Origin of the sequence: Streptomyces sp. NPDC006879, assembly GCF_042869595.1 — a bacterium.
Lineage (GTDB): Bacteria > Actinomycetota > Actinomycetes > Streptomycetales > Streptomycetaceae > Streptomyces.
Genome location: NZ_JBIAGC010000031.1, coordinates 1 through 56,253 on the forward strand (window position 1 = coordinate 1; position 56,253 = coordinate 56,253).

Annotated in this window: 52 protein-coding genes and 1 riboswitch (1 of these 53 only partly in view); of the genes, 33 read left to right on the forward strand and 19 right to left on the reverse strand. The window is 68.9% G+C overall.

The annotated features are described in order from the left end of the window. Positions 1-82: 82 nt before the first annotated feature. A complete protein-coding gene (locus tag ACFYMC_RS21245; protein ID WP_388527540.1) occupies positions 83-400 on the reverse strand; it encodes a hypothetical protein in 318 nt (105 codons plus the stop codon). A 416-nt stretch (positions 401-816) separates the two neighbouring features. Next, entirely contained in the window at positions 817-2,373 is a 1,557-nt protein-coding gene (locus ACFYMC_RS21250; RefSeq protein WP_388527543.1) for an IucA/IucC family protein, read from the reverse strand. Positions 2,374-2,649: 276 nt separating this feature from the next. On the opposite strand from ACFYMC_RS21250, the gene ACFYMC_RS21255 reads away from it, so the two are divergent. Beyond that, positions 2,650-4,275 (forward strand): IucA/IucC family protein, encoded by a 1,626-nt coding sequence (locus ACFYMC_RS21255; protein ID WP_388527546.1) that lies wholly within the window; start codon positions 2,650-2,652, stop codon positions 4,273-4,275. Positions 4,276-4,505: 230 nt separating this feature from the next. Here the strand turns inward: ACFYMC_RS21255 and ACFYMC_RS21260 are convergent, their stop codons facing one another. Beyond that, positions 4,506-4,727 carry a hypothetical protein gene (locus tag ACFYMC_RS21260; protein ID WP_388527548.1) on the reverse strand — a complete coding sequence of 74 codons (222 nt, stop codon included), beginning with the start codon at positions 4,725-4,727 and terminating at the stop codon, positions 4,506-4,508. 130 nt (positions 4,728-4,857) lie between these two features. On the opposite strand from ACFYMC_RS21260, the gene ACFYMC_RS21265 reads away from it, so the two are divergent. Beyond that, positions 4,858-7,617 carry a SpoIIE family protein phosphatase gene (locus tag ACFYMC_RS21265; RefSeq protein ID WP_388527551.1) on the forward strand — a complete coding sequence of 920 codons (2,760 nt, stop codon included), beginning with the start codon at positions 4,858-4,860 and terminating at the stop codon, positions 7,615-7,617. Positions 7,618-7,677: 60 nt separating this feature from the next. On the opposite strand, the gene ACFYMC_RS21270 is transcribed toward ACFYMC_RS21265, so the two are convergent. Then, a complete protein-coding gene (locus tag ACFYMC_RS21270) occupies positions 7,678-9,690 on the reverse strand; it encodes a hypothetical protein (RefSeq protein WP_388527554.1) in 2,013 nt (670 codons plus the stop codon). Positions 9,691-9,959: 269 nt separating this feature from the next. Here ACFYMC_RS21270 and ACFYMC_RS21275 point away from each other — a divergent pair, with 269 nt between their 5' ends. Beyond that, on the forward strand, positions 9,960-10,121 hold the full coding sequence (locus ACFYMC_RS21275) for a hypothetical protein (protein WP_388527557.1): 162 nt from the start codon (positions 9,960-9,962) through the stop codon (positions 10,119-10,121). A 295-nt stretch (positions 10,122-10,416) separates the two neighbouring features. Continuing rightward, entirely contained in the window at positions 10,417-10,929 is a 513-nt protein-coding gene (locus tag ACFYMC_RS21280) for an RNA polymerase sigma factor (RefSeq protein WP_388527560.1), read from the forward strand. A gap of 63 nt (positions 10,930-10,992) precedes the next feature. Here the strand turns inward: ACFYMC_RS21280 and ACFYMC_RS21285 are convergent, their stop codons facing one another. The 3 genes from ACFYMC_RS21285 to ACFYMC_RS21295 form a co-directional block, all read right to left on the reverse strand. Next, a complete protein-coding gene (locus tag ACFYMC_RS21285) occupies positions 10,993-11,988 on the reverse strand; it encodes an alpha/beta fold hydrolase (protein ID WP_388527563.1) in 996 nt (331 codons plus the stop codon). 268 nt (positions 11,989-12,256) lie between these two features. Continuing rightward, positions 12,257-12,688: an STAS domain-containing protein gene (locus ACFYMC_RS21290; RefSeq protein WP_388527566.1), complete on the reverse strand. Its 432-nt coding sequence runs from the start codon at positions 12,686-12,688 to the stop codon at positions 12,257-12,259. Positions 12,689-12,854: 166 nt separating this feature from the next. Next, positions 12,855-14,357, reverse strand: coding sequence for a PLP-dependent aminotransferase family protein (locus ACFYMC_RS21295; RefSeq protein ID WP_388527569.1), 1,503 nt, complete (start codon positions 14,355-14,357; stop codon positions 12,855-12,857). A gap of 104 nt (positions 14,358-14,461) precedes the next feature. Here ACFYMC_RS21295 and ACFYMC_RS21300 point away from each other — a divergent pair, with 104 nt between their 5' ends. After that, a complete protein-coding gene (locus tag ACFYMC_RS21300) occupies positions 14,462-15,370 on the forward strand; it encodes a DMT family transporter (protein ID WP_388527572.1) in 909 nt (302 codons plus the stop codon). A gap of 90 nt (positions 15,371-15,460) precedes the next feature. Here ACFYMC_RS21300 and ACFYMC_RS21305 read toward each other — a convergent pair whose 3' ends face one another. Next, positions 15,461-16,270, reverse strand: a complete 810-nt coding sequence (locus tag ACFYMC_RS21305; protein WP_388527575.1) for a transglycosylase SLT domain-containing protein — start codon at positions 16,268-16,270, stop codon at positions 15,461-15,463. Positions 16,271-16,273: 3 nt separating this feature from the next. Then, positions 16,274-16,458, reverse strand: a riboswitch (cyclic di-AMP (ydaO/yuaA leader). 871 nt (positions 16,459-17,329) lie between these two features. Between ACFYMC_RS21305 and ACFYMC_RS21310 the strand changes: the two genes are divergently transcribed. The 10 genes from ACFYMC_RS21310 to ACFYMC_RS21355 all read left to right on the forward strand — a co-directional run bounded on the left by ACFYMC_RS21310 (position 17,330) and on the right by ACFYMC_RS21355 (position 29,369). Next, entirely contained in the window at positions 17,330-18,610 is a 1,281-nt protein-coding gene (locus tag ACFYMC_RS21310; RefSeq protein ID WP_388527577.1) for an ATP-binding protein, read from the forward strand. A gap of 283 nt (positions 18,611-18,893) precedes the next feature. Next, positions 18,894-19,811 (forward strand): ectoine/hydroxyectoine ABC transporter substrate-binding protein EhuB, encoded by a 918-nt coding sequence (gene ehuB, locus ACFYMC_RS21315; RefSeq protein WP_388527714.1) that lies wholly within the window; start codon positions 18,894-18,896, stop codon positions 19,809-19,811. A gap of 12 nt (positions 19,812-19,823) precedes the next feature. Continuing rightward, positions 19,824-20,501 carry an ectoine/hydroxyectoine ABC transporter permease subunit EhuC gene (gene ehuC / locus ACFYMC_RS21320; protein WP_388527579.1) on the forward strand — a complete coding sequence of 226 codons (678 nt, stop codon included), beginning with the start codon at positions 19,824-19,826 and terminating at the stop codon, positions 20,499-20,501. Next, positions 20,501-21,136 carry an ectoine/hydroxyectoine ABC transporter permease subunit EhuD gene (gene ehuD / locus ACFYMC_RS21325; RefSeq protein ID WP_388527581.1) on the forward strand — a complete coding sequence of 212 codons (636 nt, stop codon included), beginning with the start codon at positions 20,501-20,503 and terminating at the stop codon, positions 21,134-21,136. Before ehuC ends, ehuD begins: the two co-directional genes overlap by 1 nt. Position 21,137: 1 nt before the next feature. Beyond that, positions 21,138-21,923 (forward strand): ectoine/hydroxyectoine ABC transporter ATP-binding protein EhuA, encoded by a 786-nt coding sequence (gene ehuA, locus ACFYMC_RS21330; protein WP_388527717.1) that lies wholly within the window; start codon positions 21,138-21,140, stop codon positions 21,921-21,923. Positions 21,924-22,158: 235 nt separating this feature from the next. Then, on the forward strand, positions 22,159-23,655 hold the full coding sequence (locus tag ACFYMC_RS21335; protein WP_388527583.1) for an aldehyde dehydrogenase family protein: 1,497 nt from the start codon (positions 22,159-22,161) through the stop codon (positions 23,653-23,655). Positions 23,656-23,771: 116 nt separating this feature from the next. Next, positions 23,772-25,304 carry a GMC family oxidoreductase gene (locus tag ACFYMC_RS21340; RefSeq protein ID WP_388527585.1) on the forward strand — a complete coding sequence of 511 codons (1,533 nt, stop codon included), beginning with the start codon at positions 23,772-23,774 and terminating at the stop codon, positions 25,302-25,304. After that, positions 25,304-26,368 (forward strand): glycine betaine/L-proline ABC transporter ATP-binding protein, encoded by a 1,065-nt coding sequence (locus ACFYMC_RS21345; RefSeq protein WP_388527588.1) that lies wholly within the window; start codon positions 25,304-25,306, stop codon positions 26,366-26,368. Before ACFYMC_RS21340 ends, ACFYMC_RS21345 begins: the two co-directional genes overlap by 1 nt. Then, the gene (locus ACFYMC_RS21350) at positions 26,365-28,344 is read left to right on the forward strand and encodes an ABC transporter permease subunit (RefSeq protein WP_388527590.1); all 1,980 of its coding nucleotides are present in this window, start codon (positions 26,365-26,367) and stop codon (positions 28,342-28,344) included. The genes ACFYMC_RS21345 and ACFYMC_RS21350 overlap by 4 nt, the downstream gene beginning before the upstream one ends. A gap of 65 nt (positions 28,345-28,409) precedes the next feature. Beyond that, a complete protein-coding gene (locus ACFYMC_RS21355) occupies positions 28,410-29,369 on the forward strand; it encodes an ABC transporter substrate-binding protein (protein WP_388527720.1) in 960 nt (319 codons plus the stop codon). A 114-nt stretch (positions 29,370-29,483) separates the two neighbouring features. Here ACFYMC_RS21355 and ACFYMC_RS21360 read toward each other — a convergent pair whose 3' ends face one another. After that, positions 29,484-30,743: a cation:proton antiporter gene (locus tag ACFYMC_RS21360; RefSeq protein WP_388527593.1), complete on the reverse strand. Its 1,260-nt coding sequence runs from the start codon at positions 30,741-30,743 to the stop codon at positions 29,484-29,486. A 167-nt stretch (positions 30,744-30,910) separates the two neighbouring features. Here ACFYMC_RS21360 and ACFYMC_RS21365 point away from each other — a divergent pair, with 167 nt between their 5' ends. Both ACFYMC_RS21365 and ACFYMC_RS21370 read left to right on the forward strand, forming a co-directional pair. Continuing rightward, the gene (locus tag ACFYMC_RS21365; protein WP_388527596.1) at positions 30,911-31,426 is read left to right on the forward strand and encodes a winged helix-turn-helix domain-containing protein; all 516 of its coding nucleotides are present in this window, start codon (positions 30,911-30,913) and stop codon (positions 31,424-31,426) included. Then, complete coding sequence (locus ACFYMC_RS21370) at positions 31,366-31,986, forward strand: IS630 family transposase (protein ID WP_388527599.1); 621 nt, start codon at positions 31,366-31,368, stop codon at positions 31,984-31,986. The genes ACFYMC_RS21365 and ACFYMC_RS21370 overlap by 61 nt, the downstream gene beginning before the upstream one ends. Positions 31,987-32,228: 242 nt before the next feature. Here the strand turns inward: ACFYMC_RS21370 and ACFYMC_RS21375 are convergent, their stop codons facing one another. Continuing rightward, the gene (locus tag ACFYMC_RS21375; protein ID WP_388527602.1) at positions 32,229-32,759 is read right to left on the reverse strand and encodes a nitroreductase family deazaflavin-dependent oxidoreductase; all 531 of its coding nucleotides are present in this window, start codon (positions 32,757-32,759) and stop codon (positions 32,229-32,231) included. After that, positions 32,756-33,151 (reverse strand): transposase, encoded by a 396-nt coding sequence (locus tag ACFYMC_RS21380; protein ID WP_388527605.1) that lies wholly within the window; start codon positions 33,149-33,151, stop codon positions 32,756-32,758. The genes ACFYMC_RS21375 and ACFYMC_RS21380 overlap by 4 nt, the downstream gene beginning before the upstream one ends. A 150-nt stretch (positions 33,152-33,301) precedes the next feature. On the opposite strand from ACFYMC_RS21380, the gene ACFYMC_RS21385 reads away from it, so the two are divergent. The 5 genes from ACFYMC_RS21385 to thpD all read left to right on the forward strand — a co-directional run bounded on the left by ACFYMC_RS21385 (position 33,302) and on the right by thpD (position 38,180). After that, the gene (locus ACFYMC_RS21385) at positions 33,302-34,369 is read left to right on the forward strand and encodes a PP2C family protein-serine/threonine phosphatase (RefSeq protein WP_388527607.1); all 1,068 of its coding nucleotides are present in this window, start codon (positions 33,302-33,304) and stop codon (positions 34,367-34,369) included. 527 nt (positions 34,370-34,896) lie between these two features. After that, on the forward strand, positions 34,897-35,448 hold the full coding sequence (ectA, locus tag ACFYMC_RS21390) for a diaminobutyrate acetyltransferase (RefSeq protein WP_388527610.1): 552 nt from the start codon (positions 34,897-34,899) through the stop codon (positions 35,446-35,448). Positions 35,449-35,526: 78 nt separating this feature from the next. Continuing rightward, positions 35,527-36,795 (forward strand): diaminobutyrate--2-oxoglutarate transaminase, encoded by a 1,269-nt coding sequence (gene ectB / locus ACFYMC_RS21395; RefSeq protein ID WP_388527612.1) that lies wholly within the window; start codon positions 35,527-35,529, stop codon positions 36,793-36,795. A 42-nt stretch (positions 36,796-36,837) separates the two neighbouring features. After that, positions 36,838-37,242 (forward strand): ectoine synthase, encoded by a 405-nt coding sequence (locus ACFYMC_RS21400; protein WP_388527615.1) that lies wholly within the window; start codon positions 36,838-36,840, stop codon positions 37,240-37,242. 38 nt (positions 37,243-37,280) lie between these two features. Further along, complete coding sequence (thpD, locus tag ACFYMC_RS21405; protein WP_388527618.1) at positions 37,281-38,180, forward strand: ectoine hydroxylase; 900 nt, start codon at positions 37,281-37,283, stop codon at positions 38,178-38,180. A gap of 200 nt (positions 38,181-38,380) precedes the next feature. On the opposite strand, the gene ACFYMC_RS21410 is transcribed toward thpD, so the two are convergent. Further along, positions 38,381-39,091: an anti-sigma factor family protein gene (locus ACFYMC_RS21410; protein ID WP_388527621.1), complete on the reverse strand. Its 711-nt coding sequence runs from the start codon at positions 39,089-39,091 to the stop codon at positions 38,381-38,383. Beyond that, complete coding sequence (locus ACFYMC_RS21415) at positions 39,088-39,666, reverse strand: sigma-70 family RNA polymerase sigma factor (RefSeq protein ID WP_388527624.1); 579 nt, start codon at positions 39,664-39,666, stop codon at positions 39,088-39,090. Before ACFYMC_RS21415 ends, ACFYMC_RS21410 begins: the two co-directional genes overlap by 4 nt. A gap of 381 nt (positions 39,667-40,047) precedes the next feature. On the opposite strand from ACFYMC_RS21415, the gene ACFYMC_RS21420 reads away from it, so the two are divergent. Both ACFYMC_RS21420 and ACFYMC_RS21425 read left to right on the forward strand, forming a co-directional pair. After that, positions 40,048-40,527 (forward strand): Lrp/AsnC family transcriptional regulator, encoded by a 480-nt coding sequence (locus ACFYMC_RS21420; protein WP_388527627.1) that lies wholly within the window; start codon positions 40,048-40,050, stop codon positions 40,525-40,527. A 50-nt stretch (positions 40,528-40,577) separates the two neighbouring features. Beyond that, positions 40,578-40,964, forward strand: coding sequence for a VOC family protein (locus ACFYMC_RS21425; protein WP_388527630.1), 387 nt, complete (start codon positions 40,578-40,580; stop codon positions 40,962-40,964). A 120-nt stretch (positions 40,965-41,084) separates the two neighbouring features. Here the strand turns inward: ACFYMC_RS21425 and ACFYMC_RS21430 are convergent, their stop codons facing one another. Beyond that, on the reverse strand, positions 41,085-42,161 hold the full coding sequence (locus tag ACFYMC_RS21430; RefSeq protein WP_388527633.1) for an alkene reductase: 1,077 nt from the start codon (positions 42,159-42,161) through the stop codon (positions 41,085-41,087). Positions 42,162-42,273: 112 nt separating this feature from the next. On the opposite strand from ACFYMC_RS21430, the gene ACFYMC_RS21435 reads away from it, so the two are divergent. Both ACFYMC_RS21435 and ACFYMC_RS21440 read left to right on the forward strand, forming a co-directional pair. After that, positions 42,274-42,840 carry a MarR family winged helix-turn-helix transcriptional regulator gene (locus tag ACFYMC_RS21435; protein ID WP_388527635.1) on the forward strand — a complete coding sequence of 189 codons (567 nt, stop codon included), beginning with the start codon at positions 42,274-42,276 and terminating at the stop codon, positions 42,838-42,840. Between the two features lie 113 nt (positions 42,841-42,953). Continuing rightward, entirely contained in the window at positions 42,954-43,757 is an 804-nt protein-coding gene (locus ACFYMC_RS21440) for a beta-glucanase (protein WP_388527722.1), read from the forward strand. A 285-nt stretch (positions 43,758-44,042) separates the two neighbouring features. Here the strand turns inward: ACFYMC_RS21440 and ACFYMC_RS21445 are convergent, their stop codons facing one another. Beyond that, positions 44,043-44,600 (reverse strand): TetR/AcrR family transcriptional regulator, encoded by a 558-nt coding sequence (locus tag ACFYMC_RS21445; protein ID WP_388527725.1) that lies wholly within the window; start codon positions 44,598-44,600, stop codon positions 44,043-44,045. 26 nt (positions 44,601-44,626) lie between these two features. Further along, positions 44,627-44,989, reverse strand: a complete 363-nt coding sequence (locus ACFYMC_RS21450; RefSeq protein ID WP_388527638.1) for a DUF1304 domain-containing protein — start codon at positions 44,987-44,989, stop codon at positions 44,627-44,629. Between the two features lie 132 nt (positions 44,990-45,121). On the opposite strand from ACFYMC_RS21450, the gene ACFYMC_RS21455 reads away from it, so the two are divergent. Next, the gene (locus ACFYMC_RS21455) at positions 45,122-45,466 is read left to right on the forward strand and encodes an NTP pyrophosphohydrolase (RefSeq protein ID WP_388527640.1); all 345 of its coding nucleotides are present in this window, start codon (positions 45,122-45,124) and stop codon (positions 45,464-45,466) included. A 69-nt stretch (positions 45,467-45,535) separates the two neighbouring features. On the opposite strand, the gene ACFYMC_RS21460 is transcribed toward ACFYMC_RS21455, so the two are convergent. The 3 genes from ACFYMC_RS21460 to ACFYMC_RS21470 form a co-directional block, all read right to left on the reverse strand. Beyond that, entirely contained in the window at positions 45,536-46,549 is a 1,014-nt protein-coding gene (locus ACFYMC_RS21460; protein WP_388527643.1) for a TolB family protein, read from the reverse strand. Between the two features lie 8 nt (positions 46,550-46,557). Next, positions 46,558-47,904: an MFS transporter gene (locus ACFYMC_RS21465; protein WP_388527646.1), complete on the reverse strand. Its 1,347-nt coding sequence runs from the start codon at positions 47,902-47,904 to the stop codon at positions 46,558-46,560. Between the two features lie 232 nt (positions 47,905-48,136). After that, positions 48,137-49,048, reverse strand: a complete 912-nt coding sequence (locus ACFYMC_RS21470; protein WP_388527649.1) for a glycosyltransferase — start codon at positions 49,046-49,048, stop codon at positions 48,137-48,139. 401 nt (positions 49,049-49,449) lie between these two features. Here ACFYMC_RS21470 and ACFYMC_RS21475 point away from each other — a divergent pair, with 401 nt between their 5' ends. From ACFYMC_RS21475 to ACFYMC_RS21500, 6 genes are all read left to right on the forward strand, one after another. Beyond that, positions 49,450-50,574, forward strand: coding sequence for a Gfo/Idh/MocA family protein (locus ACFYMC_RS21475; protein ID WP_388527652.1), 1,125 nt, complete (start codon positions 49,450-49,452; stop codon positions 50,572-50,574). Between the two features lie 65 nt (positions 50,575-50,639). Next, on the forward strand, positions 50,640-51,653 hold the full coding sequence (locus tag ACFYMC_RS21480) for an NAD-dependent epimerase/dehydratase family protein (protein WP_388527655.1): 1,014 nt from the start codon (positions 50,640-50,642) through the stop codon (positions 51,651-51,653). After that, positions 51,650-52,807 (forward strand): DegT/DnrJ/EryC1/StrS family aminotransferase, encoded by a 1,158-nt coding sequence (locus ACFYMC_RS21485; protein WP_388527658.1) that lies wholly within the window; start codon positions 51,650-51,652, stop codon positions 52,805-52,807. Before ACFYMC_RS21480 ends, ACFYMC_RS21485 begins: the two co-directional genes overlap by 4 nt. Then, positions 52,804-53,568 (forward strand): acetyltransferase, encoded by a 765-nt coding sequence (locus ACFYMC_RS21490; RefSeq protein WP_388527661.1) that lies wholly within the window; start codon positions 52,804-52,806, stop codon positions 53,566-53,568. Before ACFYMC_RS21485 ends, ACFYMC_RS21490 begins: the two co-directional genes overlap by 4 nt. After that, positions 53,565-54,680 carry a DegT/DnrJ/EryC1/StrS family aminotransferase gene (locus tag ACFYMC_RS21495; RefSeq protein WP_388527664.1) on the forward strand — a complete coding sequence of 372 codons (1,116 nt, stop codon included), beginning with the start codon at positions 53,565-53,567 and terminating at the stop codon, positions 54,678-54,680. The genes ACFYMC_RS21490 and ACFYMC_RS21495 overlap by 4 nt, the downstream gene beginning before the upstream one ends. 15 nt (positions 54,681-54,695) lie before the next feature. Beyond that, on the forward strand, positions 54,696-56,253 hold the start of the coding sequence (locus ACFYMC_RS21500; RefSeq protein WP_388527667.1) for a DUF4082 domain-containing protein. It continues 1,739 nt past the right edge of the window; 1,558 of the gene's 3,297 nt are visible here — the first part of the coding sequence; the start codon lies at positions 54,696-54,698; the stop codon falls past the right edge of the window.

The following is a 56,253-nucleotide window of genomic DNA, read 5'->3' on the forward strand; positions in this document are numbered from 1 at the left end:
GTCGACACCCGACGGGTAGACAAGCATGCGAAGCCTCTGGTGGAGACGGTTCTCTTGGTCGAAAACCCATCTACCAGGGGCTTCACCACGCTGTCAGCCCAACCGCCAAGCTCCTGCCGCAGGTTGGAAAGAGCTCACTGCCCCGGAAAGTGAACTGGCTACCACCGGAATTGATATCACTCCAGATCCTGCCGAGATCCTTGTACTCCGCCGCCCCGCCCAGCGCCTTCGCCTGGGCTTCGGTGCGGAAGCAGCCTCCCTGGCCCGTGTCCACGATGTACGTACAGAACTTCACCGGCTTGGGGTTCGGCCGCTCGGCAGCGGTCGCCGGCGTGGTCAGCGCGGCCGTAGCGGCCAGGGCACCCGCGGTCAGCGCCAGGGTCATTTTGGCTGTGCGCATGAAAACTCCCTCATAGCTGGAACTAAGCCTTCTAGCGGTCGATTCGCCGCGAAGCTGGGCCCAGTCAACTGCCCCGGTCACATGCTGTCGAGAGCGTGTATCTGCCAACGGCAGGCACCGCGGGCCGTCGAGAACAGGCCTCGGCTCCGTACCCGCCGCCCGCCCGGCGTCTTGAACAGGCGCCGGTCAACCAAGCCATTTGGGAGCGCTCTCATTTTGAGGGAGCGCTCCCAGGCCAGAGAGGGACTCCAACCGCCCTGTCCGGTATTCGGCGAAGGACGGCCGATGCGGCCCTCCGGTGTGACGTAGGCAACCCTCTTCGACCTACAGGTCTCGTCAGGGAATCCGTTCCTGACGCAGAGGACCGTCCCGCAATAGCCGGTGACCCAGGCCCCAGGTCACCTCTACGGGTCAACTCACCGGAGGGGGTTGGGAAGGCTCGCCCAGCGGTCACCCTGGTCGTCGGGGTACAACCGCATCAGCGTGAGCGCCTTGGTGGGCAGCGGCTCCGTCATGAGCGCACGTGTGTCAGAGGTCCGCGGCAGATCGTCCACCGCCGCCGAAAGCGCCGCAGCCAGAGCCCGACTGCTCCCGCACACCGCGCCCAGAGCGCCGGTGAGCAGCGAACCGAAGAGTTTGCGCCGCAGCACGCCCTCGTCATCAGTGACCAGCCGGCCAGCGATGGTTGGAGCCGCGATGCCGTGGCGGGCAAGCCGCGCAGGACTGATCCTGATGTCTGCCAGATCGCGGTAGACCAGGCGCAATGGAGCCCCTGCCCCATTGGTGATGAGCAGGAGGTTCTGACCGTGCGCCTCCAGCGCGACACCCAGATCGAGCACGCGCAAACAGACGCTGACGGCAAGGCGGGCGAACTCCGCACGCCAGCGGTCGCAGTTCGCCCACTCGGTACCCGCGAGGGCAGCCACCGGTACGAGCCGTTCGTCTGCCTCGGGACGGAGGTACCTCTCGGGGGGTTCTCGCAGGACCGCCGCCAGATCGGGACTGTGGGCCGTGGCCGCCCCGATGGTCGCCGTGATGTGCAGGCGTCCATCGAGCCGGGTACATAGCGCCTCGGCGAAGGCCGAGACGGAGGCGGCAACGTCGACCGAGTACACCGAGATGTCACGGACCGAGGAGGTCAACCGGGTGCTCAGGGCCGTCTTGACGTGCAGTGCGCCCTCCAGGGCCCCGTCGACGGGGGCAAGGGTGCGCAGGGACATCAGTGGATGGGCGGCGAACCCGGGGAGCCTGGGTAGGGCTGACGGCAACACGTGCTCCGCCTGCCACGGGTGAACGGGGACCAGGATGCTTTCCACGCCTTGGAGGCGGGCCGGCCACGCTCCCCTCAACAGGACGTCCTCACGCGGCACGGCAACCAGGTCCAGGTTCACCAGAGGTCGGTGCTCAGGAGCGTAGGCGAGTTGGTCAGCCGCCGTGAACCCCGGCCGGGAGCGGCAGTTGGGGTGGTAGGGGTGGCCTTCGACCACCCGTTGCTCCCACTGCCAACTGCTCTCCGGTACCACCCGTGTCTTCGCGTCGAGTTGGCGTTGACCGGCGAGGGAGAGCGCCAGGGAAGCAGTGCTGTGGTCGAGTTCGGCTGCGAATCCAGCGCCGTGCGGCACCCCCATGGCACGCACCAGTTGGGCGGCCTGCCTATGGGCGGCGCCCTCCAGCTCCACGGTACGCACACCGGGGGCGGTGTCGTACGGGTCGGACCTCGGGCCGTGCAGGCGGCGCCCGTCGGTGAGCCAGACGGTCACGCCCTCGCTGCTCCGTGTCCGCCGCCGTACCCAGGGCAGCGGTTCGAGGACGAGCGCACGCCAGAGCCGGGAGAGCACCGCTGCTCTGGCCAGGGGAAGCGCTTGCGCGTAGGCGCCGACAAGCCCGGGCGAGGCGAGCGACAGCTCGGTGGCGACACCCTGCTCGGCGGGGGAAGAGGGACCGCCGGTGAGGGCGCCCCGAGGACGGACCACGAGCTGGCTCCTCCGGTGGAGTGGGAGTTCAGCCCCACTCTAAGGGCTGTCCCCATCGGGCTTGAGGTGGAGCCCGCAGCGTCGGCGCCTCGAACGGTAAACACCCCTCCGCACCGGGAACTCCGGCGCATCACGGCCGAAGCCCCGCGGGGCTCGGGTCCCCGCCACAACGGGCGGTCCCGCCCCGTTGGCGGCATAGGGGTGGACACAGAAAGGGCATGATGATCAGCGGGCCAGGGACGGCCCGCTTCTCATCCGCATGGACCGAAGGACCCTGTGAACACTCCTTCCGCTCACCACGAGCCCGGTGTTGCCCGGACCGCCGACGCCTATGCCATCGCTCCCCTGCTCAACTGCCTCCTGCGGGAAGCGGCCGAGCCCACCGGGTCCGCCGGCGTGCACCGGCTGCGCGGCAGCGGGCGGCTGTTGCGGGTGAGCGGGGGACGCCGGCCAGCCGAACCTCGCCTTGGCACCGAGGACGGTTGGCAAAGGCTCAACCACAGCGAGCTCATCAAGCTCACGGCGGAGGAGCTCCGCTTGTTCACGGGGGTGTCCAATGACGAGGTGCTCGGCGAGATGATCGACAGCCGGGACGCCATCGCCGCGGTACTCACCGCTCGCTCCGGCGCACAACCTCCAGGCGACCCCTACCTGTGCTCCGAACAGTCACTCGTGATGGGCCACCCCGCGCATCCGGCGCCCAAGGCCCGCAGCGGGCTGCCAGCGGGGGGCTGGCTTCCGTATGCACCCGAGGTGCACGCGCGCTTCCCGCTGGTCTTCCTCGGTGTCCGTGCCGATCTCGTGGCAGAGGAAGGCGGACCGGGGTCAGTACGGACACTGGACCGACTCGATCAGGTACTCCAAGGGCCGACCCCGCCCGCCGGCTACCGCTTGCTCCCGGCGCATCCCTGGCAACTGGATCTGGTGGGGCGCTGTACGGACATTCGCCGAGCCTTCGCGGACGGCCGCCTGCTCAGGCTCGGCCCTACCCGACGCCCCGTCTGGCCGACGGCTTCCGTGCGCACGCTCTACCTGCCGGACACCGAGTCCGACCTCTTCTTGAAGTTCAGCTTGGATGTACGGATCACCAATGACGTACGGCGGCTTTGGCGGCACGACCTGGTGCGGCTGCGCCACACCGACGCCGCCGTCGAGACGGCCTTCGTCGCGGTGCGTACGGCGGGGTCGTCCGCGGCCTGGCTCTGTGACTCCGGATACCGCACGGCGTCCTTCGCCTTCGAGGAGTTGGCGGTACTGGTGCGGGAGGGTCTTCACCAGCATCTGCTACCGAGGGCGCAGCCGCTCCTGGCCGCCTCCCTCGCACAGGGATTCGATGACGGTCCCGCGCGGCGGACCACCGACCCGATTCGCTGGTGGTCGGCCTATCTACGACAGGTCGTTCCGCCTGTTCTTGAGGTCTTCGCCCGCCACGGACTGGTCCTTGAGGCCCACCTCCAGAACACCGTGATCGCGGTGGACTCGACCGGCACACCCGTGCAAGCCCTGTTCCGGGACGCGGAGGGGGTGAAACAGGTGGCTGAGACCGGTCGGGAGGCAGCCTGGGAACGTCTGGTGTACTGCTTGGTGGTCAACCATCTGAGCGAGATCGCAGCGACGCTGGCCGAGCACCATCCCGAGGTGGCCCCTGCGCTGTGGCCCGCCGCCCGTGACGAGTTCCTGCGCTACGACGCCGAGCGGGGGCTGGCCGAGATCTCGGCGATGCTCCGTGCCCCCACGATCCCGGGTAAGACCAACCTGCTGTTGCGCTGGACGGGCGCTGACGGCGCCGAATCACGGTACCGACCGCTACCCAACCCCTTGTGCGTGGAGCCGGCGGCCACCGGCGCGCGGTCCGGCGCCCCCATCCCGCAGCTCGGGACCTCACACCTGGCTGGGCAGTGAGGCTGCCCAGCCGTGCCACTACACCGCGGGAGGCAAGGGGTCCGCAGAAGGGGTCCCGGCGCCTTCGCGTACGTCCTCGAAATCAGGCGCGACGAAGATGTCCGAGATCGAGGGGCGCTGCGCCCCCGTGCGGGTGTGTTGCCGCACCGGTTCTGGAGCGGAGAACAACGAAGTGGTGTCGATGAGAGTTGGTCTTTCGGTATCGGGGACGTGGAAACAGTGGGGACGGTTCAGAGAACCGTCATCTTGGAGTAAGGACTCGTGATGCGTTTTTGCATCTGCCCGAAGTCGACCAGCACTGCGATCCCCTCTTCCACGCCGATGACCCGGCCGAGGCCGTGCTCGTCGTGCGTGATCCGGTCACCCAGCTCAAAATGCCTGGGAGGCGGAGTGGCGGGAGCCTTGAAGGGGCTGGAGGGCAGATGGCGCCGAGGTACCGCTGACTTTGTCATTGCCCCCAGTATGCGCCCGCTCGGGGCTTCAGCGCCCCCCTGTGCCACGGCGCACACACCTTCGCGCGGGCACGAACGCGACCTCCGTCCCGCCAGCCCCCAATTCCTTCGATGATGTTAGAAATGGCTCATGGGCGGACGTTTCAGTCGACGGCCTCGACCTGTCCCACAAGCCGATCTCCCAGCCCGTGAGCGGCTGGGGCCCCGCAGCGTGGCCGGCCAGGTGTTCACCTACCAAGCCGTGATCGTGCTGTTCCTGGTCGTGGCGGCGGCGACCGCACTCTTCTTCCAAGCCCGCCACGACAGCGAGGACGACGCCCGAAACCGTTCCCTTGCCGCCGCCGCGGCCTTCGCCAACGCACCCGGCACGGTGGCCGCGCTGCACGCCCCGGATCCCACGGCGGCCCTCCAGCCCCGCGCCGCAGCCGCAGCGCGGGCCGCGGACGTGGACTTCATCGCCGTCATGGACCGGCAGGGCGTGCGCTACGCCGACTCACAGCCCGACCTGATAGGCCAGCGGGCGTCCGGAGTCTCACGCGCGGCGGCCGGCACGCCGTTCACCGAGGTCTTCCACGGCCAGCCCGGTAACGCGGTAAGAGCCGTGGCCCCCGTCAGAGCCGACGACGGCTCGGTCGTCGGCCTGGTGGCCTCCGGGATCACGGTGCAGAACGTCGGCGACGTGGTGCGCGGCCAGCTCTCCGTTCTGTTGAGCGCCGCCGTACTCGCGCTGCTGCTGGCCACCGGAGGCACCGCGCTGATCAGCCGACGACTGCGGCGCCAGACCCGCGGTCTGGGCGCCGCCGAGATCGCACGGATCAACGAGCACCACGACGCGGTGTTGCACGCCGTGCGCGAAGGGGTGCTGATCGTCGACAGCGACCAGCGGCTGCTCCTCGCCAACGACGAGGCCCGCCGGCTGCTGGAACTGCCGACGGACGCCGAACGGCGACCGATCTCCACCCTCGGGCTCGCCCCGGGCATCGCCGCGCTGCTCGCCTCCGGGCGCACCGCCACCGACGAGGTCCACCCGACGGGAGACCGTCTCCTGGCCATCAACGTACGACGGACCAAGGCGTACGGGGGAGTCTCCGGCAGCGTGATGACACTGCGGGACACCACCGAACTCGCTGCGCTCTCCGGGCGTGCCGAAGTGGCGCGTGACCGGCTGAGGCTGCTCTACGACGCCGGGGGGCGCATCGGAACCACCTTGGATGTGGTGCGTACCTCCGAGGAACTCTCCGAGGTCGCCGTCCCACGTTTCGCCGACTTCGTCACCGTGGAGCTGTTGGACCCCGTCCTCAGGGGAGAGGAACCGTCCGGCTCCCACGAGGTGATGCGCCGCACCGCGCTGAGCGGGATCAGCTCCGAACGGCCGCTGCAACCCGTGGGCGATCTGATCAGTTTCGCGGAGCCCACCACCCCGATGGCCGCAGCTCTGCGATCCGGTCACGCCGTCCTCGAAGCGGACCTGCACGCCGCAGCGGGGTGGCGGGCACAGGACCCCGAGGGGGCGCGGGAGGCCCTCGCGTTCGGCATCCACTCCCTGATCGCCGTCCCCCTACAGGCCCGCGGCGTGGTCCTGGGCATGGCCAACTTCTGGCGGTCCGGAAACCGTGCGGCCTTCGGTCCGGAGGACCCCTCCTTCGCCGAAGAACTCGCGGTGCGCGCCGCCGTCTCCATCGACAACGCCCGGCGCTTCACCCGCGAACACACCATGGCACTGACCCTGCAACGCAGCCTGCTCCCCCGGGGCCTTCCCGAGCACTCGGCGGTGGAGGTCGCCTACCGCTACCTACCAGCTCACGCGGGGGTGGGTGGGGACTGGTTCGACGTCATCGGGCTCCCGGGAGCCCGGGTGGCTCTGGTGGTGGGCGACGTCGTGGGGCACGGACTCCACGCAGCAGCGACCATGGGCCGGCTACGGACCGCGGTACACAACTTCTCCACCCTGGACCTGCCGCCCGACGAACTCCTCGGGCACCTCGACGAACTGGCGGCGCGGATCGACCAGAGCGCGGTGGCCAGCGGTGAGGGCGAAGCGGACACGGACTCCATCACCGGTGCCACGTGCCTGTACGCGATCTACGATCCGGCGTCGGGCCGCTGCTCCCTGGCCAGAGCCGGGCATCCGCCGCCGGCACTGGTACATCCCGACGGGACCGTGGAGTTCCCCGAGGTTCCGGCCGGTCTGCCACTGGGACTCGGCGGGATGCCTTTCGAGGCCACGGAGCTGGTCGTGCCCGAGGGAAGCCGGTTGGTCCTGTTCACCGACGGGCTCGTCGAGACCCGCGGCCTGGACGTCGACACTGGTCTCGACCGGCTGCGCAGCGCGTTGGGCCAGCCCGACCACGGTCCGGAACAGACCTGCATCGACATCCTGAAGGTACTTCCGGCCGCCCAACAAAGTGACGACATCGCACTGCTGGTGGCCCGGACCCGGCGCCTGCCGGCGGACGCGATCGCGCAGTGGGATGTTCCGGCCGATCCGGCTGCTGTCGCCGACCTCCGCGCCGCGGCCTCCGCCCAGCTCGCCTCCTGGAGTCTGGACGACCTGGTGTTCACCACCGAGCTCATCCTGAGCGAACTGATCACCAACGCGATCCGGTACGGCCGCGAGCCGATCCGGGTGCGGCTGCTCCACGACCGCGTGCTGACCTGCGAGGTGTCCGACAGCAGCAGCACCTCTCCGCATCTGCGTTACGCCGCGACCACCGACGAGGGCGGCCGGGGCCTCTTTCTCGTGGCGCAGCTCACCCAGCGTTGGGGGACTCGCTACACCGCTCAGGGCAAGGTCATCTGGGCCGAGCAGTCGCTCACCTCGCAGGCCTCGGCCGGGCTGCCGCTGTTCGGCTTGGGACCGCCGGATCTGGACGTGGATTCCGCCTGGTGAGAGACCCCGGGGGTGGGGGCGAGCCAGCGACCGGCCGCCCCCACCGGGTTCCGAGCGGTGTCAGGGACGTCGCGGGGCACCGACCAGCGGGGTGCGGACGGGCGCGGCAAGGCCGACGAAGACGACCAGTTCGCGGCCTCCGGGGTTGGTCTGCACGGGCACGGTGCGCCAGTTGTTGGCCAGCCACACGTTGCCGGAGGGGTCGACCTGGACGGCGGTGTTCCGCTCCAGGCCGTCACTGGTGTAGCCGGTGTCGGCCGGGGAGATCGGCTGTCCCGTCTGGTGGCCAGGCGGGCAGGCGGAGAGCCGGGCGCCGCACAGTTGCGCCACGCGGTTGCCGCCGAAGTTCGCGACCCAGACGTTGTCGTCACCGTCGACTGCAACGCCCCAGGGCAAGAAGAGGCCGCCGTTGGTGAAGGGGGTCTCAGCCTTGCTGCCGTCGGGGCGGATCATCGTCACGGATGCCCCAGTCTCCCCCTCGACCACATCGGTGATCGCCTCGATCAGCTCCTCGCGGGTGGTTCCTTCGCAGGGGGCTACGACCACACCGCCGTTGGCGACCCACTGGTTGCCCATGCTGTCCGAAGCGATCCCCATCGGGCGTTTGATTCCGCCGCCGGTGATGGTCCGAGCGGGTGTGCCGTCCGGCTCCATCATGACCACGGTGTCGCTGCCGTTGCCGGTCGCCCAGGCGCGCCCCAGTGGGTCGGTGGTCACCCCGAACGGCTTGACCAGGGAGTCCCCCGCCGGGGTGATCTCCTGGGCGCGCGCCGGGTTGCCGTGCGGGATCCGCGTCACGCTGCGGCCACCGCAGTTCGCGATCCAGATCGTGCCCTCCCGGTCGGAGGCGGTTCCCTGGGGTTGGACGATGCCGCCGACCTGCCAGCCGGTGGGAGGTGAAAGAGGTCGTCCGGAGCCACTGAACTGGGAGACGCTGCGATAGAGCAAGCTCGCGTCCAGCGGGCACCCTCGGCCCTGGAATCCGAAGTTCGCCGCCCACACGCGGCCCTTGGGGTCGACAGAGACGCCGAAGCCGGCCCCGTACAGGCCACCGCCGTGGTAGGGAGCACCCTTGGCGTCCTGTCCGGTGGGAGTGAACCGCAGCAGCTCGCGCCCGCCGCAGACGGACTGCAGCGGGTCGGGGCTGAACTCGTAGTTGTTGACCACCCAGGCGTAGCCCTTGGCGTCGAATGCGATGTTGCCGGGGCCGTCGAGCTCTTGCCCGTTCCCCACGTAGCGCAGGGCGAGCGTCCAGGCGTCCGGGGCCGCCGAAAGGGCGGGCTGGTAGAGCGGGTGCTCGCCTTGGAGCGTGAAGATCTCGGCCGCGCGGGGTCCCGGCGCGCGGGCGATGTTCACGGCCGCCTGGAAGGTGTCCTTGGGATCCGGCTGTCCGGGGCGCGCGGCCAGCCGGAACAGTTCGGGGCAGGTGTGCCCGTGGACGCAGCCGGCCAGAATGTCGGCCAGGGAGTTGAAGGTGCGCAGGGTGGAGGTCTGCGAACCGTTCGGCGGGGCGGCCAGGAAGGGTGCTGCGTTCCCGCTCGTGACCTGCGCCAGGTTGTGTGAGATGGCGGCGGCGTTGTGCAGCCCGGGGTTGGGTCCGGAGATCGCGCCGTTCTCGGTGAACTGGGCCAGGGCGTAGGCGGTCGCCACGGTCGTGCGCTCGTTGACGACGACCTTCGAGCGCCCCTTGGACTTGCTGAGTACGGCGGCGAGCCGGACCGGGCTACCCGTGTGGGGCCGGGCGGGACGGACGGTGGAGCGCTTGCCGGCGTCGGCTGTCAGGTAGAGCACGGCTCCGTCCTGCTCCGGCTGGACGTAGCGGAGCTGGAATCGTCCGCGTTCGTCAGCGAGCGTGGTGGCCAGGCGCCGGGGGGCTGCGCCCGTGTGGTCCCCCGCCTGGAAGAGCGTCACTTCTGCGCGTCCAAGCCCCGTGTCACCGCTGCGTACGACTCCGCTCTGCTCCACGGTCTTGGGGGCGGGCGGTCCCTCGCCGACAGTTGCGGCATACGAGGTGCTCACGGTGAGGGCGGTCAAAATGGCTGCGATCAGGACGGTTCTGCGACGTCGAGGCACTGCGGCTCCGTTCCTCGGGCGAAGATGGGATGGCGCCGACAACGTGGCACAGAGCGGCCATGGCCAGTGGAGCCAGGCATATGACGGGCCACAGGGTTCCACCGATGGGGTGAGTGTGCTCCACCCGGATGGCAGTGCCCGGCGAGGCGACGGTTTCGTAGGGGAGCAAGCGGCGCGTGGCGCGCAACAGTTCCCGCGGAGCCTGCCCGTGTCCGCGGCTCGTGCCGCCAGTTGAACAGGGCATGAAGAAGCGAAGCATCCTTGCGGTCATGTCCCTGGCAACCGGTGTGGTGGTCGCCGCCCTCAGCCCGGCTCCCCCGGCCCATGCCGGCATCCTTGACGGGGCGCTGGACAACGCCGAAGTGCTCAGCCACCTCGATGCACTGGACACGGACCTGGCCGACCCGATCGGTGAGGACGTCGACCGGTAGCCGCCGGGTACCTGCTCAGAGCACCGAGCGCCGGCCCCGTGGGGCCGGCGCTCGGTCTTTCGGCTCCACGACCCGCCCACCCGCTGGCAGCACGGGCTCATCTTCGCGCCGAGGCGGTCACGGATCCGTCGACGCCGCCGCCACGGTGGGGCAGCCGGTGAACTGGTGCACAAACGATGCGTGTTGTCGGCGCGAACGGGGGCCCTCCACTGTGTCGCTGACAAAGTGCCAGGCAGCGCCCGGTTCCACGGGCGCTTGGAAGTACCCCGACCCGAGGAACCCGAGGACACGCCCCTTGGAACCCGCAGCACATCGCCCGACTGACGAGACCATCGAAACGCTGTACGGTCAGTGGCGCCCGCTGGTGTACGGGGTCGCCCGTTCGGCCATGGGGGACGGACACGAGGCGGAGGACGTCACCCAGCAGGTCTTCCTCGCCGCCTGGCGCGGCAGGGACCGGTTCTCCCGCTCCCGGGGTGACATCCCCGGCTGGCTGGTGGGCATCACCCGCCACAAGGTTGCCGATGCACTGGCCGCCCGCAGCCGCAGGACCCGGGTGTACCTGTGCGCCCACGCGCAGCCCGTCGCGAGTGGCACGGAGCAGAGCCTGGACCGGGTCCTGATGACCCGGGAGATGCAGCGGCTGACCCCGGCGCAGCGCACGGTGTTGTGCCTGGCCTTCTACGGCGACCTCACCCAGCCACAGATCGCCGAGCGCACCGGACTCCCCCTTGGAACGGTCAAGAGCCACATGCGCAGGGGCCTTCACAGCCTGCGCAATTCGCTCCAGGGCCGGCCCGTCGGCTGAGCTCATCCCCCTCGTGTGGCGGCCCGGCCCCGCCGGCTCCGCAGCGGGCGCCGGGCCTTGCGATCAGCGTGCGCAGCTTGGTCGCGCGCCCCGGAACTCCTCCGGCTCCGTGGCGTAGTTGAGCCCGGTCAGCGGCTGATCGGTGGTGAAGCGCAGGACGAGGTCAGCGAACTCGGCGATGCGCTCCACCGGGGCGAGGTGGTCCGTCTCACGGATGGTCAGGAACTGTGCTTGAGGCAGGACCTCGGCGACGGCGCGGCCCATCGCCGGCGTCGCCAGCGTGTCGTGCTCACCGGTGACCACGAGGCTCGGCACGGCGGGGGCCGGGCCGGGCCGGTACCACTCGTGGCGCATCAGACGGGTGTTGTGCTCAGTGGACTTGCGCTGCTGTTCGGCGTCCTGGCCGGCGATCTGCTGGTAGACCAGCCGGGAGACCGCCGCGTGCTTGCGCACCACGCCGGTTCCGGGCGGGGACATGAAACGGTCGGCCAGTTCACGGGCGACGTCCTGGGTCTGCCCCGCACGGATCATCACGTCCCAACGCTCCATGGCCGCGGCGTAGTCGGCCGGGATGGCGGTGGTCATTCCGACGAGCATCAGCCGGGCTACCAGGTGCGGGTTGTGCTGAGCGAAACGCAGGCCGACGGCACCGCCGAAGCAGGCACCGACGAGGTTGACCTGGGGGACGCCCAACTGGTCCAGCAGATGGCGCAGTGCCGCAGCAAGGAAGTCCACGCCGTACCGGGCCGGCAGGAAGTCCGCCTCCCCGTAGCCGGGCAGGTCCACCGTCACCACGGGGCAGGATGGTGTGAGCCATCGCTCGTGTCGGGTCCAGGACGTCCGGTCCTGGGAGGAGCCGCCGAGAATCACCAGCGGCGTGCTCGTCCAGCCCCCGCCCCCGGCGACACGGCAGACGTAGCGAAAGCCGCCGAAGCTCAAACTCAGCTCCTGAATCGCCCGGTCCGCAGCGGATGCCTCGACACAGGCCGTGGGCAACGGGCGGGGCGCGGGCACTGGCAGCTTCGAAGGTGCGGCGGTCGGCTTGGGGATGAGGGTCACGGTTTCTCCATCGCGTGCGAAAGCGGGTCGGAGTCTTAACTGCCCTTCACACCCCGAAGTGTCGGCACGGAGCGTCCCGAGGTGGGTGCAGGGGCAGGTCCGATGAGCTCCCGACGCCCCCTCCGCTTCGGTGCCGGGCTCCCGGGTCCTCCCGGAGCGGGAGGACCCGGGCCCGCTGGGCGTCCGACGCCCGGCCGGCGGTGCCCTGGCTCGGGCCTCGGCGGGCGGGCCACCGAGCCCTACCGAGTGCCGGCAGCCAAGCGCCCGGTCAGGGACTGCGTTGGGCAGCGCTGGTGAACGGCCGGTGCGAGATGCTCCTTGCGGGCACCGTCGGCGCGACGCGCTCAAGACGGTGTGCCATCCGCATCAGGTGGCGCACAGCTTGGGAATCGGGTCCGAGACGCACGGAACGCCCCCCTCGCCTCCAGTCACTGACGATCCGAAGGAGCGCGGAATCACAGAACGACACACGCGAGGTGTCCAGCACCAGCTCGGTGTATCCGTAGGCCGCAGCCGCGAGGAGCATGCTCCGCACGGGCGCTCCGCTGTAATGGTCGATCTCGCCAGCCAGGTGCAGGGTGAGGGCGGCCCCTTCGGTGGAGTAGGAGTGGACGACTATGCCGGTAGGTGCGATGTCGGACTCTCCTTGGACGCGGGTGCTCGTGGCGGGCAGTATCGGCCCTGTCGTCGATGTACTCACGTCCCCTTCAACTTGCCTCGACCGGTTGGGAAGCGCCGGGCACCACCGATTCACCCCGGCGGACCGGCGGATGTCGCCGGTGCGGGGGAAAACCCGGCCCCAGACGCACCAACTGCCCTCCCGGTCGGAGCCGTCCATGGCTACTGCGCCGCCGGCGAGTGACGGGTCAGCTGAGTCGGTTCGAGGCGGACCCGAGGGCGGCGACGCCTTCCTCGATCTCGCCGGGGCTCCCGGCCGCATAGCCAAGGACCAGTCCCGGCGGACCCTTGTGGAGGCGGTGCCAGGACAACGGATGGACCTTCACTCCGTCCTTGAGGGCGGCAGCGGCGAGTTCCGTGTCATCGAAGGAGGTCGCGAAGGTGACCGTCAGGTGCAGTCCGGCAGCAGCGCCGTGGACGGTGGCACCGGGCAGGTGCCTCGCGAGCGCGCGCAACATGGCGTCACGACGCCGCTGGTGCCTCTTGCGCACCAACCGCAGATGGCGCTCCAGCTCTCCGGAGTCCATCAGACGGGCCAGGACGAGTTGTGCCAACACGGGGTTGCCCAGATCGGCGTAGCGCTTGGCGCTTAGCAGGGCCCGGGCGTACCGGCGCGGCGCCAGGACCCATCCGATGCGCAGAGCCGGGGCCAGCAGTTTGGATACGCTTCCGGCGTAGCAGACCCCGTCCGGCAGCAGCGAGCGCAACGCGGGAACCGCTGGCCGGTCATAGCGGTGCTCGGCGTCGTAGTCGTCCTCGATGACCAGCCCCCCGCCGGCCGCCCATCCCAACAGGTCTCGGCGCCGCGCTCCGTCGAGGACGACCCCGGTCGGAAACTGGTGCGCCGGGGTGAGCAGTACGGCCGGGGCCCCGCTGCCACGAAGGGCGTCCACCCGGATCCCGGCCCCGTCGACGGGGACCGCGACCGTCTCAAGACCTCCGCGCTCCAGTTGTTGCCGGGTACCGAGTGACCCGGGGTCCTCCACCGCCACCGAGTGGACGCTCTCCGTGCGCAGCACCTGGGCGAGGAGCGCGAGCCCCTGGGCGACGCCTGCCACGATGCACACCTCGGCGGGCTCCGCGCGGATCCCCCGGTTCCGGGCCAGCCAGCCGGCAACGGCTCGTCGGAGCTCCAAGGTGCCCTGCGCGTCGGCGTACCCGAGGGCCTCGGACGGCAGGGTGGCAAGGAGGGACCGCTCGGCGCGCAGCCAGGCCGCCCGCGGGAACGCCGCGAGGTCGGGCACTCCGGGAGAGAGGTCGATCCGGCAGGGGTGCGTACGCAGTTCCTCGACGACTCCGTCACGGACGGGACCGCTGAAGGGCTCCTCCGGGAAGCTGGAGGTCGCTTCGCCGGCGCCGCCATTCGCCGGCGTTCCGGGGCGCGCACCGGCCGCGGGAGCGGCGAGGACCACCGTGCCGGCGCGGCCCCGACCGGCCATCTGGCCGTCCTCCGCCAGGCGCCGGTAGGCCTCGGTCACCACTCCACGCGAGATGTGCAGCTCCTCGGCCAGGACTCGGGTCGCGGGCAACCTGCTGCCCACCTGGAGACGACCGTCTGCGATGGCTGATCGCAGTTGCTCGGCCAGCCAGTCGGCACGACCACCGCGAGGGACATGGCCGATGTCCAGCTGCAGGAAGTCCGAGCTCGTAGTTATGGACCTTTTGACCGGCTCATCTTTGGACCTGTTCACAGGGCCATTGTCTACCCAAGGTTGAGGTCATGCACCTGATCTCAACTTCTTGCTCAGCACCGCCCCCGTCCCCTGTGCGTCGTGTCGGTCCGGGCGTCGTGGGCATGGCGCTGGTGGGAGCCGGTGTCACCGCCTCCCGCACCCTCGACTCGGCGCCCCTGTTCACCGCCCAGGCCATCCGTTACGCGTCAGCTGCTCTGCTGCTGCTCGCGCTGGCCCGGCTGGGGCGGGTCACGCTCACCCTTCCGCGCGGCGGCGAGTGGCTGTGGCTGGCGGGCGTCGCAGCCACCGGGCTGGTGCTGTTCAACGTGGCCGTGGTCCGCGGGGTCGCGCACGCCGAACCCGCGGTCATCGCGGTATCCGTCGCCTGCGTTCCGGTGCTGCTCTGTGTCCTTGGCCCCCTGCTCCAGCGGCGGCGCCCCACCAGACGGGTCCTGCTCGCCGCGGTGCTGGTGACGGCCGGCGGGATGCTGGTGGAGGGCCTGGGCCGTACCGATGGCACCGGAGTGGCGTGGGCCGCCCTCGCCCTGGCCTGCGAGGCGGCCTTCACCTTGCTTGCCGTTCCGGTGCTCGCCCGGCACGGGGCCTTCGGGGTTTCCATCCACGCGGTGTGGCTGGGCACGCTGCTGTTCACGCTCCTCGCCCTGTGCACGGAGGGGACCTCGGCGGCGGCGCGGCTGGGGGTGAGGGACGCGGTGGCGATCGCCTACCTTGCGGTCCTCGTCACGGCCGCCGCCTTCGTGCTCTGGTACCGGACGGTCGCTGCCGTCGGCGCGGACCGGGCCGGACTGCTGGCAGGGACGGCTCCGCTGGCAGCGGCGGGGACCGACGCCCTGGTCGGTGGCGGTGCGCCGGGGCCCTTGGTGTGGCTCGGCATGCTCGTGATCGTCGGCGCTCTCACCGTCGGGCTGTGGAATCCGCGGCGGCCGATCGCCCCTTCGGCGCCGGTTCGGCCGAGCGGATCCGAAGCGCAGAGGGGCGAAGGGGTGGGTGCGGGTCCGGCCCGCTCATGAGGCCTGGCGCGCGGAGCCGGGGCAGGCCAGGACGGCGTTGGAACGCCGCTGCCGGCCCCGGGGTCCGGGGCCGGCAGGAGGAGGGGTGCGTCAGTAGGCGCCGAAGACGTTGTCGATGGAGCCGTACCGCTTGGCGGCGTAGTTGCAGGCCGCGGTGATGTTGGCGACCGGGTCGTATGAGTCGAAGGAGGTCCCGGGCACGTGGTAGGCGCGGAACGTCGGGTCGATCACCTGGAGCAGGCCCTTGGAGGGGATGCCGTTGCGCGCGTTGATGTCCCAGTTGTTGATCGCGAGCGGGTTGCCGCTGGATTCACGCATGATGTTGCGGTGGATACCGGCGTAAGTGCCGGGAATACCGTGCTTGGCCATGATGTCCAGGGACTCGCGGATCCACCCGTCGAGGTTGTTGGCGTAGGTCTTCGCCGCGGCCTTGACTGCTGTCTGGGTCGCTGTGACCGCCTTCGCGCTGCTCGTCGTCCCGGCCGCGGCGACCGTGGCGATCGCGCCACCGGCTCCTGCCGAAGCCTTGGCCTTGGCGCCGATCGTGAGCTCAAGCCCGGGATGGATCAGCGAGGGGTCGACTCCGACGGCGCCGCGGTTGTCGCTGTACAGCTGCTTCCAGCCGCCGCTCACCGCGTGCTTCTCCGCGATCTTCGACAGGGAGTCTCCCGCGACCACCGCGTAGGTGACCGTCGAGGCCTTGGCCTGTACGGCGGCGACCGCCGTGGTGGCGACCGCGGCCTTGGGAGCGGCCAGCACGGCCGCACTGCTCGGAGCGGCCTGCGCGGTGGCGGCGCCCATCACGGGCAGGGCCAGTACGGCGCTTCCCGTCCCCGCTACGAGGAATCGACGGGCGAGGGCGTTCCTCTTGGTACGGCGGTGCTTACCCTTTGCAGGCATGGTGAATTTCCTCTCCATCGCCTACGAGGTGAGCTGTCGGGTTCGGGCTGAAGATGCCCGGCCGCCACATGTGTGCGACTTCACCCCAAGCCGTTCCGCATCGCGGACCGGCGACTTACCTGGGTCCCCCGCTCCTGCCGTATGGGTGTGGGGTTCCAGATGGCGGCAGGACTCGGCGTTCCACCCGGAATGACGGTGACATTAGGCGAAGCGCAGCTCGCAGAACAAGGCGGAAATCTTCTCCGCAAAGCACTGCCGAGCACTAACCGGTGGTGAATTCGAGATCACTTCCGGAGATCAAACTTTCAACTCTCCTTTCAGTGTTCGGATTCCCCGGAACACCCATTGATCACTTCACCGTCAAGGCCGTGACCCAAATCACCTGACACCCCAAGACACAACGACCCAAATCGCCCATTAAGCGCGCATAACGATCCAAAGCGACCCCCGCAGAAACGGGCGCTTCGATCAACCACTCAAAGTAATTCGCCAATTCCCAGATGACTTTGACGGCCGCCCAGAAACACCCCCACCATCACCCGAAGAACGCGTCGCACCCCGCCGCGGAGCAGGACCGGCCCGGCGAGCGCATGGGAGAACGAGAAAGGAAGCCGTCGCGGGAAGGCGATCGACCGTCGGGGAGATGGCACGAACCTCCACTCGGGCAGCCCCAACTGACAGCCCGTAACTCCTCGCCCGGACCGGCGTCGGTACCGGCCGACACCGAGCAGGGGCGAGTGGCACGGCATGCCGTGCCACCCCCGGGCCACGGAACTGCGCGAGGGACACGGCTCGTTGGTCCACGGACCGTCGGGCCCCGACGCCCGGATTCAGACCGAGTCACCCGTACCGCCCCGCGGCGCGGTACAGAGGGCGACCTGCGGCAGCCACCCGCGTCCGGCCACGCACCCCTACCCGCGGAGTGACTGCCGCGTCACCGGCCGCCACCGCCCTCCCCTCCCCGCTCGCCGGTCCGGTCGCGGGCGCGGACAATGAGGGGCGAGGCGCCGCGCTCCTGTCGACCAGGCGGCGGCTCTTGCCGGCAAGGGTGGGTGGACGATGCCGACGTGGCGACTGCGGGACTTCCACGACGATGACCTGGACAGCGCCATCCAGATCTGGGACCAGGACCGAGCGCCACAGGACCTCCCGGCCGTTTTCCCGGTTTCCGAGGTGATGTCCGTCGCCCGGACCGGCGGGCCCGCCGTGGTCGCGGTGGTCGGCGACGACATGGTGGGCATGGCAGTGGCCCAGGCCCAGGGGGAACGGGCCTGGATCACCCTGGTCGCGCTCTCCGAGACCTGGCGCAACCGTGGAGTCGGCAGCGCTCTGATCGCCGAACTCGAACGGCGCCTGCGCGTGCGTGGGGTGCGCCGCATCAGCGCCCTGCTGGCGCCGGGGGCAACCGGGACCGCGGCTCTGGACAACTGCGGCTACCGTTCCCGCGACGGCCTGGTGTTCTACGAGAAGGTCGAGCACCTCGGTGCGAGTGACGCCGGCCTGCTCGCCGAACTCGGCGGCAGGGTGCTCGCGCCGGGACTGTGGGACGCCCTGGCGGGGATGGAACGCGAGAAGGCGTCGATCGAACGGCGGATCGTGCTTCCCCTGGTCGAGCGTTCCCTCGCCGAACAGTACGGAGTGACCCCGCCGAAAGCCGTCATCCTCTTCGGCCCACCGGGTACCGGGAAGACGAGCTTCGCCAAAGCCGTGGCCTCCCGGCTGGAATGGCCCTTCGTGGAGATCTTCCCTTCCCGCCTCGCCGCGGGCTCCTCGGGTGGCTTGGCCACCTCGCTTCGGGACACCTTTGCGGATCTGGCCGAACTGCAGTCCGTTCTGTTGTTCATCGACGAGGTCGAGGAGATCGCCGGGGCCAGGTCAGGTCTGGCCATCGACCCCGGCCACGGCGTCACCAATGAACTCCTCAAACTTATTCCAGGATTCCGTGACCATGACGACCGACTGTTGATCTGTGCCACCAATTCCGTCAGATCCCTGGATCTGGCTTTCCTGCGCCCCGGACGTTTCGACTACGTGATTCCCGTCGGCCCTCCGGACCCAGCTGCCCGAGCCGCGATCTGGCAGCGTTACCTGGGTTCGGCCGCTGGCCGGGTCGATCTCCAACGCCTGGTGGCGGCCAGCGAGATGTTCACCCCGGCGGATATCGAATTCGCCGCCCGCAAAGGCGCTCACACGGCGTTCGAACGGGAAGTCGTGGATCGGGCGGGCGAGCCGGCCAGCACCGGGGACTATCTCAAGGCCGTGGCCGACACCCGCCCCACACTCACCGACCAGGCACTCACCGAGTTCCACGAGGACATCGAGCGGCACGGACGCGTGTGAGGACTGTCCCTCGGTACCCGGTGGATCAACACGCCGCGTCAGATGTGCCGTGCCACAAGGGTGGACACCTTCCTCGGATCACCGCCAGCTGTCCGGGCTGCGCAGTCGACCGATGGGACGAGTACGACCACACATGCTGAAAGCTGATAGACGACGCGACACGCCCAAAGGGGGATCTATCACTCAGGATTGGCGTCCCCCAGCATGCGGGATGAACCGCCGGGTACGCGCCGACACCAACGGGCCCCTCGACCACGGGGCACCACTCACCGAGGGGATCGAGATGTCCGAGCGCACGACCCTGTCCCGCAGAGGTTTCCTCTCCGGCACGACGCTCCTGGGAGGCCTTGCCCTGGCTCCGGCGCTGATGACCGGCTGTAGCCGCACCGAGAGCGGGACAGGTGGCCCGCAGGCGGACGCCGACCTGCTGGGGAAGTTGCGCAAGCAGGGATTCGTCAGGGTGGGCTTCGCCGGTGAAGCTCCGTACGGTTTCAAGGACGGCAACCAACTGGCGGGCCAGGCTCCCACCCTGCACAAGGAGATCTTCTCCCAACTCGGCGTGGCCGAACTACGGCCCACCCTGACGGACTTCGGCGCCCTGATTCCCGGCTTGCTCGCGGACCGCTTCGACGTGGTGAGTGCCGGCATGGCGATCACACCGGAACGCTGCGCCAAAGTGATCTTCTCTGAGCCGGAGTTCGTCTCCCCGACGGCACTGATGGTGCGCAGCAAGAACCCCAAGGGTCTCAGCGACCTGAAATCCTGCGCGGACAAGGGCGTGACGGTCGGAGTGCTGACGGCCGCGGTGGAAAGCGGCTACGCGAAGGGAGCCGGAGTCTCGGCATCGAAGATCAAGTCGCTGGCGAAGCAGCAGGACGGGCTCGACGCACTGGTGGCCGGCCGGATCGAGGCCTTTGCGCTCACCGGCATCTCGCTGCGCTGGCTCGCCCAGTCCAACAAGGGTGCGGCCGTCGAGGTGCTGGACCCCTTCCTGCCCGAGCTCGACGGCAAGAAGCAGTACAGCCCCGGCGGCGCAGTCTTCCGACCGAACGCCACCGCACTGCGCGACGCCTTCAACACCGAACTCGCGAAGATCACCGGTGATCCGGACCGCTACGTCTCGCTCATCGGCAAGTACGGCTTCACCAGCCGGGAGATCCCACCCTCGACGCTGCGGACGGCTGATCTGTGCGGGTCATGACGAGGGCGTCGCATGACTGACTTCCTCGCCGAGTTCACCCGCTCCCTGCCCAGTGTGGGACAAGGCGTGTGGGTCACGCTCCAAGCGACCGTGCTCAGCGCCGCTCTGGCCCTCGTACTCGCCTTCGTCTTCGGCTTCATGGCGCGCTCCCCTCGCTTGTTGGTTCGCGGCGCCTGCCGTGTCACGGTCGAGTTCTTCCGTGGCACCTCGCTCTACGTTCAACTGTTCTGGCTGTTCTTCGCACTTCCCGTACTCGGATTCCGCCTGGAGCCGATGGCCTGCGCCGTGGTGGCGTTCGGACTGAACTACGGCGCCTACGGCTCCGAAGTGGTGCGTGGCGCGCTGGCTGCCGTTCCCCGAGCCCAGTGGGAGGCCACCGTCGCCCTCGGCATGGGGCGTTGGCTGCGGATGCGCCGGGTGATCCTGCCACAGGCGTGGGTGCAGATGATCCCGCCGTTCAACAACCTCCTCATCCAGCTCCTCAAGGCGACTCCGCTGCTCTCCTTGATCACCATCTCCGACCTGACCTTCCAGTTGGACCAGTTGAGGTCGAGTACCGGAAACACCGCCGCCGCCTATCTGACCCTGTTGTTGATCTACTTCGGCCTGGCAGCCACCTTGACCTTCGGGATGAACGCCCTTGAGTCGGCGGCCAAGGCCCGGCTCGGGCAACGGGCAGGTGGTGCCTGATGTGGTCGTGGGAGACCGCCCGCGAGGGCCTGCCGCTGATCCTGCGCGGCTTCGGTGTGACCCTGCTGGCCACTGTGGTCGGCTCGGCGGTCGCCATGGTGTTGGGGCTGGCGATCGCCATCGCGCTGCGCACACCCACCCGTTGGGTCACGATGCCGCTACGCGGACTCGTGGAGTTCATCCGGTCCACACCGGTGATGATCCAGTTGTTCGCCGCCTGGGTGCTGGTACCGGGCGTGGACGCCCTGACCCTTGGCATCACGGTTCTGGGCGTTCACTACGCCACGTACACCTGTGAGGTCTACCGCGCCGGGATCGACGCGGTCCCCAAGGGACAGTGGGAGGCCTGCACGGCACTCTCGTTGCCCCGCTCGCGGGTCTGGCGCGCCGTGGTGCTCCCCCAAGCGGTACGCAAGGTCCTGCCCGCGCTGGGGAACTACGTCATTTCCATGTTCAAGGAGACGCCGTTCCTCTCGGTGATCGCCGTTCAGGAAATGGTGCACCAGGCCAACGAGTTCGGCAGTGTCCGCTTCGCCTACCTGGAGGCCTTCACCTTGGCCGCCGCGATCTTCCTGGTGGCGAGCTATCCGACGTCCGTCCTGATGAGAAGAGTGGAGAAGCGCCTTGCCCAGTGAGATGGAGCCCTCGCGCGGGGACATGATCCGCTTCGAGGGCGTGGTCAAACGCTTCGGCGACCACACCGTGCTCGACCAGCTCGACCTGCGGGTGGGCCGTGGTGAGCGGGTCACGCTGATCGGACCAAGCGGCTCCGGAAAGACCACCATCCTTCGTCTGCTCATGACCTTGGAGCGGGTCACCGAAGGAACCATCCACGTGGACGGGCGGCCGTTCTCCCACATGCCGTCGACCAGACGCGACGGCAACCTGGTGCCGGCCGACGAAAGGTACCTGGCAGGGCCGCGCCGCAGGATCGGCATGGTCTTCCAGCAGTTCAACCTGTTCCCACACATGAAGGTGCTGGCGAACGTGATGGAGGCACCGGTCCACGTGTTGGGCCTGAGCCGGGACGAGGCGGCCGAGCGCGGACGTGCCCTGTTGGACCTGGTGGGGCTGCAGGACAAGCACGACGCGCATCCGACACAGTTGTCCGGAGGGCAGCAGCAGCGGGTGGCGATCGCCCGTGCCCTCGCGATGCGCCCGGACATCCTCCTGCTCGACGAGGTGACGTCCGCACTCGACCCCGAGCTCGTCGCGGGCGTACTCGACGTGCTCCGCGACGTGGCCCGCACCACCGACATCACCATGCTCTGCGTGACGCATGAGATGGGATTCGCCAAGGACGTATCCGACCGGGTCCTCATGTTCGATCGAGGTCGCATCCTGGAGTCAGGAACCCCTGAACAGATGTTCGATGACCCCGAGCACGAGCGGACCCGGACCTTCCTGGGGGCGGTGCACTGAACTACCCACCTCATAGAAATTGGGACTTTCTGGACATAGAGCTAAATAGACACCCTTAAGCTCTGCTTTTCGGGCGTTCCGATCAGGCCTTCACCCATTACACGAGATCTAAAAGTGACACATGCCACTTTGCGAAGCCTGGAGCGCATGCTTTCCCCGACCGAGGGCATGTGCCCCGGGCCGCCGGGGGACCGGTGCTAACGAATCGGAAACAGAAGGCTATTAGCTCTTGTCCATGCAAAGAACGATCTATACAGACGGAACGTGGCGAAGCGCCCTGACCGGAGAGGTGCGCGACGTCCTCGACCCGGCGGACGGCCAGCCCTTCACGGCGGTCTCCGAAGGCGGCGTCGAGGACGCCGACGCCGCCGTGGCCTCGGCTCGCTCGGCCTTCGACTCCGGCGCCTGGCCGCGCACCCCGGTCGCCGAACGGGCGGCGCTGCTTCGACGGGTCGCCGATCTGCTGATCCGTGATCGCGAGGAGCTGGGCCTGCTGGAGAGCCGGGACGCCGGTAAGACGGTCTCCGAGGGGCGCATCGACGTCGACTGCGTCGCCGACGCCTTCCGCTACTTCGCCGATCTGGTCATCGGAGAAGGCGCAGGGCGCGTCGTCGACGCCGGGACGGACACCGTCCACAGCGTGGTCGTTCACGAGCCGGTCGGTGTCTGCGCGCTGATCACTCCGTGGAACTACCCCCTGCTCCAGGCCAGCTGGAAGATCGCTCCCGCCCTCGCGGCCGGCAACACCTTCGTCATCAAGCCGAGCGAGCTCACGCCGCTCACGACGGTGGCACTCATCGGGCTGCTCACCGAGGCGGGGCTGCCGACCGGAGTCGCCAACATCGTGACCGGTCCCGGCCACACCGTCGGGGCACGCCTGGCCGAGCACCCGGACGTGGACCTGGTCTCCTTCACCGGCGGACTCACCAGTGGCACCAAGGTGGCCCAGGCCGCCGCGGCCGGGGTAAAGAAGACGGCCCTGGAGCTCGGCGGCAAGAACCCGAACGTCGTGTTCGCCGATGCGTGCGCGACGCCGGAGGGCTTCGACACCGCAGTGGACCAGGCACTCAACGCGGCCTTCATCCACAGCGGGCAGGTGTGCTCCGCCGGAGGCCGGCTCATCATCGAGGAATCGGTCCGGGAGCGCTTCGTGGCCGAGCTGAGCCGCCGGGCCGGGCGTATCCGCCTGGGCCGTGGCACCCAGGACGGGGTCGAGTGCGGCCCGCTGGTCTCCCTGCAGCAGTTGCAGCGCACCGAGGAGTACGTCGCTTCCGCGCTGGCCGAGGGCGCGGTCCTGCGCAGCGGCGGCGCCCGGCCCGTACCCAGCGAAAGCCGACCGGCCACAGGCTACTTCTACGAGCCGACCGTGCTCGACCGCTGTCACCGTCGGATGCGCGTGGTTCGAGAAGAAGTGTTCGGCCCCGTCCTGACGGTGGAGACTTTCCGCACCGAGGAGGAGGCCGTACTCCTCGCCAATGACACCGAGTTCGGGCTCGCCGGAGCCGTATGGACGGCTGACGCCGGTCGGGCACGCCGAGTCGCGGGACTGATGCGGCACGGCACCGTTTGGATCAACGACTTCCACCCCTACCTGCCGCAGGCCGAATGGGGCGGGTTCGGGAAGTCGGGCATCGGCCGCGAGCTCGGGCCGGCAGGCCTCGCCGAATACCGCGAGAGCAAGCACATTTACCAGAACCTGGCACCCGCACCCGTGCGGTGGTTCTCCGGGTGACCGATGGGCCCGACCGGCGCCTCCCCCGCGGTGCGCCGGTCGGTCCGTCAGCCGGATTCGCGGACAGTCCGCGAACCGGCCCCCGAAGCAGACCGCACCACCTGGAGAAACAGACCATGCCTCAGTACGACTACGTCATCGTGGGCGGCGGCACCGCAGGATCGGTCATCGCCTCGCGACTCACCGAGAACCCGGACGTCACCGTCGCCGTGATCGAGGGCGGCCCCTCCGACGTCGACCGTCCCGACGTGCTCACCTTGCGCCGTTGGATGGGGCTCCTCGGTGGGGAGCTCGACTACGACTACCCCACCACCGAACAGCCCCGCGGCAACTCGCACATCCGGCACAGCCGGGCCAAGGTCCTCGGTGGCTGCTCCTCGCACAACACCCTGATCGCCTTCAAGCCCCTGCCCTCGGACTGGGATGAGTGGGCAGCCCACGGCGCCGAAGGCTGGGACGCCGCCGCCATGGACCCGTACTTCGCGCGGCTGCTGAACAACATCGTCCCGGTTGCCGACAAGGACCGGAACGCGATCGCGCGCGACTTCGTCGACGCAGCGCACAGCGCCTTGGACGTGCCCGTGGTGGAAGGCTTCAACGCCAAACCCTTCCACGAGGGCGCGGGGTTCTTCGACCTGGCCTACCACCCGGAGGACAACAAGCGGTCCTCCGCCTCGGTTGCCTACCTGCACCCCTACCTCGACCGACCCAACCTGCACCTGCTGCTGGAAACCTGGGCCTACCGACTGGAGTTCGAGGGGAAGCGGGCGACCGGCGTCCAGGTACGCACCAAGGCCGGCGAAGAGGTCCTGATCAGCGCCGCCCGGGAAGTGGTCGTCTGCGCCGGTGCGGTGGACACCCCCCGCCTGCTGATGCACTCCGGGATCGGCCCGCGCAAGGACCTGTCTGACCTGGGCATCGAGGTCCGTCACGACCTGCCGGGCGTCGGCGAGAACCTCCTGGACCACCCCGAGTCGGTCATCGTCTGGGAGACCGACGGGCCGATCCCCGAGAACTCCGCGATGGACAGCGACGCGGGTCTGTTCGTGCGTCGCGACCCGCAGTCGCCGGGCCCCGACCTGATGTTCCACTTCTACCAGGTGCCGTTCACCGACAACCCGGAGCGGTTGGGATACGAGCGGCCCGCCCACGGCGTTTCGATGACGCCCAACATCCCCAAGCCGCGCAGCCGCGGCCGGCTGTACCTCACCAGTGCGGACCCGGAGGTCAAGCCCGCGCTGGACTTCCGCTACTTCACCGACGAAGAGGACTACGACGGCCGTACTCTCGTCGACGGCATCAAGATCGCCCGCGAGATCGCGAAGGCGGAGCCGCTGGCGAAGTGGTTGGGCCGCGAGGTCTGCCCCGGACCCGACGTGACCAGCGACGAGGACATCAGCGAGTACGCCCGCAAGGTGGCGCACACCGTCTACCACCCGGCCGGCACCTGCCGGATCGGCTCCTCGGACGACGAACTCGCTGTAGTCAACCCCGATCTGACGATCCGTGGTCTCGACGGAATCCGCATCGCCGATGCCTCCGTCTTTCCGACCATCCCCGCGGTCAACCCGATGATCGGCGTTCTGATGGTGGGAGAGAAGTGCGCCGACATCCTTGTCGCGGCCACCACACCGGGAGGTGATGCCTGATGGATACCAACGAACCGGTCTTCTCCGTCCGTAATCTGTGGAAGGTGTTCGGCCCCAAGGCCGAGCGCGTCCCGGCCGACACGCGGTACGCCGCGCTGTCGGCCGAGGAGATCCGCCGGCAATCCGGCTGCACCGCTGCCGTGCGCGATGTCTCCTTCGACGTCCGCAAGGGCGAGGTCTTCGTGGTCATGGGGCTGTCCGGCTCCGGCAAGTCCACCCTCGTACGCTGCCTGACCCGGCTCATCGAGCCGACCAGCGGCTCGCTCGCCATCGACGGCGAGGACGTGCTGGCGATGGACAAGAACCGGCTGCGTGAACTGCGCCGGCACCGGGCCGCCATGGTCTTCCAGCACTTCGGCCTCTTGCCGCACCGCTCCGTCGTGGACAACGTTGGCTATGGGTTGGAGATCCAGGGCGTGGGCAAGGCCGAACGGCGAGCCCGTGCCATGGAGGTCATCGCGAAGGTAGGCCTGACCGGCTTGGAGGACCGTCGCCCCGACCAGCTCTCCGGCGGACAGCAGCAGCGCGTGGGCCTCGCCCGGGCCCTGGCCACCGACCCCGAGGTGCTCCTCTTCGACGAGCCGTTCAGCGCGCTGGACCCGCTGATCCGCCGCGACATGCAGGAGGAAGTCGTCCGCCTGCACCGCGAGGAGGGCCGCACGATGGTCTTCATCACCCACGACCTGTCTGAGGCGCTGAAGCTCGGGGACCGGATCGCCCTGATGCGGGACGGCGCCGTGGTACAGCTCGGCACACCCGAGGAGATCGTCACCCGCCCCGCCGACGACTACGTCCGCGACTTCGTGCGGGACGTGCCGCGCGAGCAGGTGGTCACGGTGTCCAGCGCGATGCGCCCCGCATCGGACGGTGAGTCGGACTCGGGCACGGTCCTCGCCCCCGGGGCGACCGTCGCCGAAGGCATCGCGGCCGTCGTCCGAGACGGCGTTGCGGCCCGTGTGATGGCGGATGGGGAACTGCTCGGCGTCGTCGACCACCAGCGGCTGCTGGCCGTGGTGGCCGGGGTCGACCCCACGCCCGCCACCGGCGATGTGGTGACGGCATGAGTACCACCACACCGGCCCGACCGGTCCAAGGCGGTGGGTCGAAGGCCCGGCCGAGCGCACCGGCGTCGCGGTGGCAGCTGCCGCCCGGGCTCTATTCCGTCCGGTCGGTGCTGTTGGTGCTCGCCGTGATCGTTCCCACCAGTGCCCTGCTGTGGGACGGCGGTTGGCCCCAAGGTCTGGGCGTCGACCTCGTGCCCACGCTCGATTCCTTCGCCGACTGGGTGGTCGACAACCGCGACACCCATCCGGTGTTCCTGTACTTCCTGCTGCACCTGTCGAACCTGTCCACGGACGCCGTGGACTCCGTACACGAACTGCTGACCTCCGTCGGCTGGATCGGTGTGCTCGGCAGCGCTGCCGCGCTGGCCTGGTACGTGGCCGGCGCCGGACGCAAGGGGACGCGACCTGCGGCGATCGCGCTCGGCGCGCTCGCCGGCTGCGGGCTGCTCGGTCTGTGGGAACCCGCGACCGAGACCCTCGCCCTGATGGTGGTCGCCGTCGCCGTCGCCACCGCTTTGGGTGTGCTGCTCGGACTGGCCGCCGGGCTGTCCGACACCATGCAGAAGGTTTTGCGGCCGGTGCTGGACACCATGCAGGTGCTGCCTTCTTTCGCCTATCTGTTGCCACTGGTCCTGATCTTCGGCATCGGTACCCCGTCGGCCCTGATCACCACGGTGATCTATGCGGCCCCGCCGATGGTGCGCATGACCTCGTTGGGTCTGCGGGAGGCCAACGCCTCGGTCCTGGAGGCCTCACGGTCACTCGGCTCGACCCGCTGGCAGCGTCTTCGCACGGCCCGGCTGCCGCTGGCCCGCGCCCAGATGCTCCTCGGGCTCAACCAGACCATCATGATGGCGCTCTCGATGGTGGTGATCGCCTCGGTGGTGGGCGCCGGGGGTCTGGGCGAGAGCATCTACCAGGCATTGAAGACCCGGGACTTCGGCCAGGGCCTCACCGCGGGTCTGGCGATCGTGCTGATCGCCGTCTGGCTGGACCGAACGACCGCTGCGGCCGGCGCCCGCACCGGTGCTGCTCCGAGCCGCCGGACCGCGGGCATCGCGGTCGCGGTGGCCGCAGCGACGGTCGCCCTGGGTCAGTTCCTCAGTCGCGGCTGGCCCGAGGGCCTGAGCGTGGACTTCACCGCCCCGCTGAACACCTTCATGAACTGGGTGGTCGGCACCTTCTACCAGGACGTCCCGGTCCTGGGCGGTACCGATGCCTGGGCTGGCGCCTTCACCACCTGGGTGCTCAACCCGCTCAACGACGGGCTCCAGGCGCTCCCGTGGTGGTCGGTGCTGCTGTTGGCCGGGGCCATCGCCTGGCTGGTGGGCACCTGGCGGGCGTCCGTGACCGCGGTGCTCGCATTGTCCTGCATCGGGGTGCTGGGCATTTGGAGCAAGTCCATGTACACCCTTTCCCAGGTGCTCGTGGCCGTGGCCCTCACCCTGCTGCTGGGATTCACACTCGGCATCCTGACGGCCCGGGTCGGTTGGGCCGAGCGCTTGCTGCGGCCGGTGTTCGACGGCATGCAGACCCTCCCGCAGTTCATCTACCTGATCCCCGTGGTCCAGTTGTTCAACGCGGGCCGGGTGGCTGCCATCACCGCAGCCGCCGTCTACGCGCTGCCCGCGGTGGTGCGCATCACCACACAGGGGCTACAGCAGGTCAGCCCGGCCACGATGGAGGCCTCCCGGTCCCTGGGCGCGACCACCTGGCAGCAGATCCGCCAGGTGCAGTGGCCGCTGGCCCGGCCGGCCCTGTTGGTCGCCGCGAACCAGGGCGTGGTGTTGGTCCTGGCGGTGGTCGTCATCGGCGGCCTGGTCGGTGGCGGAGCGCTCGGCTTCGACGTGGTCAAGGGCCTGACGGCCAGCGAACTCGGCACCGGTCTGGTCGCGGGCGCCGGCATCGTCTGCCTCGGTCTGCTCCTCGACAAGCTCACCCAGCCGGCCATGAAGTCGGCTTCCCCCAAACGGTGAGGCGGGCCGCCCAGCCCGTCCACTTCAACTCACCTCCCCTGCAAGGAAGGCATCACATCATGGCAATGAACACGCGCACCCGGACCCGGATCACCAGAACCGGCGCTGCCGCGGCCGGTGTCCTCGCCCTGCTCGGCGTCAACGCCTGCAGCGCCGCGGAGACCGGTGGCGGCAGCGACAAGGTCGTCAACCTCCACACCCCCTCCTGGGTGGGCGCCGAGGTCAACACCGCGGTCGCCGCCTACCTGCTGGAGCACGAGCTCGGCTACACGGTCAAGACCAAGCAGATGGACGAGACCCCGGCTTGGGACGCGATGAGCCAGGGCAAGATCGACGCGATCCTGGAAGACTGGGGCCACCCCCAGGAGGAGAAGCGGTACGTAGAGGGCAACAAGTCCGTCGTCTCCGCCGGCGGGCTCGGCGTCACTGGTCACATCGGCTGGTTCGTCCCCAAGTACGTCGTGGACGCCAACCCCGACGTCACCGACTACAAGAACCTCAACAAGCACGCGGACCTGTTCAAGACCCCGGAGAGCGGCGACAAGGGCCAGTTCATCAAGGGTGACCCGTCGTACGTCTCGTATGACAACGCCCTGATCAGCAACCTGGGCCTCAACTACAAGCCGATCGAGGCGGGCGCCGAGGCGACCCACCTGGCTCAGCTGGAGCAGTTGTACAAGAACAAGAAGCCCTTCCTCACCTACTGGTGGACCCCCCAGTGGATGAACGCGACCATGGACCTCGTCGAGGTGAAGCTGCCCGAGTACACCGAGGGCTGTGACGCGGACAAGAAGGCCGTTGCCTGTGCCTACCCGGACGTTCCGCTGAAGAAGTGGATGAACGCCAAGTTCGCCGAGGAGGGCAGCGACGCGGCGAAGTTCCTGAAGAACTTCTCGTGGTCCACCGAGCAGCAGAACCTGGTCGCCAAGTACGTGGCCGGTGACAAGATGACGTCGGAGAAGGCCGCCGAGAAGTGGGTCAAGGAGAACGAGTCGACCTGGAAGGCCTGGATCCCCAAGAGCTGATCAGCTTCGGGTAGCCCGGATCGACCCGCACCCGCACTTTCCTGCCGGACTCCGGCAGGAAAGTGCGGGTGCGGTCGTTTGACCGCCGGTGGCCCGGCGGCCTGCGCCGCGGGCTCAGACCCGGGTGGCGCGCTGCTCGGCAGGACCGTGCTGGGCCGGCACGGGCTCTCGCTTCGCCCCGTCCTCGCCGCCTGGGATACCGGCGAGGTCATCCACGTGGAAGAGCCGGGCGATCGGCACGTCGGTGCTGCTGTGGGCGATGATGGAGAAGGCGATGCACACGGCGATCAGGGTGTACGCCGCCTCACCCTGCGGGATGCCGGCCTGCAGGACCAGCAGCCCGTAGACCACGGAGGCGAAGCCCTTGGGCCCGAACCAGGCGGCCACCAGCTTCTCCCGACGCTCGATCCCGGTGCCCACGAGAGACAGCAGCAAGGACGCGGGGCGGATGAGCACGATGGCCAGGACCACGGCCACGTAGCCGCCGAACGACAGGTCGCCGAACAGTTGCGGAGTCAGCAACGCGCCGAAGACCAACAGCGCCGCGAACTTGGCCAGCTCCGCCAGGGCTTCCCCGAGCGGCTCGAAGACCGCCTTCGGCTCGGGCGAGACAGTGGCGAGGACCGCGCCGGCGGAGAAGGCCGCGAGGTAGGGGTTGGCGTGGGTCAGGTGGCACAGCCCGTACAGGATGATGCCGGTGGCGAGCGGCAGCAGGGGCTGCAGTTTGGGCTCGGCCCCGAGCAGGCGCAACCGCACCAGTGCGGCCACCGCCAACGGAAGCGCCACACCGAAGACGAGCCCCAGGCCCAGTTCCAGTCCGATGGTGGCTACTGATGCTTCGGCATGGCCGGAGGTGGGTCCTGCCGCGGCGATCAGGAGCAGCACGATGGGAAGCGCCAGACCGTCGTTGATGCCGGACTCGACGTTGAGGAGTTGGCGGAGCTTGGCCGGCACTTCCTTGCGGCCCACGATGGCGGAGGCGAACACGGGGTCAGTGGGCGCGAGTACCGCACCCACCAGGAAGGATGTCGTCCAGTCCAGTCCCACCAGGTAGTGGGTGATCAGCGCCATGCCGGCCATGGCCAAGGGCATGCCCAGGCCCAGCGCGCGGGCCGGGTTCTTCCAGTTCTCCCTCAGCTTGGGGAAGGAGACGTGCATGCCATCGGTGAACAGTACGGCGAAGAGCGCCAGGTCGGCGGTGACGGCGACGATTTCACTGTCGGGCGTGATGTGGATCAGCCCGAGGAATCCGTCGCTGACGAGGGCTCCGCCCAGCAGGAACAAGAGCGAGGTCGAGAGCACGGTCCGGGCGGCGAGCCCGGAGAGCAGCACTGCGATCAGCAGCGCCACACCGAAAACAGCAACGAGAACCATGGCAGATTTCCCCGATCCGCGAAGAGAGTTGTCATCTGATCGCCGACCAGACTTCCCGGCACACCAGCGGTTACTTTACACATTCCTTATGAGACCCTGACGGGTTCTTGACGCTGAGGTTGAAAGGGTGGGGTGACAGGGGGCGTTGGCGGTGCTACATCCTCGTCATGAGGTACGCGGATGGCGGCGGCCTGACCGCTGCGGGGCGGGCGAAGCGTGAGGCGGTGCGCTTCGGGGCCGCGGAGATGTTCGAGCAAGGGGTGCGTCCGCCGGAGGTGGCCCGCAGGTTACGGGTGTCACGGAAGTCGGCCTACGCCTGGCACGCGGCCTGGCGGGACGGCGGCAGATCAGCCCTGGCCTCGAAGGGGCCTGGTGGCTTTCCCTGTCAGCTCAACGATGACCAGACCGAGTGCCTGCAGGCCGAGTTGGAGGCCGGACCGGCCGCGCGTGGCTGGTGCGAGGACCAGCGGTGGACCCTGGCCAGGGTCGCGGAGCTGATCCATCGCCTGTTCGGCTACCGGTACACCCCGCGTGGGGTGTCGTATCTGCTGCACCGGCTGGGCTGGTCACCGCAGGTCCCCACCCACCGGGCCGTCGAACGCGACGAGCAGGCCGTAGAGCGGTGGCGGACGGAGCAGTGGTCACGGGTAAGAGGACGGCCCAGCTCCTGGGCGCGTGGATAGTCTTCGAGGACGAGGCCGGCCAGGACCTGAAGTCCGGCAAGGGGCGGACCTGGTCGCCGCGCGGGCGGACTCCCCTGATCAAGGTGACCGGGAAAGGCTCGGGCCGGGTCCTGATGGCCGGGATGGTCTGCGTCAGACCGGGCCGCGAGACCAGACTGATCTACCGGACCCAGACATACCGGGGCCGTACCGGCGAGAAGAAGGGCTTCCGGGCCCGCGAGTTCTCCGACCTACTGACCTCAGCTCACCGGCAGCTCGGCGGTGCCCCGCTGATCGTGGTGTGGGACAACGCCAGCACCCATCACGCCAAGGCCCTGCGGGACTTCTGCAACCGCAACAGCGACTGGCTCACCATCATCAAGCTGCCTCCGTACGCACCCGACCTCAACCCCGTCGAAGGTGTCTGGGCCCACCTGAAGAAGTCCCTGGCCAACCTCGCACCCCGCACGATCGACGACCTCACCCCGCTGGTGAAGAACCGCCTGCGCGGCATCCAACGGAGACCCGAGATCCTCGACGGCGTCATAGCCGAAACCGGACTCGGGCTGGAGCCTCCGTAGCCCTGTCACCCCACCCTTTCAACCTCAGCGGCAGTATCGCGCACTGCACATTGCCGAATTCCGGCATGTCCGGAAGAGACCCGAGGACCGCCCCGCCATCCCTGCGCGATCGACGGTGTCATCCGCCGCGTCGCGGTGTTCCGCCGCGGGAGCGTCCTGATCTGACCGCACACGAGGCGTTCCGACAACGCAGCCACGCACCACGGTTGCCATGGTGCACCGGCCGGGGACGACGGAGAGGCTCAAGGGACAGCGGGAGGGGGTCCCACAGGTGCCTCCACCGGCTCCTCTTCGAGGCACACGAAGGGCAACTCGGCGCCGGCTCGTCGGTAGCCCTGCGCGGTGCCGTCCCAGGGCAGCGCCAGGTATCGGCACAAGGCGCGCGCTGCACGCGGGTGGCGGCGGGCGTACCTTTCCATCACGTCCGCCCCCTCGGTGGCGGGTAGAAAACGAGCACGCACCGAGCGGCGGCTACGCCCCACCTGCACCGACGCCTCGGGCGTGTGGCGGAGGTTGCGGTACCACTGTGACCGGGTGCCGAAGCCGGAGGCCACCGTCCAACGCCCCTGCGCCTCGTCGTGCTCCACCACCTCAAGACAGACCTCCCTGATCCGGCCGCTGACCCGGCCGGTGTGGCGCAACAACAACAAGCGCCGCCCGAAGAGGAAGCCGAGCCCGATCCGGTAGGCGATGAGCGGCAGCCGCGCCAGCACACGGCGCCAACCCGCCGGCGGAGCGGGGCGCCCGCCACCGGGACGGGACAGCCTTTTCATGACGCACCTTTCGAGCACCGGAGGGAGAACGCCGCCTGCCGGGTGGGTACATAACGGTCGGGTCGAGGAGTCTTTCGTCCACAGGACTTCTGCATGGTCTCAACGTGGCAGGCGCCGGTGATGACATTCAACATCTGTGAACTGCGTGCCGTACCGACATTCCTCCCGTCCGATCGAACGAGGCATTGGCAGCACCGGACGTGGTCGGGTGTCACCTCAAGGGTGATGATCTGCCAGTCGCGTTCCTCCGCCCCCTGTCTGATCAGTTCGTCCAAGCGTTCCGCGACCCGGCTGCCGAGGACCGGAGGGCGGCGCTTCGGGCACCACACCACGTGGGACCCAAATTCGTACACGCCGCCGGAGAATCGGCGAACCTTCCCGGTCACAGTCACGCGATCACCAAACAGGCGCCGCAGGTCCAGCGCGCCAGAGGGGCGGTACAGGTGAACAGCACGGATCCATGCACACCGCCGAGGCCGGAACAGGGCTCAGAAGCCGTTCCCCACCCCGCTGAAGCGGGGCGTCCCCTGGATAGGTCCTTGATGGATCGCGATCAGCCGGCGGCGCCGGTCAACCCCGCCCTGCGCTTCTTGCCTTACGCAGTGATGACAGTGGTGGCGGGGGCCGATGTGGCGGCGGGTCCGGAGGTGGGCCTGCTCCCGCTGGTGTCCCTGGGGCCCGCGTTCGCCGGACTGGTCGGCGGCTGGCGCCGCACCGCGGCCGTCGGCGCCCTGGCACTCACCCTGTGCGGGCTGCTCGGTGTCTATGACGCGCTCTTGGGCGAGCGGCGTGGATACACCGCGATGGCCGCCGTCGCCGGGGTGACCGCCGCCGGGGTGGCCGCGGCCGTCATGCGCCAGCACCGGGAGGCAGAGCTGGCAAGTGTCCGTTCGATCGCGGAGGTTGCCCAGCGCGTACTCCTGCGACCGGTCCCGCGCCGGGCCGGACACCTGCGGGCCGCGGTGTCCTACACCTCCGCCGTCGCCGAGGCGCGCATCGGCGGGGATCTGTACGAAGTCGTCGCCGCGGCAAACGGGGTCCGCGCCATCATCGGCGACGTGCAGGGCAAGGGTCTGGCCGCGGTGGAGATGGCGGCCACGGTGCTGGGCGCGTTCCGGGAGGCAGCCCACACCGAAGGGGACCTACTGCGGCTCGGCACTCGACTGGAGTGTGCGGTCGGTCGAGCCGTGGCCGGGTCGGAGGGCGACGAGAAGTTCGTCACGGCCCTGCTCGCGGAGATCACCGAGGACGGCAGGGTGGTCTTCCTCAACTACGGTCACGCTCCGGCCATGGTGATCCGGCCCGGGGGGCACGTTTCCTTCGTCGAGCCGAGCGAGTACGCCCTGCCCCTCGGACTCGTCGCGGAGGGCGACCGTCCGCGCCCCTACCAGACGCGTTTCGGACCTGGTGACCAACTGCTGTTCTACACCGACGGTGTCACCGAGGCTCGTGGGCGGGACGGCAGCTTCTACCCCCTGGTCGAGCGTGCCGGCCTGCTGGCCGGTACGGACCCCCAGCAGGCCCTGGATGCACTCTGCGCGGATGTCCTCGCGCACGCCGAAGGCCCTCCGCATGACGACGCGGCCATGCTCTTGCTGCGCTGCCGTTGAGCCGTCGGCCGCCTGATCCGCTCCGGGCGGAGTCTTTGCCATACCGAGAAGCCGCCACACCTCTTGCGCACCGCCGCGGTCATGGAAGATGACCGAACAACGACAACCCGGGGGCGATATCCAATTCATTTGAGGCGCAGCACGACCGTCGACGCTCTGCACACGTTGGAGTGAGCACCGGCGAGTCTCGAACCCCACTGCTCCCATATGGCTTGAATCGAGCCGTTGGCGGGTGAATATTGGGCCGTAACCACTACGTCTTTCCAGTCCGCCGGCACCGAAACCCCCCTCTGACCGACGAAACAATAACGATCAATGGGGCAAAAATCGCACACGGCAAAGGAGTTACAGTCTCGTTACATTGATGCTCGGCGGGGTAGAATATGCGCACTTAAGCGGACAAACCACCCCTGCCCGTGTAGCAAACGAGGCGCATCAGAGCGGCTCGCTTAATATCATGGAAATCTTCGTCGTGAAACCCCTTGCGGCGATGCGGTTTCCTCTTCTACTGGGTAGCTTCCCTCCGCATGACCACTGCACATGCAGAGCTGGCCCGCAGCCGAAGCGACTTCCTGGAACTACCACGGGAATTGCGCCTCGACAGCCCTAACGTGGGAGATGGAGCTTCCCTCTGGCGCATCGCGAGGGACTCAAAAGTCCTGGACCTGAACTCGTCGTACAGCTACCTCCTGTGGTGCCGTGATTTCGCCGGCACCTCAGTCGTCGCCCGCGATATGAGCGGACAGGCCGTCGGTTTCGTGACCGGATACCTTCGCCCCGGGGCCCCCGACACCCTGCTGATCTGGCAGGTCGCCGTGGACGAGTCCTTGCGCGGCCAGGGCGTGGCCGGAGCGCTGCTCGACGGTTTGTCCGCGCGCGTGGCCGAACGTTTTGGCCTGGCGTCCCTTGAGACCACCATCACCCCCGGCAACGAGGCCTCGGAGCGGTTGTTCCACTCCTATGCCGATCGTCATGGCGCGTCGGTCACCCGTGAGGTGCTCTTCAAGCCCGGCCACTTCCCCGAGGGCGGCGAGCACAGCCCCGAAGTTCTGCACCGCATCGCGCCGCTGGCCTTCTGAACTCCCCCACCAGCTCATCGCACCACCGGATGTGGGCGCGGCGCCGGCTGCCTCACTCCGCACATCTTTGGAGAATGCATGACCATCACCGAGCCGGGCCTGAGCGTCTTCGAAACCGTCGAGTCGGAAGTCCGCAGCTACTGCAGGGCCTGGCCCACCGTCTTCGAGAGGGCTAGCGGCAGCTGGCTGTACGACGAACGCGGGCGCGGATACCTGGACTTCTTCGCCGGAGCCGGATCCCTCAACTACGGCCACAACCATCCGACCCTGAAACGGGCGCTGCTCGACTACATCGACAACGACGGCATCACGCACGGCCTGGACATGTCGACGACCGCGAAGCGGACCTTCCTGGAGACCTTCCAGTCGACCATCCTCAGCCCGCGCAACCTGCCGTACAAGGTCATGTTCCCCGGGCCGACGGGCACCAACGCCGTCGAGGCGGCGCTGAAGCTGGCGCGCAAGGCCAAGGGGCGCGAGGCCGTCATCTCCTTCACCAACGCCTTCCACGGCATGTCGCTGGGCTCTCTGGCCGTGACGGGCAACGCCTTCAAGCGGGCCGGTGCCGGCATTCCGCTGGTGCACACCACTCCGATGCCCTTCGACAACTACCTCGGCGGGCAGGTCCCGGACTTCCTCTGGTTCGAGCGGCTCCTGGAGGACCAGGGTTCCGGCCTGAACCAACCGGCGGCCGTGATCGTGGAGACCATTCAGGGCGAGGGCGGCATCAACGTGGCCCGCGCCGAATGGCTGCGCCAGCTGGCGGAACTCTGCCGACGCCGCGACATGCTCCTCATCGTCGACGACATCCAGATGGGTTGTGGCCGCACCGGAGACTTCTTCTCCTTCGAGGAAGCGGGCATCACACCGGACATCGTCACGGTCTCCAAGTCCATCAGCGGATACGGACTGCCCATGTCCCTGTGCCTGTTCAAGCAGGAGCTCGACATCTGGGAACCCGGTGAGCACAACGGCACCTTCCGCGGCAACAACCCGGCCTTCGTGACGGCGACGGCCGCGTTGGAGACCTTCTGGCAGGACGGCGTGCTGCGCGAGCGCACCCTCGTACAGGGTGGGCGCGTTGAAGGCGTCCTGCGCGGGCTGTGCTCCAAGGACGGCAAGCTCGCGAAGAGCTATCGCGGCCGAGGTCTCGTGTGGGGCCTGGAGTTCGAGAACGGCGAACGGGCAGCCGCTGTGTGTCGGCGCGCCTTCGAGCACGGCCTCCTGATCGAGACGTCCGGCCCGGACGACGAGGTCGTCAAGCTCCTGCCCGCACTCACCGTATCCGCCGCGGAGCTCGACGAGGGCCTGGACATCCTGACCCGGTCCGTCCACGAGACCGCCTGACCAACCACCTGCACACCAGGGAAGAACGAAAGGCAGAACAACGTGATTGTCCGCTCCTTCAGGGACATCGAAGGAACCGACCGGCATGTGAAGGCTGCTTCGGGCACGTGGGAGAGCAAGCGCATCATCTTGGCGAAGGAGCGCGTTGGCTTCTCGCTGCACGAAACCACCCTCTACGCCGGCACCGAGACGTCGATGTGGTACGCCAACCATGTGGAGGCCGTGGTCTGCATCGAAGGTGAGGCCGAACTCACCGACGACGAGACGGGCGAGACCCATCTCATCACGCCGGGAACCATGTACCTGCTCGACGGTCATGAGCGGCACACCATGCGGATCAAGAGCGACTTCCGCTGCCTGTGCGTGTTCAACCCGCCCGTCACCGGACGCGAAGACCACGACGAGAACGGCGTGTACCCGTTGCTCACCGAGCCGGACGACGCCTGACGCACTGACGGATGACGAGAGGAGAGGCAGGCAACACCATGACCACGACACCCGCGCGCACCGTGGACACGTACCCGACCCGGGGCCCCGAGGAGGTACTCACCGGACGCAAGGACCCGGTGGTCTGGTCCCCACCAGGCACCCCCGGACCCCTGTGGGGGCACGAGCTGGAGAGCTTCGAACGCGACGGCTTCCTTGCGATGGACCAGCTGATCACGCCCGAGGAAGTCAAGGTCTACCGCGCCGAACTAGACCGTCTCGTCGACGACCCGGCGACCCGTGCGGACGAGCGGTCGATCGTCGAGCGCAAATCGCAGGAGGTGCGGTCCCTCTTCGAAGTCCATCGGATCAGCGAGGTATTCGCGGGACTGGCCGCCGATCCGCGCGTGGTGGGACGGGCCCGGCAGATCCTGGGCTCCGAGGTCTACATCCACCAGTCGAGGATCAACGTCAAGCCCGGCTTCGGGGCCGGCGGCTTCTACTGGCACTCCGACTTCGAGACCTGGCACGCCGAGGACGGCCTGCCCCGCATGCGCACCGTCTCGGTGTCCATCGCGCTGACGCCCAACTACGCGACCAACGGCAGTCTCATGATCATGCCTGGCTCGCACCGGACCTTCCTCGGCTGCGCCGGCGCGACGCCTGAGGACAACTACAAGCGTTCGCTCCAGATGCAGGACGCGGGAACGCCGTCCAACGAGGCGCTCTCGAAGTTCGCCAGTGCCTGCGGCATCCGGCAGTTCACCGGCGAGGCAGGCTCGGCCACCTGGTTCGACTGCAACGCGATGCACGGGTCCGGGGACAACATCACGCCCTACCCCCGCAGCAACGTCTTCTTCGTGTTCAACAGCGTGGAGAACGCGGCGGAAGAGCCTTTTGCAGCGCCCGCACGACGTCCCGAGTTCATCGGGGCACGGGACTTCACGCCGGTACGCTAGGCCGTGCAATCAAAGCAGCGCCGACAGCGCGACTTTGACGACGAGGCCTGAGCCACCGGAGGCGAGCCCGCCTCAGCGCAGACGGCTGTGCCCCCCGTCCCGTACGGGGGGGGCACAGCCGTGTTGCAATCCGCGGTGAGAGCCGCGGCGCCCCGTCCCCCCTGCCCGGTGCCCCCGGGCACACCGGGCAGGGGGACGCTTCACACGGGTACGGCGACGAAGGTCCGCCCCGCTTCGTTCTGGACCACGACCTCCTGCACATCGGATGGATCCACGGCGGCGGAGCCGTCAAGCACGGCTCCCTTGCCCTCACCACCCGACTGGTTGCCGACCACCCAACTGCCCGCAACGGTGCGGTCGCCGTCCCGGGAGACGACCACCAACTGGCAACGTTCCCCCGGCGGAACCCCGGTGACGGAGGCATGCACCCGTACCCAGCGCGCCGCAGGAGTCACCCGCACAGTCATCCGCACTCCCGTGCCCGCATCGGTCACGGACGCCAGTTTGGTGCCAGCCGGCGGTGCGGTGGGCGTCGAGGCACCCGGTGGCGCGGCGACGGCGCCCCCGTCGCCCGTACTGACCTGGGTACCCGCCCAGAACACCCCCGCCAGCGCGGCGGCGGCGGTCAAGGCGATCAGGGCTCCGCGTCGACGCTGTTGGGCCGTACGTTCCCCGCGCACCTGCCGGAGGGTGCGCTGGAGGAGTAGGTCGCCACCCTGCGGCGGACCGTCGAGGAAGGCCTCCGCCGGTACTTCTCCAAGTGCGGCCTCCATTTCACGCAATGCAGCCACCTCCCCCCGGCAACTCGTGCACTGGCTCATGTGCGCCTCTACGCGGTGGGCTTCCGGTGCGTCGAGCACGCCGAGAACATAAGCTCCGAGCAGTTCTTCCTCGTGCCCCTGCCGGTTCATGCCACCACCTCCTGCAATCCGGCGGGCGGCTTCGGCCTGCTCGGTCGGTTGTCTTCCCTGAACACCTCGCGCAGTGCCTTGAGCGCGTAGTGCGACCGCGATTTGACCGTTCCGGCGGGGATGCCGAGGCTGTCCGCCGCTTCCGCGACACTGAGCTGGCGGTAGTACAACTCGGTGAGCACGTCCCGGTGTTCCGGGGAGAGCTGGTCTAGGGCGCCCAGCACGGCCATGCTGTCGACCACCGCGTCCGCGTGGTCCAGCTCCACCGCCGGGTTCGCCGCCGTACCGGCGACTTCCTTCGGGCGAGCGGCCTTTGCCCGGAAGCGGTCGGTGACGATGTTGCGGGTCACCGTCAGCAGCCAACCGCGCACCGATCCCTTGCCGTTCACCAGCACTTCGGAGTGTCGCCAGGCCCGGATGAGGGTCTCCTGGACGATGTCCTCAGCTGCGGAGCGGTCGCCGGTCAGCCGAGTGGCGTAGGCGAGCAGGGCGTTGCCATGCTCCTCGTACACCGACCTGATCAGTGCTTCGTCAGTCGAGCCCCGCCGACTGCGGGGCCACAGTGGTCCGGCCATCTCACCCTCTCCCTCTTCCGCGCGTACATCGTGCGGTACACGATCCACCACCGCGTAGGGTTCACGTGGCCTGCGTCACACACAGTCGGCGCCGGCGGCTCCGTGTCGGCCCTGATGTCCTGGCTCGGCAGGAACCCGCAGGGCTTCATCACCCACTGACGACCGGTCCACGGGGTGCGGCGGACCCGCCTGAGCCTGTCGGCATCCGCTGCCGTGAGCCTCGCGGCCGGGGAAGCACGATCACGGAGTGTTCAGGTGCAGCCCCGAGCGAGCTGCGCGCGTGGGATCGTCTCGGCACCCGGCGGACCGGAAGCAAACCCGTTGATAGAGTCTGATCAGGGGTTATCGCTGCGGAAGCACCCAGGACCAGGTGGTGACGGCATGGCGGTCGATGAACTCGACACCCGTATCCTGCGTCTGCTGATCGAGCAGCCACGCACCAGTGCGCGCGAGTACGCCCGCCTGTTGGGCGTCGCCCGCGGCACCCTCCAGGCCCGGCTTGACCGTCTGGAACGCACCGGGGTGATCACCGGCGCCGGTCCGGTGCTCTCCCCCGCCGCGCTCGGCCATCCGGTGCTGGCGTTCGTGCACATCGAGGTGACCCAGGGTCATCTGGATGAGGTGGGTGAGGCTCTCAGCTCTGTTCCGGAGATCATCGAGGCCTTCTCGATCACCGGTGGCGGAGACTTGTTGACCCGCGTCGCCGCGCGGGACAACACCCACCTGGAAGACGTGATCCAGCAGCTGATCCAACTACCCGGCGTCGTGCGCACCCGCACGGAGGTCGCCCTGCGCGAGCGCGTCCACCACCGACTGCTCCCGCTGGTGGAGGCAGTGGGCCGCAGGGCGCGCAGGCCCTGATCCACCGAATGCGCCGCAGCCTCTAACCCCTCGGCGTAGGGTGCTGAGACATGGTGCACGTACTGGGCAGTAGGGTGTTGTTGACCCCCACCGATCCGGAGCGTTCGCGCGCCTTCTACGGCGGGGTCCTCGGGCTTGCGGTCTACCGCGAGTTCGGTAGCGGTCCCGCCCGCGGGACGGTCTACTTCCTGGGCGGCGGGTTCCTGGAGGTGTCCGGCGTCGCCCGGACACCTCCAGGCCCGGGAATGCGGCTGTGGATGCAGGTCACCGATGTCCGCTCCGCCCACCAGACGCTGTTGCGGGAGGACGTCGAGGTCCTGAGGGAGCCTCGCGAGGAGCCCTGGGGGCTGGTCGAGATGTGGATCCGTGACCCTGACGGGGTCCAGATCGCGCTGGTGGAGGTCCCCGAGCAGCACCCGCTGCGCTATCGCCCCTGAGGCCCACGCACATCCCGGGCGTCCCGTCGCGAACCCCGCCGCCCCTGCCTTGGCCCCCGGTCGGCGCCCTCGGCATCACCTCGGCGGCCAGGGACCGGAGCCGTCTTCGGCCGATGCCCGTCAGGTAAGCACCGGGTAGTCCGTGTAGCCGCGCTCGTCGCCGCCGAAGAACGTGGCGGGGTCGGGGACGTTGTACGGGCCGGCTGTGCGCAGTCGGGACGGCAGGTCGGGGTTGGCCAGGAAGAGGGCGCCGAAGGCGAGGACGTCTGCGATGCCGTCCTCGACCAGGGGCAGGGCCCGGTGGTCGGTGGGCCCTTCGGTGGCGGGGTTCAGCACGAGCGTGCCCGCGAACTCCTTGCGCAGGGCGAGGGTGATCTCCCGGATCTGCGGGCCCGCCTCGGTGACGTGGAGATAGCCGAGTTCCAACCCGGCCAGAGCTGCCACCAGCGCTTCGTAGGTGGGCTGCGGGTCGGGCTCAGAGATGTCGTTGTAGGGGTTCCCGGGGGAGATCCGTAGCGCGGTGCGTTCGGCGCCGATGGCCGCCGCCACCGCCTTGGTCACCTCGACGGCGAAGCGGATGCGGTTCGCCACGGATCCGCCCCACGCGTCGGTGCGTCGGTTGGTACCCGGTGCCAGGAACTGATGGATGAGATAGCCGTTGGCACCGTGCAACTCCACGCCGTCGAAGCCGGCTTCCACCGCGTTGCGTGCCGCCGTGGCGAAGTCCTCGATGGTGGCGTGGATCTCGTCATCGCTCAGCTCTCGCGGGACTCCCATCTCGCGCATGCCGTGAGGGGTGAACAACTCTCCCGCGGCGGCGATCCCGGAGGCTCCGACCGGCACGAGGCCCTCGCCCTTTCCTTCGAAGAGTGCGGGGTGGCCGATTCGGCCGGCGTGCATCACCTGCGCGTAGATCCGCCCACCGGCGCCGTGCACGGCGTCCGTCACCCGGCGCCAGCCGGCGATCTGCTCCAAGGTGTGCAAGCCCGGCGTGTTGGGATAGCCCTGCCCGACGACCGAGGGCTGGATTCCCTCGGTGATGATCAGCCCCGCCGAAGCCCGCTGGAGGTAGTACTCCACGGTCGAGGACGTGGGCACTCCGTCGACACCGACTCGGCTGCGGGTCATGGGCGCCATCGCGATACGGCTGCTGAGCGCGGTGCCGCCGAGGCTGATGGGATCGAATGCACTGGTCACAGTCATCTCCATGAATACTTGGTCGGCCAATCAATGACTCCAGGGCAGCGTACAGCATTCATTGGCCGACCAAGGTAAAATCCATGCCCCGAGGACCAGCAAGGAGCCCCCCATGGACACAGCCGCGGACCCGAGAACGGGCCAGAGTCCGCCCGGACCGTGCGACCCGCCGCATAACGCCCCCGCAGAACAGGGCTGCGCCGCAGCCCCGGGGTCAGTCCTGGACGGGCCCATCAGCCACGCCATCAGCCGCGTGGCGCGGCTACACCGGATCACGGCCGGCAAGTTGCTCCGGGACCTCGACCTCTACCCGGGCCAGGAATTCCTCATGGCACACCTCTGGGACAGCGGCGCCGTACGTCAGTCGGAGTTGATCAAGAGCGTGGGACTGGACCCGTCCACGGTCACCAAAATGCTCCAGCGCCTGGAGCAGGCAGGGCACGTGCGCCGACGCCAGGACCCCTCGGACCGACGGGCCTCGCTCGTCGAGGCGACCGAGAGCAGTTGCGCACTCCTGCACCAGGTCCGGGACGCCTGGACCCAGCTGGAGCGGCGCAGCCTCGCCGGCCTCGACGAGGAGGAGTGCGCCGAACTCGCCCGCCTGCTCTCCCACGTGGAGCGAAACCTCTGCACCGAGGCCTCCGGAGCCGGCGAGGCCGGCGGCTGCACCCTGACCTGAGGGGCGCCAAAGGCGTGCACCATCGCACCCAACGACACGCCGAGTGCACAGGGTTATGACTCAATCACCCAGGGTAAGTGAGCGATTGGTTCATCCTGCACCTTGGGGGCGTCATGCGCACACAGATCATCACCATCGTCCAACGCCTTCTCCTGCGCCTGGGAGTGACCGGGCGTGAATCGGGTCAGCCGGCACCACAGGACGCGCCGACCCTCGGAGCGGACCCTCCCACCGGCCCGAGCGCGGTGGCGGACCGGTACCGCCACCCCGTGTTCGTCGCCGACTTCAGCTCAACCACCCAATGGGTAGCCGGGCACTCCTGGGCCTATCCCAACGGAGGACCCACCAATCCGGGCGACAACAAACTCGACCACCTGGTGCCCGACCCCTCCTACTGCCGCTCCGGCGTCTTTCGGGCCAGTCGGCGCCCCGAAGGCACCTGGAGCGCCGGGCTGCTGACCACCGAAGGCAGCGAGGAGGGCTTCATGGTGCGCTCCGGAGACGTACTGGAAGCACGGGTCCGCCTGCCACGGGAGCTCGGAGCGTGGCCCGCGATCTGGACCTGGCGGGACGGCGACCAGGAAATCGACATCTTCGAGTACCACCCAGACAACCCGGATCTACTGGAACTGTCCAACCACGTCAAGGGCGGTCACCGCTACTACCGCCACCCCGCCATCCGCCCGGGCGGATGGGTGGACCTGAGGGTCGAGTCTGGGTCCTGGTCGGTCACCTGGTGGGTCAACGGAATCCGCGCCTATACCGACCGTACCGGCGTCGGCCGCTCCTGGCACGCCTACCTCATCGTCAACATGTCGGTCTGCGCCGGGCGTTACCACCCTGCACCCGAGCCTACGGTGACGGAGATGTCCTACGAGGTCAGCCGCCTGGTGGTCTACCGCCACGGCCACCGCTGACCGAGCCCCGTCCAGGGGCGGCTCCGGCCGCAGCATCCGCCCTGTGCGCACGGCCGGGGCCGCTTCCCTCCAAGACCGTGCGCCACCCAATCGGAGCCCGGGGGCGGCACTTACGACCAGGTCACGCCCACTGGACCTTACGGTCAACGCCCATGAGGTCTGCGCCGTGCGGCACCCAGCGGAGGAAGACCCGGTTGCCGGGGCCGCTCAGCTCTCGCGCTTACGCAGCGAAGTATGGCACCAGGCGGCCCGGATCAGGCGCGGTCTCGAAGAATCCGGCCGGGATCAACCCAATGGCACACGGTGCATGGCCAACAGCAGTCGCCAGCTACGGTTCGCAACCTCGTCGGGCGCACCCAGGATCACCCCGCCCAACCAGTCCGCCAAGACCCCGGTGAAGGCGCCCGCCACGGCCGCACCGACCAGTTCGGGTTCCGGTGCCCCGGCCAGTCGCCGCTCGCTGGCGCTGCGTTCGCTCAGCTCGTGGCGCAGCCGTGCGCCGAGCGGACCGCCGGAGCTCGGGGCGAGCAGAGCCCGGTACAACTGCGCGTGGGCGCCCACCTCCTCGAAGAACTGCACCAGCGCAGCTGGCGCCGACGACGGGTCCGGAACGCCACGCCACGCGTGCAGGGCCTCGACCGCGTCCGTGACCACCTGCGCACAGGCATCCACTGCGAGGCTGCGCAGGTCCTGGTAGTGGAGGTAGAAGGTGGCGCGGCCGACTCCGGCCCGGCGCACCAGAGCCGCAACGCTCACCTCGTCCAACGAGCGACCGGTGCATTCGGCGAGCAGTGCGGCGCGTAGCAGCGCTCGGGTCCGAGCGGCCCGCGGGTCATCCACCAGCTCATCCGCCGGCGGCCGAGGCCCCTTCACCGAGCCAGCAGTACGGCCGCCAGCGCGAGCGCGGCGGGCAGCGCCTGCACGAGGAAGATCCTCCGGTTCGCCGTGACTCCCCCGTAGACGCCGGCGATCAGCACGCACACCAGGAAGAAGACCTGCACCTGCTGTCCCGTGGGGTCCCCCGCCACCAGCCCCCAGATGAGGCCGGCGGAGAGGAATCCGTTGTAAAGGCCCTGGTTCGCGGCCAGCGGAGCGGTCGTACGAGCAAGCTCCGGGGCGAAACCGGAGAACGCGCGGCCGGGCGCCCGCTGCCAGAGGAACATCTCCAGCACCAGGGCGTACGCCTGGACGAGCGCCACCAGCAGGACGAGCACCGTTGCGACCGTCTCCACGGTCCACCGCCTTCTTGGTTGTCTTGGACTTCCGGAAAGATTACAGACACCTGCCCAATAAATATAGACAGCTGTCCATGAATGGCCTCTCGCTCATGGTGGCCGTCGGCGTGGCCATCGATACTTTTCGGCATGACTGTGCTCATCGTTGACGCGGCGAACGTGGTTGGCTCGGTACCGGACGGCTGGTGGCGTGACCGACGTGGCGCCACCGAGCGACTCAGGGACCGCCTCGCCGGGCGGGGCGAGACTCAGGAGGTGCTCCTGGTCGTCGAGGGCGCCGCCAGGGGGGTCGGCTCGGTGTCCGGAGTCCGGGTGGTACCAGCGAGCGGGTCGGGTGATGACAAGATCGTGGAGTTGGCAGCCGAGCACGCCAAGGGTGGCTGCCGGGTGGCTACCTCGGATCGCGCACTGCGTGCCCGCCTGACAGCACCGGGCGTGACCTGCGTCAGCCCCCGGACCGTCGATCCGCGCTGACTCAGCGCGGCCGGGAATCCACGGCCCTCCACGCCGCGCCCGCCCTACCCGACCTACGGGGACGCGCGGTCAGCCCAGCGGAGCCGGCGAGGAGGCGCCCGGTGTCAAGAGACGGGGTGCTCCCCCGCCATCGGCCGGCACGGTCCACAGGTCGGTGCTCCCGACCGTTCCCTGTGTCGGCAACGCGTAGGCCAGGGTGTCCCCATCGAGCCAGGTGGCCTGGTCGTCGACGCTGCGCTTCTCCGCCAGCGGATGCTCCCGCAAGGTCCGAAGGTCGAGAACGTGCTCACGCCAGAGCGAGGCGCCAGGCAGCACCCGCTTCTTGTAGGCGATGCGCGTGCCGTCCGGAGACAGCGAGGGGCATTCCACGTTCTGCTTCATGGTGGTCACGGTGCGCCGCGCCAAGGAACCTCGCACCAGGTGGGTTTGACCTCCGGTGCTCAAGGTCGCGTAGAAGGTGTCGTCGTCTTGCGCGAAGGTGACTCCCCAGAAGTTGACGTCGGCCGCGTGATACTTCTTGTCGTCCATGAGGACGGTGAACTTCTCCAGGTCGCTCTCCAGCCGCCAACCCGCCGTATCCAGGATCGTGGTGCGGGTGGAGAAGAAGGCGGACCCGTAGGACTCGCCGGACACGAACACCGTCCACGCCACGAGCCGACCACTGGGCGATACCCGGGCCCGGCTCGGCGTGCCCGCCAACGGAAAACTGCGCCGGGCACCCAGCTCGGCGTCCACGATCAGGGCACGGTTGTCCTGCGCCAGTGCACCGGGGCGGGACCGTAGACAAACCCCGGTACCTGCGGCGGCGTAGAAGCGCTGACAGTTCAGGTCCGATGCGGTGCGTTGCGCGTCGGGAGCATCAGACCGGACCGAGACGACCGCGCCGTGTTGTGGCCCACGTGCGCCGTTGAGGAATCCCAGTCGGCCCTCCTGACTCAGCGTGACCTTTCCCTTGGCGAGGGACGGGCCACCCGGTTGTGGCCGATCGGCGCGCGCCACGGCATGCAGGACCAGTGCTGTACCGCAGCCGACCAGGAGTAGCACCGCGGCGAGCAGGATCAACAGACGGTGCGAGCGGGTCATCGGATTCCTCATGAGCGTGGGGAGGATTCTTCGGTACGGGGTGCCGGCAGGGGCGACTGCTGCGCAGTCGGCCGCAGCAGGAATCCGGCGACCACGGCGCAGCAGAGCAGACCGACGGCGGAGGCTGCCAACGCGGGTGCGGGTCCCCACAGGGTCCAGGCGCCGCCGAAGGCCAGCGAGCAGCCGAAGCGGGCCAGCGCCTGCCCGGTGCCCACCAGGGCCAGTCCGGTGGCCCGCAGTTGCTCGGGCACGGTGGCGGCAACGGCCGCCGGCAGCACCCCGTCGGTGGCTGCGTAGAACAGGCCGTGCAACACGAGTACCAGGTAGGGCAGGCCCGGCCAGTTCGGGGCCCACAACAACAGCCCGTAGGCGGCGAGCAAAAGGGCGTGTCCGGTGAGGAACACGGTGCGGCGCCCGATCCGGTCGGCGAGCATTCCGGCGGGCAGGGCCAACAGGAGGAACACGGCAGCGGTTCCCAGCGGCAGAAGTGGGAACCACTGCTCGCTCATGCCGGTCCGGCGCTGCAGCAAGAGGTAGACGAAGGCGTCGCTCACGGTGGTGAGGCCGAGCAGGACCGCGCAGACGGCGAGCGCACGGAGGCGAGGTAGGCGAAGCAGCGCCAACGCCTCGCGCAGACCCGCCCGCGGCTGCCGCCCCCGGGCCGGATCGGGCGCGCGCTCACCGGCGGCTCCCGTCGGCGGGCGGCTCTCCTTCTTGACGCGCGCGGGACCGGGCACGAAGAGCACCAGCACGAGCACCCCGAGGGCGGCCACGCAGGCGCTGACTCCGAATACCGCGTCGTAGCCGTCGGTCGCGACGCTGAGGATCAAGAAGGCCGCTATCGGTCCGAGCAGCGCGCCGGTGGTGTCCATCGCCCGGTGGACGCCGAAGGCCCGACCCTGTGACTCGACCGGCGCGGACAGGGAGATCAGTGCGTCCCTGGGGGCGGTGCGCAGGCCCTTGCCGGTGCGTTCGAGGGCGAGTACGACACCTATCGGCCCCAGGGAGTGCGCGAACATCAGCATGGGCTTGCACAGCGCCGACAGTCCGTAGCCGATTCCGGCGATCAGCTTGTGGTTGCGCACCCGGTCGGCTAAGTGTCCGCCGGCCAGTTGGACGAAGGCGCTCACCCCGTTGTAGACCCCGTCCAGTGCTCCGAAGCCCAACGGGCTCAGGCCCAGGCCGGCGACGAGGTAGAGGGGTAAGACCGCGGTCACCATCTCGGAGGAGATGTCGGTGATCAGACTCACCGTGCCCAGCGCGAGGACGGCCGAAGTGACCGCCGGTGCCCGTCCGCGGCTGCGAGCCGGTGCGGTTTGCGCCTCCGCGGGGGCGGAGCGGTCCGCGAGGTACATGTTTCAGGAGCTCCAGGTGCCGGCGTTGTCAGGCATCGAACGTGCGAGTGAAACCATAGTGCTTGTATGGGGCAACGGCGTTGAGTATGGCGGGAATCCACCGCTCGCCAACGGGGCCGGCCATGCCGCCCACGGACCCCGGACACCCGAACGGCGGCCAGGGTGGCAGGGCTCCCCCCAGGGCCCGTCCCGGGGGGATCGTCCGGTGGGCGCGGGTGCCAGCTGCCGGCCCTCAGCCCTGCCTGCTGCTCTCGTCGCGCAACCAGGTGGAGAAGTCCTGCGTGCGGATGGCTTTCTTGGCCCGGCGTCGGGCCACGAGGGCAGCCAGCACGAACACCACGACACCCGGCAGCAGCCGCGGATCGGCCCGCAACAGGGCGCGCAGGTCCGCCGTGCTGGTCCGGGCGGAGGGTGGCGGCACCGCCTGTCCCCCCACCGACGCTCGGGCGACTGTGGACGGGTGCTCACCCGCCTCGCGCGCCTGCGCGTGCTCCAGCTCCGCCGAGGAGGTCACGGCCCGGATCCGCCTCTTGATCAGGTCGGACCAGGTGCGCGGCGGTTGGACGACGACCCGTGCCGCGTCGACGACCGTCCGCTCCCCGGGCCCAAAGGCCAAGGACGCGGCCAAGTCGTCGGCCATCAATGGGGGCAGCGCCGCGATCCGCTCGTGCCCCGCCTCGGACACGGCGATCACTCCTCGACCGAACAACCCTTCACGCACTGCCGGCAGACGCTGCCACACCCGGTAGTAGGACCGGACCGACCAGGCGCACGCGGTCAGTGGGATCTCGCGACCGGGGGCAGCAGCCAACGGGGCGTCAGGCCCTGCCAGTGCCTCGGTCAAAGCTCCCACACCGCCGGCGTCGAGGACCACGTCGGCATCGACATAGATCCGCGGGAATCCGTGCGCGTTCTCGTCCCCGGCGCGCAGGGCCAGGTGTTTGGAGGGGGTCGGGATCTCCACCACCCGCACGCTCGGGCCCCGTGCTGAGGCCACCTGCGCCGTGTCGTCGGTACAGCCGTTGCACACCACGACGATGTCCACCTCGTCGGCGGCGGACGGGCGGGGCCCTGACAGGAGTGCGTCGAGGAGTCGGCCGATGACCCGACCCTCGTTGTGCGCCGGTATCACGATGCTGGTCACCCGGGCAGTATGCACGCTGGCAAGCCGACCCCGAGTGTTTCCCTCAACTCTCCCCGGTGGTCGGCCCGGTGGACTAGATTGGGCGCCACCGACCGGATCGGTGCGCCTCGTCGGCGCGGGGATCAATCCGGAACACGTGGGGCGGTATTGAGGCCGGCTGCCGGGGGTTGAGAGGGCAGCAGGTGTACGGCCAAGCGGCGCGAGGGCGCCGTGCGGCCGGGGGGCGGAAGCACGCGGAGTACGTAGAGCATCGGTTGTGGGGGGCCATCACCGTTGAGCAGGTCATGCATGTGTCACGGAGGCATCCAGCCTGCTGTAGACGGCACTTCCTTCCATCGCACGCGCCCCGGCCATGAGTTGTCGACACGCCAGCCGGCGTGCGCGGAAGGAAGAGGAACGCTGTGAAGGACATCGCGAAGGACATCGCGAAGGGCTCCGCGAAAGACGCGGTCCCCACGCCTGGACCCGCGGGGCAGACCCCGACCAGAGCGTTAGGCGTTGCGGTTGTCGGGGCGGGCTACTGGGGCCCCAACCTCGTCCGCAATTTCCAGTCCAGCCCGCAGTTCCGACTGCGCTGGCTCTGTGATCTCAATGTGGACCGGGCCCAGCAGGTGTTGGGCCGGTACTCGACGGTGCAGGCGACCTCGGACTATGCCGCGGTCCTCGCCGATCCGGCCGTCGACGCGGTCGCCGTGGCCACTCCCGCCGGGACACACCTGGACGTGGCCCTGGCCGCTCTACGGGCCGGCAAGCACGTACTCGTCGAGAAGCCGCTGGCGGCCACGTACGAGGACGGCCTGCGTCTGGTCACCGAGGCAGAGGAACGCGGCCTGACCCTGATGTGCGACCACACCTACTGCTACACACCGGCGGTGGCCAAGATCCGGGAGATGGTGCGCTCGGGGGACCTCGGTGACATCCACTTCGTGGACTCGGTGCGGATCAACCTGGGTCTGGTCCAAAAGGACATCGACGTCCTGTGGGACCTGGCCCCGCACGACCTCTCCATCCTCGACTTCATCCTTCCCTCGCACGTCCACCCGGTGGCCGTGGCCGCCCACGGGGCCGATCCGATAGGGGCAGGCCAGTCCTGCGTGGCCTATCTGACGCTCCAGCTCAGCACCGGGGCCATCGCCCATGTGCACGTCAACTGGCTCTCCCCCACGAAGGTGCGGACCACCATGGTGGGCGGCTCCAAGCGGACCCTGGTCTGGGACGACCTCAACCCCGCCCAGCGAGTCGCGATCTTCGATCGCGGAGTGGAGCTGACCACCCCGCACGACATCGGCGTGGACGAACGACGTGACCGGCTCGTCTCGTACCGCACCGGTGACATGGTCGCTCCGGCCATCGGCGAGAAGGAAGCACTGCGCAGCATGGTGGAGGAGTTCGCCACCTCCATCAAGAGGCAGCGGCCACCACTGACCGACGGTCGCGCGGGGCTGCGCGTCCTGGACATCCTCGAAGCGGCATCCCGAAGCCTGGAGTTCCGCGGCGCGGTCGTCGGACTGCGCACCGGACGTTGACCGGCACCACCTCCGTTCCACCGGAACACACGGAACAGCAAGACCTATTCAGTGGGGGCAAGGCGTTGAGCACGGTACGAGACAAGAGGATTCTGGTCACCGGCGGAGCGGGCACCATAGGCTCGCACCTGGTCGACCTCCTGGTGGACAACGGCGCCCGTGAGGTCACGGTGCTCGACAACTTCGTACGAGGGCGGACGGCGAACCTGGCCCGCGCCCTGCCGAGCGGGATCGTCGAGGTCGTCGAAGGGGACATCCGCGACGCGGCCACGGTCCACAAGGTCACGCAGGGGGCGGACCTGGTCTTCCACCTCGCCGCGATCCGGATCACCCAGTGCGCGGAAGAGCCGCGGCTGGCCAATGAGGTGATGGTCGACGGCACCTTCAACGTGCTGGAGGCGGCGGCAGCCTCCGAAGTGGGCAAGGTCATCGCTTCCTCTTCGGCCTCCGTCTACGGACTGGCCGAGGCCTTCCCGACCACCGAGCGGCACCACCCGTACAACAACGACACCTTCTACGGTGCCGCGAAGGCCTTCAACGAGGGCATGCTGCGCAGCTTCCACTCCATGTACGGGCTGGACTACGTCGCCTTGCGCTACTTCAACGTCTACGGGCCCCGGATGGACATCCACGGCCTGTACACCGAGGTCCTGATCCGCTGGATGGAACGGATCGCTGCGGGAGAGCCCCCGTTGATCCTGGGAGACGGCACCCAGACCATGGACTTCGTCCACGTCCGGGACATCGCACGGGCGAATCTGCTGGCCGCGGAGTGCGACCGGACCGACGAGGTCTTCAACGTCGCGAGTGGGACCGAGACGAGCCTGCTCGACCTCGCCCTCGGCCTCCTCGAAGCGATGGACGCGGACCTGGTGCCGGAACACGGTCCGGCCCGCTCCGTCAACGGCGTCACCCGCCGCCTCGCCGACACCTCCCGGGCCGCCGAGCTCCTTGGGTTCAACGCCGAGATCGACCTGCGCAGCGGTCTGCGTGACCTGGTGGACTGGTGGCGGGCAGAGCGTGCCGCGGATGCTGCGGCCGGCACGCAGACCTCGACAGCCAGCCAGGAGGGGCGATGAACACCCCGGTGGATCCCGCGCCGTCCCGCATTCCGGTGATGGTGCCCTGGCTCGGCGAGGAAGAAGCACGCGCCGCGGCCGAGGCCGTGCTCTCCGGCTGGGTGGCCCAGGGGCCACGGGTCGCGGAGTTCGAGCGGGTCTTCGCCGAGCGGGTCGGTGCCGAGCACGGCATCGCGGTGAGCTCCTGCACCACCGCGCTGCACCTGGCCCTGATCGCCCTCGGGCTCGGTCCTGACGACGAGGTGATCGTCCCCTCCCTGTCCTTCATCGCGACCGCCAACGCGGTGCGCTACCTCGGGGCCCGGCCCGTGTTCGCCGACGTCGAGGAGTCCACCGGAAATCTCACCGTGGACACCGTGGACGCGGTGCGCACGCCGCGGACCAGGGCGGTGCTCGTCGTCCACCAGGGCGGAGTGCCCGCGGACGTGCTGGCGCTGAGAGCCGCCTGCGCGGACTGGGATATCCCGCTGGTCGAGGACGCGGCATGCGGGATAGGCGCCACCGTGGGCGGAAAGTCGGTGGGTCACGGCGCACTTCTGGCCGCCTGGTCCTTCCACCCGCGCAAGGTGATCACCACCGGTGAGGGTGGCATGATCACCACCGACGACGCGCAGTGGGCGCAGCGGCTGCGGCGGCTGCGCGAACACGGGATGAGCGTGTCGGCGGCGCAGCGGCATGCGAGTAACAAACCGATCGCCGAGCAGTACCTGGAAGTCGGCTACAACTACCGGATGACCGACATCCAGGCAGCGGTCGGGCTGGTCCAACTCGGCAAACTGGATGCCATAGTCGCCCGACGACGCGCCCTGGCTGCCCGCTACGCGGAGTTACTCGAAGGGGTCACGGGCCTCACCCCGGTGAAGGATCCAGGTCATGGCCAGGGCAACTTCCAGTCGTACTGGGTCCTGTTGGGTGAGGAATTCCCGCTCGGTCGGGACGAGCTCCTCGAAGTCCTCTCCGAGGCCGGGATCTCCGCCCGACGCGGAATCATGGCTTCACACCTGGAGCCCTCCTACGCGGGCCACGGGTCGGCGCCACTTCCGGTGACCGAGCGGCTCACCCACCGTTCGCTGATCCTGCCGCTCTTCCACACGATGACGCAGTTGCAGCAGGACCGGGTGGTCGCGGTGCTCCGCGAGCAGGCCGGCGGATGACCGGGGCCGGTCTCCGGGACCTGGTGATCGTCGGAGCCGGTGGGTTCGCCCGCGAAACCGCGCAGGCGGTGCGGGACGCCAACGCCGAGGACGTGGCCCACGGCCGCACTCCACGGTGGCGACTGGCCGGGCACCTCGACGACGCTCCCCGGCTGCACGGCCGGGACGTCTACGGGGTGCCGGTGCTCGGAGGCAGCGACCTGGTCGGCGACCTTCCGGAAGCCCGGGTGGTGGTCTGCGTGGGCAGCCCGCGCGACTACGCCGTACGGGCCCGGTTGGTGCGGCGTCTGGGTCTGCCGGAGCACCGTTTCGCGACGGTGGTGCACCCCACCGCCTCGGTGTCCCGGTCCTCGGTCCTGGGCGCCGGCACGGTGCTCCTCGCCCACTGCGTCCTGACTGCGGCCGTGCGGGTGGGTAGCCACGTCGCCGTCATGCCGCAGGCGGTACTCACGCACGACGACGTGGTGGAGGACTTCGCCACGATCGCCTCGGGGGTCAGGCTGGGCGGTGGGGTGCGGGTGGAACGGGGGGCCTACGTGGGTGCGGGCGCCCTGGTGCGCGAGTACACGACGGTTGGGGGCTGGTCGCTGACCGGCATGGGAAGCACGGTCCTGGCTGACGTGCCACCCGGCGAGGTCTGGGCCGGCAGCCCGGCGCGCCGGCTGCGTGAGGCGGAGAGCCCGGCTCTTGAGGAGTTGCGGGCCGAAGGCAAGGAGTCCGGCCGAAGGCCGGAGACACGGATGGGGAGCGAAGTCGTATGAACCAGATCCCGCTGGTCGACCTCAAGGCGGCGCACGCGGAAGTCGCCGAGGAGTTACGAGCCGGCTTCGACCGTGTCCTGGCGAACACGGCATTCATAGGTGGCGACGAGGTGCGCGCCTTCGAGCGCGAGTACGCCGAGTTCTCCAACGTGGCCCACTGCGTCGGAGTGGCCAACGGCACCGACGCACTCGAACTGGCCCTTCGGGCCAGTGGGGTCGGCGTCGGTGACGAGGTGGTGCTGCCCGCGAACACCTTCATCGCCACCGCGGGAGCTACCGCTCGGATCGGGGCGCGCCCCGTTCTGGTCGACTGCCTTCCTGACAGCCTCCTGATGGACCCCCAGGCTGCCTTGAACGCGGTCGGGCCCGCCACCCGCGCGGTGGTACCGGTCCACTTGTACGGTCAGTGCGCCGATACCGCTGAGCTCGCCGCGCGGCTGCCTTCAGGGGTGCGGATCGTGGAGGACGCGGCGCAGAGCCAGGGTGCCAGTCGCCAGGGCCGCTCCCCGGGCAGCGGTGGCATCGCGGCCACCAGCTTCTACCCCGGCAAGAACCTGGGCGCGTATGGCGACGCGGGCGCAGTGGTGACGGACGACCAGGAGAGCGCCGACCTGGTGCGGGCGTTGGCCAACCACGGCGGGGTAGCCAAGTACCGGCACGACGTGGCCGGCTTCAACAGCCGGCTGGACGGCCTGCAGGCGGTCGTCCTGCGGGCGAAGCTGGCACGCCTTGCCGAAGCCAACGCCGCCCGAAGGGAGGCCGCCGCCCGCTACGACGCGCTCCTGGCGGGCCTCGCCGCGAACGGGCGCCTCATCTTGCCGGTCACCGCCGAAGGCAACGTCCACGTGTGGCACCTGTACGTGGTCCGCGTCGAGGGAGCCGACCGTGACGCCGTGGTCGGCAAGCTCAACGCGGAGGGCATCGGCGCGGGCGTGCACTACCCGGCGCCCGTGCACCTAACCCCGGCCTTCGGCTACCTCGGACTCGGGCGCGGTGCCTTCCCCCACGCGGAGCACGCCGCCGACCGGATGCTTTCCCTACCGCTCTTCCCGCAGATCACCACCGCTCAACAGCAGCGGGTCGTGGACGCGCTCACCGACGCCCTGCGCTGACGCAAAGAGGTACAGATGAACAGACGGAGAAACAAACTCCGGTACGGTCTCTACACCCTGGTCGCGGTCTTGGCAGCCGCGGTCTTACCACCGTCCGTCGTGGCCCATGCGGTCGACCCTTGCGGTCCCACGTCGAATGCCGTGGTGTGCGAGAACTCCAAACCGGGCACGCCGAAATCGGAGTGGTTCGCACCCAACGCCTATGGTGAGATCAAGGGTTTCAGCACGCAGATGAGTGTGCAGGCCGGCGACACCGTGCAATTCAAGATCCAGTCGCCTTCGCCGTACCGCGTCTCGATCTACCGTCTGGGTTACTACGGGGGTGACGGAGCACGCCTGTTGTCGACACCGGCGCAGGCCGCCGTCACATACCCGGCGAACTACCCCGAGGGCGGGGACCCGCAGAGCTGCACCACCAAGTCCTCCACCGGCCTGGTGGACTGCGGGAACTGGCCGGTCACCGCCAACTGGACGGTGCCGAGTGACGCCGTGTCCGGCCTGTACATCGCCAACTTCGACCAGGCGAACGGTGACGGTGTCATGCCCTACCCGTTCGTCGTCCGCGACGACTCCAGCCACTCCGACGTCCTGGTGCAGACCAGCGATCAGACCTGGCAGGCGTACAACAACTACGGCGGCCAGGACCTCTACGACGGCGGTGGGCCGGCGCCCGACGGACGTGCCTACGAGGTCAGTTACAACCGCCCCCTGGACATCGGTGGGGACAACGGGATCTACGGGTCCGAGTTCCAGATGATCTCCTGGCTGGAACGCAACGGCTACGACGTGAGCTACATGTCAGGCATCGACACCTCCACCCGGGGCGCCCAGCTCCTGAACCACAAGGTGTTCATGTCCTCCGGCCACGACGAGTACTGGACCCAGGAGCAGTTCACCAACGCGCTCAACGCGCGGAAGGCGGGCGTGCACCAGACCTACTTCAGCGGCAACGAGATCTTCTGGAAGACCCGCCTCGCCGCCAGCATCGACGGCACGGGAACGGCCAATCGCACTCTGGTCTGCTACAAGGAGACCAAGCTCTCCTTCCCGCAGCCGAACGGCATTCCCGACCCCAGCGGGATCTGGACCGGAACCTTCATGGACCCGGCCAGCGCGACGGGCGGGCGTCCCTACCAACCGCAGAACCAGCTGACCGGTTCGATGTTCAAGGTGAACGGCTACCGGAGCGACGCCATCACGGTCCCCGGTTCCTTCGCCAAGCTGCGGCTGTGGCGCAACACCACCGTCGCCGACCTCTCCCCCTCGCAGACCGCCACGTTCCCGACGGGAACGCTCGGCTACGAGTGGGACAGCGACGTGGAGAACAGCAGCCGCCCGGCCGGGCAGATCCGCCTGTCCTCCACCACGGTGGACATCGAGGACGGCAAGATGCTGCTCGACTACGGAAACACCTACGGCAACGGCACCGCCACGCACAGCCTGGTCGCCTTCCGTGACCAGACCTCCCATGCCCTGGTCTTCGGCGCGGGAACCGTGCAGTGGTCCTGGGGTCTGACCAACGTCCCGACCGGGAACCCGGACGACGAGGTGGTCACCGAGGACAAGCGGATGC

What these genes read in the sequence shown, in the direction of transcription:
- ACFYMC_RS21300 (WP_388527572.1), top strand. Translation starts at nt 14,462, where the DNA reads ATGGCGCTGGTGGGAGCCGGTGTCACCGCCTCCCGCACCCTCGACTCG.
- ACFYMC_RS21495 (WP_388527664.1), top strand. Translation starts at nt 53,565, where the DNA reads ATGAACCAGATCCCGCTGGTCGACCTCAAGGCGGCGCACGCGGAAGTC.
- ACFYMC_RS21375 (WP_388527602.1), bottom strand. Translation starts at nt 32,759, where the DNA reads ATGAAAAGGCTGTCCCGTCCCGGTGGCGGGCGCCCCGCTCCGCCGGCG.
- ACFYMC_RS21485 (WP_388527658.1), top strand. Translation starts at nt 51,650, where the DNA reads ATGAACACCCCGGTGGATCCCGCGCCGTCCCGCATTCCGGTGATGGTG.
- ACFYMC_RS21415 (WP_388527624.1), bottom strand. Translation starts at nt 39,666, where the DNA reads ATGGCCGGACCACTGTGGCCCCGCAGTCGGCGGGGCTCGACTGACGAA.
- ACFYMC_RS21460 (WP_388527643.1), bottom strand. Translation starts at nt 46,549, where the DNA reads ATGACCCGCTCGCACCGTCTGTTGATCCTGCTCGCCGCGGTGCTACTC.
- thpD (WP_388527618.1), top strand. Translation starts at nt 37,281, where the DNA reads ATGACCACGACACCCGCGCGCACCGTGGACACGTACCCGACCCGGGGC.
- ACFYMC_RS21305 (WP_388527575.1), bottom strand. Translation starts at nt 16,270, where the DNA reads ATGCCTGCAAAGGGTAAGCACCGCCGTACCAAGAGGAACGCCCTCGCC.
- ACFYMC_RS21490 (WP_388527661.1), top strand. Translation starts at nt 52,804, where the DNA reads ATGACCGGGGCCGGTCTCCGGGACCTGGTGATCGTCGGAGCCGGTGGG.
- ACFYMC_RS21365 (WP_388527596.1), top strand. Translation starts at nt 30,911, where the DNA reads ATGAGGTACGCGGATGGCGGCGGCCTGACCGCTGCGGGGCGGGCGAAG.
- ectB (WP_388527612.1), top strand. Translation starts at nt 35,527, where the DNA reads ATGACCATCACCGAGCCGGGCCTGAGCGTCTTCGAAACCGTCGAGTCG.
- ACFYMC_RS21345 (WP_388527588.1), top strand. Translation starts at nt 25,304, where the DNA reads ATGGATACCAACGAACCGGTCTTCTCCGTCCGTAATCTGTGGAAGGTG.
- ACFYMC_RS21265 (WP_388527551.1), top strand. Translation starts at nt 4,858, where the DNA reads ATGGGCGGACGTTTCAGTCGACGGCCTCGACCTGTCCCACAAGCCGAT.
- ACFYMC_RS21435 (WP_388527635.1), top strand. Translation starts at nt 42,274, where the DNA reads ATGGACACAGCCGCGGACCCGAGAACGGGCCAGAGTCCGCCCGGACCG.
- ACFYMC_RS21260 (WP_388527548.1), bottom strand. Translation starts at nt 4,727, where the DNA reads ATGACAAAGTCAGCGGTACCTCGGCGCCATCTGCCCTCCAGCCCCTTC.
- ACFYMC_RS21355 (WP_388527720.1), top strand. Translation starts at nt 28,410, where the DNA reads ATGAACACGCGCACCCGGACCCGGATCACCAGAACCGGCGCTGCCGCG.
- ACFYMC_RS21440 (WP_388527722.1), top strand. Translation starts at nt 42,954, where the DNA reads ATGCGCACACAGATCATCACCATCGTCCAACGCCTTCTCCTGCGCCTG.
- ehuA (WP_388527717.1), top strand. Translation starts at nt 21,138, where the DNA reads ATGGAGCCCTCGCGCGGGGACATGATCCGCTTCGAGGGCGTGGTCAAA.
- ACFYMC_RS21425 (WP_388527630.1), top strand. Translation starts at nt 40,578, where the DNA reads ATGGTGCACGTACTGGGCAGTAGGGTGTTGTTGACCCCCACCGATCCG.
- ehuB (WP_388527714.1), top strand. Translation starts at nt 18,894, where the DNA reads ATGTCCGAGCGCACGACCCTGTCCCGCAGAGGTTTCCTCTCCGGCACG.
- ACFYMC_RS21465 (WP_388527646.1), bottom strand. Translation starts at nt 47,904, where the DNA reads ATGTACCTCGCGGACCGCTCCGCCCCCGCGGAGGCGCAAACCGCACCG.
- ACFYMC_RS21335 (WP_388527583.1), top strand. Translation starts at nt 22,159, where the DNA reads ATGCAAAGAACGATCTATACAGACGGAACGTGGCGAAGCGCCCTGACC.
- ectA (WP_388527610.1), top strand. Translation starts at nt 34,897, where the DNA reads ATGACCACTGCACATGCAGAGCTGGCCCGCAGCCGAAGCGACTTCCTG.
- ACFYMC_RS21420 (WP_388527627.1), top strand. Translation starts at nt 40,048, where the DNA reads ATGGCGGTCGATGAACTCGACACCCGTATCCTGCGTCTGCTGATCGAG.
- ACFYMC_RS21455 (WP_388527640.1), top strand. Translation starts at nt 45,122, where the DNA reads ATGACTGTGCTCATCGTTGACGCGGCGAACGTGGTTGGCTCGGTACCG.
- ACFYMC_RS21275 (WP_388527557.1), top strand. Translation starts at nt 9,960, where the DNA reads ATGTCCCTGGCAACCGGTGTGGTGGTCGCCGCCCTCAGCCCGGCTCCC.
- ehuD (WP_388527581.1), top strand. Translation starts at nt 20,501, where the DNA reads ATGTGGTCGTGGGAGACCGCCCGCGAGGGCCTGCCGCTGATCCTGCGC.
- ACFYMC_RS21340 (WP_388527585.1), top strand. Translation starts at nt 23,772, where the DNA reads ATGCCTCAGTACGACTACGTCATCGTGGGCGGCGGCACCGCAGGATCG.
- ACFYMC_RS21350 (WP_388527590.1), top strand. Translation starts at nt 26,365, where the DNA reads ATGAGTACCACCACACCGGCCCGACCGGTCCAAGGCGGTGGGTCGAAG.
- ACFYMC_RS21310 (WP_388527577.1), top strand. Translation starts at nt 17,330, where the DNA reads ATGCCGACGTGGCGACTGCGGGACTTCCACGACGATGACCTGGACAGC.
- ACFYMC_RS21385 (WP_388527607.1), top strand. Translation starts at nt 33,302, where the DNA reads ATGGATCGCGATCAGCCGGCGGCGCCGGTCAACCCCGCCCTGCGCTTC.
- ACFYMC_RS21245 (WP_388527540.1), bottom strand. Translation starts at nt 400, where the DNA reads ATGCGCACAGCCAAAATGACCCTGGCGCTGACCGCGGGTGCCCTGGCC.
- ACFYMC_RS21410 (WP_388527621.1), bottom strand. Translation starts at nt 39,091, where the DNA reads ATGAACCGGCAGGGGCACGAGGAAGAACTGCTCGGAGCTTATGTTCTC.
- ehuC (WP_388527579.1), top strand. Translation starts at nt 19,824, where the DNA reads ATGACTGACTTCCTCGCCGAGTTCACCCGCTCCCTGCCCAGTGTGGGA.
- ACFYMC_RS21360 (WP_388527593.1), bottom strand. Translation starts at nt 30,743, where the DNA reads ATGGTTCTCGTTGCTGTTTTCGGTGTGGCGCTGCTGATCGCAGTGCTG.